The sequence below is a fragment of the Anaerococcus rubeinfantis genome (assembly GCF_001487145.1).
In the GTDB taxonomy this organism is placed as follows: Bacteria; Bacillota; Clostridia; order Tissierellales; family Peptoniphilaceae; genus Anaerococcus; species Anaerococcus rubeinfantis.
This window is the reverse complement of record NZ_LN913016.1, coordinates 1325193-1382863: the sequence shown is the minus strand read 5'-3', so window position 1 is coordinate 1382863 and position 57671 is coordinate 1325193. Positions and strand designations below refer to the sequence as shown.

Below are 57671 nucleotides of genomic sequence, written 5' to 3'. Positions count from 1 at the left end.
CCTGATGAAGTTTTTGATCAAATTAAAAAAAGTTTAGAAAAATAAGATAAAAATATTAACAAATATGCTAAATTTTTCAATGAATTACAAAATCGAAAACGAGATAAAGATAGAGTCTTTCATTAAAGATATCTAGATTATGTCTTGTTGTAAAAAAATGAATCAATCAGACATTAATAGATCAAAATAAAAAGAAAAGGAGAGATTTTATCGATGTCAAAAAAAGATGCTATAGAAGTAACAGGAGTAGTTAGAGAAGCTCTACCAAATGCAATATTTAAAGTAGAACTAGAAAATGGCCATGAAATACAAGCACATATTTCAGGAAAACTAAGAATGAACTACATTAGAATATTACCAGGAGATACAGTAACAGTAGAACTATCTCCATACGATCTTACTCAAGGCAGAATTACTTGGAGACGCAAATAACAATAAAAAATCTACGATTTTTTCTTGTTATTTTAAATCTTAAAGTTTAGATAAAGAAAGAGAGAACGATAATGAAAGTTAGAGCATCAGTAAAAAAAATGTGTGATAAATGCAAAATTATCAAAAGAAACGGTAAAGTTATGGTAATTTGCGAAAATCCAAAACATAAACAAAGACAAGGTTAAGGAGGTATTAGATGCCAAGAATAGCTGGTATAGACTTACCTAGAGAAAAAAGAGCAGAAATTGGATTGACTTATATTTATGGTATAGGAAAATCTTCAGCACAAGAAATTTTGGAAAAAGCAGGAATTAATCCTGATACAAAAATGAAAGACCTTACAGAAGGCGAATTAGGAAAAATTCGTGAGATATTAGACGACTATACAATCGAAGGTGATTTAAGACGTGAAGTATCTATGAATATTAGAAACCTTAGAGAAATTAATTGCTACAGAGGAATTAGACACAAAAGAGGTTTACCTGTAAGAGGTCAAAATACAAAGAATAACGCTAGAACTAGAAAAGGAAGACATTAGGAGGAGATATGGCAGCAAAGACTAAAAAATCTTCTGCTAAAAGAGGTAGAAGAAGAGTTAAAAAGAATGTCGAAAGAGGACAAGCTCATATCAATTCAACATTCAATAATACAATGGTAACTTTGACAGACGCACAAGGAAATGCCTTATCATGGGCAAGTGCTGGACAATTAGGTTTTAGAGGATCAAGAAAATCTACTCCTTTTGCAGCACAAGAAGCAGCTTTAGAAGCAGCTAAAAAAGCTATGGAATATGGTTTAAAAAGTGTAGAAGTATTTGTTAAAGGACCTGGTTCAGGAAGAGAATCTGCAATCAGAAGCTTACAAGCAGCAGGACTTGAAGTAACAATGATAAAAGATGTAACACCAATTCCTCACAATGGTTGTAGACCACCTAAGAGAAGAAGAGTTTAATAAGGAGAAACTATGGCAGTAAGCAGAGATCCAATATTTAAAAGATGTAGAAGCTTAGGAATTAGCCCAGCATATTTAGGTTACTCAGGAGAATCAAAAAGATCAAACTCTAATCAAAGAAGAAAACTTAGTGAATATGGTATGCAACAAAGGGAAAAACAAAAAGCTAAATTCATCTACGGAGTAAGTGAAAAACAATTTAGAGGCTATTATGAAAAAGCTTCAAAAATGCAAGGACAAACAGGTGAAAACTTAATAATCCTTTGCGAAAGAAGACTTGACAATATAGCATTTAGATCAGGACTTGCAAGAACAAGAAGAGAAGCAAGACAAATCGTTACACACGGACATTTATTATTAAATGGAAAAAGCGTTGATATCCCATCAATTCTTGTAAATGAAGGTGATGTAATTGAAGTAAAAGAAAAATCTAGATCAAGCCAATTGTTTAAAGCTATCAAAGAAACAAACCAATCATTTGGTATAGTTTCATGGTTAGATTCAGATTTAGAAAACTTAAAGGTAAAAGTTACAAACTTCCCATCAAGAGAAGATATAGATATACCTGTAGAAGAACGTATGATTGTTGAGTTCTATTCTAAATAGAATTAGTTAAATTGTTAGAACTAAGGAGATACAATGATAGAAAAATTAGATACAAAGATTGAAATTTTAGATATAGACGAAGAAACTAACTACGGTAAATTTGTCTTATATCCACTCGAAAGAGGCTATGGTACAACCATAGGAAACAGTATGAGAAGGATGCTTTTATCATCCTTACCTGGTTCTAGCGTCTCAAAGATTCTTATAGACGGGGTACTACATGAATTTTCTACAATTCCTGGAGTTGTTGAAGATGTACCTGAATTAATATTAAATATCAAAGGTATTGATATTAAAAAACATACTAAAGAAGATCTAACACTATTTTTAGATATAGAAGGACCTAAAATTGTTACAGCTAAAGATATAAAAACAGATGCCCAAATTGATGTGGCAAATCCTGATCATTATCTTGCAACAGTTAATGATAAAGGAAGATTGTTTGTAGCTCTTGATGTTACTGATGGTAAAGGATATAGAGTGGCTGAGCAAAATAAAAAGGATACAGACCCAATAGGAGCAATAGCTATAGATTCATCATTTACTCCAGTGAAAAGTGTAAACTTTACAGTTGAAAATACTAGAGTAGGTGAGTCTACTGATTATGATAAATTAATTCTTGAAGTATGGACTGATGGAACAATAACTCCTCAAGAAGCCTTATCTGAAGGTGCTTCAATTTTAATGGAAGACATTAGATTTTTCAAAGATCTTCCAGGTCAACAATTCCCACCAGAAGATGAGGAAGAAGAAGTTGAAGAAATAGTAGAAGAAGATGATAATCAAGTTGAACTATCAAAAACTATTGAGGAATTAGATCTTTCATTAAGATCATTCAATTGTCTAAAAAGAGCAGGATATAATACTGTTGGTGAGATAATAGAAAAAAGTGAATCTGAACTTAAGGATATCAAAAACTTCGGTAAAAAATCTCTTGAAGAAGTTATCGATAAAATCCATAGTTTAGGATTAAGTTTAAGAGAAGAATAGGAGGATATGATGGCTAATAAAAGAAAGCTTGGTAGAAGAACAGATCATAGAAATGCCTTATTAAGAAATCAAGTTACTTCTTTGTTAGACAATGGTAGAATTACTACTACCCTAACAAGAGCAAAAGAAACTCAAAAAATGGCTGATCGTATGATCACATTAGGAAAGAAAAATACACTTCACACAAGAAGACAAGCAGCTCAATATATTTACAAACCATCTACAGTTCAAAAATTATTTGGTGAAATTGCACCAAAATATGAAGATAGAAACGGTGGATATACTAGAGTATTGAAACTTGGACCAAGAAAAGGTGATGGTTCTGAAAGAGCAATATTAGAACTTGTATAAAACTTACTCTATAGCATCTTATGAAAATAAGGTGCTTTTTTTTGTGGAAATTTTTAATTTTCAAAACAAAGAATATAGGTAGATTTTAAATTTTTTTTCTATTTTAAAATTATTTTCGTGTGTTTTAGAATAAAATTTTTAATAGCTTGCAAATTTACTTCCAAATTTATATAGAATTTTCATTTTAGTATTCATGTGATACTTAGATTCATTATCAATGTTTTTTTAGAATTCAAGCTTAGTAAATTTTTTAAATTATAAATCATTAATAATCAGTAATCAAAAATAAAAAATAAACAATCAGTAATCAAAAATAAACAATCAATAATCAAATATGAACATTCAAGTTTCAATCAAGAATATAAATCTTTGGAGCTTGGATTTTAATGGTTAAGGCTTTGTAGACGTTCTGGGTTTATTTGTAAATTTTCTAGTTTTTATGAAAATTTATTTGGTTTATAAAATTTTTCTACTTTTGTACTAGTTTTCATTTATAAGATAAATCAAAGTTTATAAATCTGAATTTGGTTTTATATATTAATTAATAAATCAACCTATATGTGAGATGCCTAGAAGTTTCTCTTTAACTTTAAATTATTTTAAATTTATAATATTTACTTTATTTACTATCTGACAAAGGAAATGATTTTTATATTTAAATTTTATTAGTTTAGTTAATTATTGAAAATATATCTCATAAATGTTACCATAAAAAGAGAATAAATGTTTTAAAGAGGTTCTTATGGGTAAGGCGAATATAGAAAAATTTAGGGATGATAATTTCTATGTCTTAAACTCAATGGATGACTGGGTTAGGATTCTTGATAAGTACGGTAGACTTGTTTTTATTAATGAAAAAATGAGACGTGATATAAACCTTGATAGGTCACTCATTGAGCAAAATATTGACACAGAAAAACTTAGTGAAAAATCTGATATTTTTAAAAATACAACAATTGAAGAAGAGAAACTTATTAATGGAAAATATTATTCTATCAAATCTTCTCCACTTTATAAGGACGATGAATTTGTGGGGATTATTGAAGTTTATAGGGATATTACTAGTGAATCTAAGATGAAGGTTGATCTTTTTAATGCTAATAGGAAGATGCTTGAAGATATTAGGTTTGTTAGAAAAATCCAAGCTAATATTTTGCCAAAAAATAAGACTTATGGGGATATTAAGCTTGAGGGAAGGTATCTTCCTTCTAATGATTTGTCTGGTGATTTGTTTGATATTATAAAAGTTGATGAAAATAAGTATGCTTTTTATATTGCCGATGTGATGGGACATGGGGTAAAAGCCTCTATTATGACCATGTTTGTGAAATTATCTATAAGTGGAATTTTTGAAAGACATAGTGACTATTCCCCAGGTCAGCTTTTAAAAAAACTTAGAAAAGATTTTGTAAAACTTGATATGAATTCATCCCAATATTTTACTGTATGGATTGGAATTTTTGATAGTAAAAATGATAAGCTTACCTATTCTAATGCAGGTCACAACTGCCCACCTCTTCACCTAGTTGAAAATAAAAATAGAGTAAATAAACTTGTTGTTTCTGGTAGGATGATTTCAAATATTATTGAACAAAATATCTACCAAGAAGTAACTATTAATCTTCACCCAAAAGACAGGATTTTGTTTTATACTGATGGGGTTACTGAAAGTAAGGATATTAGTAAAAATGAGTATTCTGTTGAAAGATTGGTGGAAAAATTAAAAAATAAAAATAGCCTTGATTATATATTAGAAGATTTGGAAAAATTTACCTGGGGCGAACAAGATGATGATATAAGTCTTGCCCTAATTGATTATAAAGGAGAAATAAATGAAAATTAACCAATACATTGACCACACTTTGCTAAAAGCAGATGCGACAAAAGACCAAGTTAAAAAAATTGTTGAGGAAACAAAGGAATATAATTTTAAATCTATTTGTGTGAATTCTTCCTATGTTTCTTTTATTAGAAATATGGATAAGGATATTAGAATTACTTCTGTCATTGGTTTTCCTTTGGGAGCAATGACTACAAAGGCTAAAGTTTTTGAAGCAGAGGATGCTATTAAAAACGGTGCTGATGAAATTGATATGGTAATTAATGTTGGAAGAGTTAAAGATAAAGACTATGATTATGTTCTTGAAGACATAAAAGAAGTGAAAAAGGCTTGTGGGGATAAAATTTTAAAGGTTATTATTGAAACTTGCCTTCTTGATGATGAGGAAAAAATCAAGGTATGTGAACTTTCTAAAGAAGCTGGTGCGGATTTTGTAAAAACTTCTACTGGATTTTCTACGGGTGGGGCTACAAAAGAAGATGTGGCTCTTATGAGAAAAACTGTTGGACAAGAAATGGGAGTTAAGGCTAGTGGAGGAATCCATACTTATGATGAGGCGATGGAAATGATTGAAGCTGGAGCAAGTAGACTTGGTTGTTCAGCATCAATTGAAATTGTAAAAGGTGAAAAATAAATGAGCGATGTTATGATGCAAGCCTTCGAGTGGGATACTCCCGCTGACGGAGGCTATTATAAATTTTTAAGGCAAAATGCGAAGAAAATAAAGGATGCAGGAATCGATGGTCTTTGGCTTCCACCAATGTGTAAGGGTGGCGGAGACCAAGATGTTGGATATGGAATTTATGACTTGTGGGATTTGGGAGAATTTGACCAAAAAGGCACAGTCAGGACCAAATACGGAACAAAAAAGGAACTTCTTGAGGCAATTGATGAACTTCATAAAAATGAGATAAAAGTTTATGCTGATGTTGTTTTAAATCATAAAGGGAATGCCGATTTTGAAGAAGAATTTATGGCGAGAATGGTTGATCAAAACAACAGAGAAAAGGACGTATCAGAGGATATGAAAATAAAAGCTTGGACAGGTTTTGATTTTCCGGGAAGAGCTGGCAAATATTCTGATTTCATTTGGCATTATTACCATTTTACAGGTGTTGATTATGATGCAAATACCGATACAAAGGCAATTTTTAGGGTCCTTGGCGATGGAAAATATTGGGATGAAGGTGTAAGCGATGAAAAAGGAAATTTTGATTACCTAATGAATGCCGATATTGACCATTCCCACCCAGAAGTTAGAGAAGAAATTTTCAAATGGGTTGATTGGTTTATGGAAGAAACTGGGGTTGATGGTTTTAGATATGATGCATTAAAACACATTTCTGATGAATTTATCTATGATTTATCAAAGCATATCATGGAAAAAAAGAAAGATGATTTTTATCTTTTCGGGGAATATTGGCAATATGACGAGGGTCAAATAGATGGATATTTGGACGATACTGATTGGAAAATAGACTTATTTGATGTACCGCTTCATTTTCATTTTGAAGAAGCTAGTAAGTCAAATGGAAATTATGATATGAGAAATATTTTTAACAATACAATTGTCAAAAATCATCCTCTCCAAGCAGTAACCTTTGTCGACAATCACGATTCCCAACCGGGTCAATCTTTAGATTCTTGGGTTGAGGATTGGTTTAAAGAAATCGCCTACTCCTTGATTTTATTTAGAAAAGACGGTTATCCTTGCATATTTGCAGGAGATTATTATGGTCTAAAAGGAGAAATCAAAAAAGATCCTTTAAAAGAAATGATTGATAAGATGCTTGATGTAAGAAAAAAATATTCTTTTGGAAACCAAGATGATTATTTTGACAATCCACAAGTTGTAGGTTGGGTCAGAAGAACAGATTCTGATACATCTTCACTTGCAGTTTTGATTTCCATTGGGGATATGGCTGAAAAACAAATGTTTGTTGGTAAAGAAGAAGCTGGAAAAACCTATATAGATTTGTCAGGAAACAACAAAAATCAAGTTACAATCGATGAAGATGGAAATGGGATTTTTAATGTTGGACCTGGTTCAGTTTCATATTGGGCAGCAAAGGAAAATTAAAATAAATGAAATATTACGCAGTAAAAAAAGGCAGAAATCCTGGGATATATACATCCTGGGATTTGTGTTTAAAAGAAGTAAAAGGCTACAAGGGAGCAGTTTACAAATCTTTTAAGAAAAAAGAAGATGCAGAAGATTTTTTGGAAGATAAAGAAATTGAGATAAAGGCTGATAAGGATTCAGTAATAGCCTATATAGATGGCTCATATTCCAAAAAGGACAAAAAATATGGAGTTGGAATAGTCTACATTACTGATGAAAAAATCGAGGAAATTTACAAGGATTTTGACGATGAATTTCATATTCACAGAAATGTTGCAGGCGAGGTAAAGGCAAGTGTTGGAGCAATAAATAAGGCGATTTCTGAAGGCAAAAAAACAATCTATATCCACTTCGACTACCAAGGAATAGAATCTTGGGCAAGGGGAGATTGGAAAAGAAATAATGAACTTACAAAAAGATATTACGAATTTTTCCAAAAAGCTAAGGAAAAAATTGATGTTCATTTTATAAAAGTAAAGGCCCACTCAAACGACAAATATAATGATATGGCAGATGCTTTGGCAAAAAAATCTTTGGGGATAGAAAAATGAGCGAATTAGAAAAAATGCTAAGTGGGGAGCTTTATAATGCAAATTATGATGAAGAGATTTTAAAATTAAGGCAAAAAGCCCAAGATTTATGTTTCGAATTTAACCAAACAAGGCCATCGGATAGAAAAAAGCAAAAAGAAATAATAAAAAAATTAAAAATAAATACAAAAGAAAATTTTACGATAGAAAGTCCATTTTTTTGTGATTATGGTTTTAATATAAATCTAGGAGAAAATTTTTACGCAAATCACAATTTAATAATTTTGGATTGTGCCAAGGTAGAAATTGGAGATAATGTATTTATAGGACCAAACGTCACAATCACAACAGCAGGCCACCCTCTAGATTATAAAAAAAGAAATCAAGGATTAGAATATGCTCACAAGATAAAAATCGGAGAAAATGTATGGATAGGGGCAAATGTGGTAATAAATCCAGGAGTAAAAATAGGGGATAATACAATAATAGGATCAGGCTCTGTAGTGACAAAAGATATAAAAGAAAACTCAATAGCTTTTGGAAATCCTTGTAGGGTGAAAAAAGAAATAAATTATTAAAAAGAGCCTTGGCTCTTTTTTTTTTAACAAAAATATTTTTTATTAAAAAAATTATTAATACTATTTATTTTCACATTAAAATTACCATTAAAACACTTTATGAAATAATATATTAGTGCTATAATTTAATTATAAATATAGATAATTTATTATCAAATATTTTGTAGTTTTTTTCTTGTATTAATATTTTTTAAAAATTTTGTTTTAATGGAGGAAATTATGAAAAACAAAAAAATAGTGCTGGCTGGAACTTTGGTATTGGCTTTATCTACAAGCTTTATTTTCTCTGAAAAATCATATGCTGCGAAAGATATTCCAAGTGATATTAATAAAAAGGAAAAATTTGATAAAATAAGTCAAATGAAAAATGAAGAAAATTCTCAACAAAAAGAATTAGTAAGAGAATTTGATAAGGAATTGGAGAAGGAAAAAAATTCTACAAGTGAAAATTTGGAAAAGAAAAAAGATGAACTTTCAATTACAAAAGAAGAAAACGAAAAATTAGAATCTCAAAATCAACAAATAAATAATGATATCACAAACTTAGAAAGCTCAATTTCTGAAAAAGAAAAAGAAGTAGAAGGACTTGAAGAATCGGAAGAAAACAAATCTTATCAAGAATCCAAAAAATCTTTTGAAAATCAAAGTCAAATTTACAATAATTTGAATGAAGAAAAAAACAAAAAGAATATTGAAATTAATGAAAATAAAGAATCTATAAATGATGAAGAAAAAAATATTGAAAAAATAAAAAATATACAAAAAGAAAACCAAGAAAAATTAGAACTTTCTAAGAATAAAGTAAAAGAAGCAGAAAAAAATTTGGAAAATGCTCAAAAGGCTTATGATGAATATTTGAGTAAAAAAGATTCTGATCCTAAGAATTCTCAAGAATACAAAAACCTATTGAAAGCAAAAGAGGATTTGAAAAATCTAGAAGAAGAATTGAGAACTTTAGAACAAGATAAAAAAACAAAAGAAGATAAGATTGGTGAAATAGATAAAGAAATTTCCAAAGAAAAAGACGATATTAAAATAATTGATGAAAATATAAGTAAAAATAAAAAAGAACTTGATGAAAAAAATGCAGAAAAAAATAAGTTAGAAAATCTAAAAAAACAATATAATAATGATTTAAAGACTGCTACAGAAAAAGAAGAAAATGCAAAAAAAGCTTTAGATAGTATAGATAAAGATCAAAGACAAAAAGATTATGATAAGGCTAAAAAATCAATGGATGATGCAAAGTCTAGATTGGATCAAATTGATAATTTGAAAAAAGATGGAGCGTTTGCCTTTTATGGTTGGATAATTAAAAACCCTAAAAATGATGAGGAACTGCAAGATGCAAAGGAAGCCTTAAAGGCATTAAATAAATATGCTGACAATGTACAAACTCGAAATGAAGATACTATTTATAATGTACAAAAAGGAAATCCAAAAGATGCAACAGCTATTGAAAATATAAAAAAATCAATTGCACTTTTAAAAGAGCAAAATAATTTAAGAGCAAACGATGAAAATTTCCCAGAAAATAGAAATCCATACTATACAAATCATCTTATAATGGCAATAGCTATGTCAAATGCAGATAACTCTTATGATTTTTCAAAAGGACACCTTGACAATTTTGGAGTAGGAGAAAATCTTTCTTGGGGTTATTATGATCCTCTTGAAGGTTGGTATAACGACGAAAAAGTAACATACAATGCAATATTAAAAAAATCTAAAGAGTTAATGGAAAAAAATAATTTGGATGAAGCCACTGCATGGAATATGGCTACAGAATTAGTAGGGAAAGAATATGGTAGCACTCAAATAGGTCATTACATAAATGTGATGAGTGGTTACAAAATTTGTGGAATTGGATTTGCATATTATGGTGGATTTGGCAATGTTTCATCAGCATCATATTCATGGTCTGGAACAAATTTAATGACTATAGATCAATACGAGCAAAGATTTAATGAATTTTTGCAAAGTATTGATAAAGAAAAAGCCCAAAAAGATTATCAACAAAAAGTAAATGAGTTCAACAAGGCAAAAGAAATTTTAAATAATAAAGATTATGAAAATGCAAAAAAAGCCTACGATGAGGCAAAAAAAGCTTTAGAAGATATAAAAACAAAAATTAAGGATAATGAACTAGAAGAAAATAAAGTAAATCAAAAAATTGAAGAATTAAATGGAAATAGAAATAAACTAGAAGCAAAAAGACAAGCAGGTCAAGAGAAATTAAATGAATACATTAAAAATTCAGGACTTGAAAATTATAAAAAAGAATTGGCTTCATTAAACAGTAAAATTAACAAAAAAAATGAAGAAAAGAAGTTACTAGCGGAAAAATTAGATAAGGCCCAAAAAGAATTTGATGCATTGATAGCAGATGATACTGCTGACAAATTAGAGATGGAAATTCAACAAGCTAAAAATAATTTAACAAAAAGACAAGAAGAAGTGAATTCAGACAAAAAAATTCTTGAAAACACATCAAATGAACTTGCAAAAGCTAATAAAAAATTAGAAAATTTAAAAGAGCAATCAAATAAATTAAATGCTGAGATGGAAGAGATTGCTGAAAATTTAAGCAAAGAAAATGATAAATTAATTTTGGCAAAAAAAGATTTGGAAGAAAAGACATTAGCAAATAGCGAATTTTTAACAGCAAAAAAAGAACTGGAAAAATTAAAAGATGATTTAGAAATAGAACAAGAAAATTATATAAATATATTAAATAAATTTAATCTAAATAGTGAAAAAATAGCAAAATTATCAAATGAGATTTCTGAATTAGAAGACAAAGCAAAATATCTATCAAGTTTAGATTTCTATAAATTATACAAGAACAAAACTGACAGAAAAGATTTGTTGTATTTAAACGCTTATGTTGATAAATATGATAGATTAGGAAAAAAAGTAGTTATAAACAAAGATTCAATTGTAATTTCTAATACAAATATAGCTAATAATAAAAGCTTATCAAAGAAGATTAATAGACCATATTCAAATAATTCAAAAACAGGAGTATCATCAATTGCCGGAATATTAGCATTACTAAATATATCTTCAGTAGCTTTATTAAAAAGTAAAAAAAGAAAATAAGTATAAATTTAATAAAATAAGCTTAATAAAAAGAATCTTTAAGTCTAAGAAATTCTGTAAATAAATTTTTGTATAAAGCTAACCCTAAATTAATATGTCCCGTTTTTACTAGCTTTCCAGTAAAGATGGGACATAAAAATATGGTAGGATCGATATTTATGTAAACAATATTATCAGATTTTTTAATTGATAGAAACCCATTAAGCCCTGTAATAATCGTTCATTAATGAATATAAAAATTTATTATAATTTTAAATACAAGAAAAAAACCACTCAAATGTGGTGACCCCATAAAGTTGTACCTAATACCAGAACTAGTAAACTACCTGTTCTGGTATTATTTTATTACTTTCCACCCCTAGGGGTGGAATTTTTATGCTGCATTTAACTTTCTATATTCTATTGGACTTAAATATCCTAATTTTTCTTTTATTCTATCTTTATTGTAATATAGGATATATTCTTCTAGTGTTTCTTTTAACTGTTCATATGAGTAGAATTTTTTGCCATAGTAGATTTCTTGTTTTAGTATCCCAAAGAAGTTCTCCATTGGGGAGTTATCTAGGCAATTGCCCTTTCTTGACATTGATTGGATTATCCCTTCTTTTTCTAGTCTTGATGTATATTGTTTTATTTGATAAGCCCATCCTTGGTCTGAATGAAATATCCTCTTATCATTGTTCGTGCTTGTTATTTCTATTGCTTTGTCTAAGGCTTTTAGTATTGGTTCTAGCCTTGGTTGTTTTGATATTTCATAACTTATGATTTCACCATTATACATGTCTAGATATGGGTTTAGATAAAGTTTTTTTACTTGGTAGTTTCCTGATTTATCTTTTTCTAGATACTTAAATTCTGTTGTATCTGTTGTTATATATGTGTAGGGTTCATCTACTTTAAATTTTCTATTTATTTTGTTATCTACTACTTTTCCTATTGTCCCTTTGTATGATGAGTATTTTCTTGTTTTTCTTGAGAAACTTGTTACTTGAAGTTTTAGTTTTTGTACTAGTCTTTGAACTTTCTTTTTGTTTATCAATAGTCCTTGTTTTCTTAGCGTTGCTGTTATTCTTCTATATCCATAGTTTGGATTGTCTTTTCTAGTTTCTAGTATCTTCTTTTCTACTTGCTCATCTGTGTTTGGTCTGTCTAAACGTTGTTGCCAATACATGTATGTTGATTTTGCTAGATTGAAATATTCCAACAAGTCCTTCAGTTTGAATTTATCTCTTAGTGATCTAATGACTTCAGATATCTGTCTATTTCTTCCTGTGTCATTTGAGAGAATTGAATCTTTTTTTTTAGAATTTCTACTTCCATTTGGAAATAGTGGTTTTCTTTTCTTAGTTTTTCTATTTCACTTATTTCTTTTTTTCTTTTATTACTTTTGTTTTTTAGTATCTTTATTTTAATCTTTTTTTGGCATAATTGAAGGGATACCTTTCTTTTTTGCTTTTAGTCCTTCAATTCCTTCTTCTCTAAATTCTTTTACCCATCTAGCTATCATGGATGGATTGTTGATTTTAAATTCATTTGCTAGGCTTTGATAGGACATTTCTCCTGTTAAATACAAGTCTACTACATTTAGTTTTAAATCTAAAGAGTAACTATTACTCTTTCTTGATAATTTTAATCCTTCATAACCTCTAGATTCATAAGCATTAACCCAAGTTCTAACAGTAGAATGATCTGGGATAGAGTATTTTTTTGCTAATCCTTTGTAGCCTATATTTCCTTCTAGATATTCTCTTACTACTTTAATCTTAAATTCTGTTTTGTATTTTGCCATTAAAAAACTGACCTCCTTAAGTTGATTTTTAAGTCCAACTTTTGGGGGTCAGTTCACAAAGGTGGTTTTTTTCTAATATATTTTAGTATTAAGCGTATAAGAATATATTCTGTAAAAATTAAGCGTAAGTGAATATATTCTTCAATTTTATTGTATTTATATATATTTTAGTATTAAGTGTATAAGAATATATTCTGTAAAAATTAAGCGTAAGTGAATATATTCTTCAATTTTATTGTGTTTATATATACTTTAAGTATTAAGCGTACAAGAATATATTCTAAAAATTTAAGCGTATGTGAATATATTCTTCTTTTTTGTATTTATATATATTTTAGTTTTAAGCGTATTTTTTATATATTTTAGGATCAATCAACTATCATTCTAGTTGATTGAACAAATCTCCAAGTTTATTTTTTATTGGAAGTATTTTTAGTTCAAATTTTTATTTTCTTAAAATATTTTTTGATAAAATCTTTTAAATTTTAGAAATTTTTTATAAAATAAGCAATGAAAAGGCTTTGTTTTAGATGAGTAAAATTCATAATAATTTCTGTTCATCTTTTGATTTTCGAGCTAAATTTCTATCAAAAAAATAAATCTGTAATATTTTAAATCTAGAAACCATAATAAAAATTATTTAATATGGATTATGTTTACAGTTTCTAATTTTAAGTATAAAATTCTTTACAATAATATCTAATTTATTTATAAAATATTATTCAGTATTAAAATACATAACTTCCTCCTTTTAAAATTTATTTCAAAGATTAAACTTGAAAAATTAAAATTGTGTAATAAAAAAACGCCCCAATAAAGGGACGATATAAACGTGTTGCCACCCTAATTCACAAATAAAATTTGCCTCATTAGAAAACTTAAACGCAGTCAACGGAAAGCTTATGATTTACACTTTCAACTATTCCAAGCCTCTATTCAATTAAAAATATCATAGTTCATTTCACCAAACAGAACCTCTCTGGGATTAATAATTTTTAATCTACTAAACTCTTCAAAGTATTTACGAAAATGATATCATTTGTTGTTCACATTGTCAAATTTATTTACAAATATTTTATCCATTCACTTTTAGAGTGGAGCATAGATTTTTTAATTTTTATAAATACAAATGAATTTTATAAAATTTTATACAGAAATGTAAAGTCTGAGTAAAATTTTATACAAAATTTTAGGTTAAGTGCAAAAAATTATGTATAATAAAATTAATTTAAGGGGGATTTTATGAAAAAGATTTTTAAAATATTTGGAACATTGTTTTTGATTTTTATAATTATTGCAAGTCTTGGTATGGGATATTTTATAGGAAACGAAACTTTTAAAGGGCTTACAAATATAATGCCAAGAGAGGAAACTGTAAAAAATATGTCTATGTATAAAGATGAATATAAAAAATTTGCTAAAAATAAAAAAATAAAGGAAATTAAAATTAAATCATCAAAATTTGATCACGAAATTCCTGGTATATTTGTTGAAAACAAAAAAACAAATAATATTGCAGTAATGGTTCATGGACTTGGTGGGACAAAATATTCAATGTCTAGTCAAGGTCAAGGACTTTATGATTTGGGATTTTCCCTATTAATCTTTGATCAAAGAAATTCTGGTGAAAATTTGGCAAAATATTCTACCTTTGGAGTTTTAGAATCTTATGATTGTCTAGATTATCTAAAATATGCAAAAAATAAAATTAAAAATAAGGGGAAAATTCTTTTATATGGAGAATCTTATGGAGGAGCAAGCTCAATAATTGCTGCAAGTCGTGACAATAGCCTCATAGATTACATGGTATTAGATTGTCCAGTTTCCGATTCCAATGAATTTTCAGATAAAGTTTTTGAAAAGGTGGAAAAAAATCAAGGAATACCACAAGCTTTGATGAAATTTACAGGAAATATTTTCTTAAAAACCAAACTTGGCTTTACTTTAAAAGATATAGATACAAGAAAATGGCTTGAAAATGCAAAAATAGAATGTCCAGTATTAATAATAAACTCAAATTCAGATAAAGTCACCCCGTATCATATGGGAGAAGATATTTATAAAGCTATAAATTCAGATAAAAAAGAAATTTATACATGTAAAGGAGTTCCGCATACAAAATTTGCAGAAAAAGAACCAGAAAATTTTAAAAATCTTATTTCTTATTTTCTAAAAAAATATAAATAATAATAATTTTCAAATCAAAGACAGATTAAATTTGAGTAATAATATAGAAAATGAATAAATCCAATATAAGAAAAACTTATACAGAACATAATAAGTATTTATTTTACAACAAAGGCATTTAGATATATCATTAAAGTGAAAACGTAACCATGAATATTTATGAAAGGATTAAAAAATGACAGAAAACAAAAAAAGATCATTTGCAACAGAAACAATACATGCAGGCGCAATAAAGGATACATACGGTTCACTCGGACTACCAATATATCAAACATCAACCTTTATATTCGATAACGCAGAACAAGGCGGAAGAAGATTTGCCCTAGAAGAAGAAGGATTTATCTATTCAAGACTAGGAAACCCAACAAACGATGCCCTAGAAAAAAAACTAGCAGCCCTTGAAGGAGCAGAAGCAGCAGTATCAACATCATCAGGAATGGGAGCAATCACATCATCAATCTTGCCATTCATAAAAGCAGGCGATCATATCCTGGCATGCGGAACACTTTACGGCTGTACATTTGCTTACCTAAACGAAATAAAAAAATTTAACATAGACGTAGAATTCATAGACATGACAGACCTAGAAGAAGTCAAAACACACCTAAAAGAAAACACAAGAATAGTATATCTAGAAACACCAGCAAACCCAACACTCGACGTAATAGATATAGAAGAAGTAGTAAAACTAGCAAAAGAAAACTCAAAAGATACCCTAGTAATAGCAGACAATACCTTTGCAACCCCATACCTACAAAATCCATTAAAACTAGCAGAAGCCATCGCAGTACACTCAGCAACAAACTACCCAAACGGACACGGGGAGGTAATACCAGTATTCCCATCCGGCACAAAAGCATTAATGACCAAAGTAAGATTTGTAGGCTAAAAAGATTTCACAGTATCAGTACTCTCAGCATACGATTCAGATTGAAGCTTTAGAGGCATCATAACCCTCGAAGTATAAAAGAAAAACAACACGTAGCAAACACCAAAAAGGTTGTAGAAGCCTTACAAAAACACAAAAACGTAGAAAAAGTATACTATCCAGGCCTAGAAGACTTCAAAAACCACGAAGTAGCCAAAAAACAAATGAAAGACTACGGAGCAATGGTAACCTTCGAAGTAAAAGGCGGAATCGAAGCAGGAAGATGCGTAATGAACAACGTAAAACTATGTTCATTAGCAGTAAGCTTAGGCGATGCAGAAACCCTAATCGAACATCCAGCAACAATGACCCACTCAACCTACACAGAAGAAGCCCTAAAAGAAGCAGGAATAGCCCCAGGCTTAATCAGACTATCAGTAGGCCTAGAAGATGCAGACGAAATAATAGAAGATTTAAATCAAGCTTTAGACCTTATATAAAAAATTTATAATATAAAAGAAAGTAGAGTTAAGATGGAAGATGTAAAAAAAGTCAAAGAAATAGTAAATAAAATAAATGAATCTTACTATAAAATTAGTGATGAAATTTGGGAAAATCCTGAAGTAGGATTGGAAGAAGAAAAAAGTTTAATTATATTAAAAGATTTTCTAGAAAAAAATGGATTCACAGTTAAAACTGGTCTTGCAGGAATGTCAACAAGTTTTGTTGCAGAATATGGCTCTGGTAAACCAGTAATTGGATTTACAGCTGAATATGATGCCTTACCAGGTTTAAGTCAAGAGGCTTATCAAACTAAAAAAGTTCCAGTATGTGAAAATAACCCAGGTCATGGTTGTGGCCATAATCTTTTGGGAGTTGGATCAATAGGAGCAGCTTTAGTATTAAAAGAATATATTGACTCCAATAATCTTTCATGTACCATAAAAGTTTTCGGCACCCCTTCTGAAGAAAGGGATGCCGGAAAAGCTTTTATGGGAAGAGAAGGAGTTTTTGATGGTGTCGATTGTGGATTTACTTGGCATCCACATTACCTAAATTCAGTTTGGGAATCAGGCTCTTTGGCAAATACTATAGTTACTTTTAAATTTAAAGGTGTAAGCTCTCACGCGGCAGCAAGTCCTGAGCTTGGAAGAAGTGCCCTAGATGCTTGTGAGCTTATGAATGTAGGCGTCAATTATTTGAGAGAACATGTTCCTAGTGATGTAAGAATTCATTATGCATATTTAGATGTTGGTGGACATGCACCAAATGTTGTTCAAGATCACGCTGCAATTTATTATTTTATAAGAGCTTCAAAAATGAAAGATTCTACAGACACATATGAAAGAGTTAAAAAAATTGCACAAGGTGCTGCCTTGATGACTGAGACAGAATTGGAAATAGTTTTTGATTCAGCAGTATCAGATTTTGTTCCAAATCCTACTTTAACAAAAGTTATGGAAGAAGCTATGCTAGATTTGGGAGAAGTTGAATATTCTGATGAAGAAATAGAAATGGCAAAATCTTTTGTAAATACTTTAGGCCAAAGTGAAATAAATGGAGCTGAAAATTTAATTTCAAGATTTTTAGATAAAAATGCAGTAGAAAATATTGAAAAAAGATCCTTGGTTAGTGAATACATAAAATTTGGTAAAGATTCACCTATGGCAAGTGGATCTACGGATGTAGGAGATTTTAGTAATTGTGCACCAGTTGCCCAATGTTTAGTAGCTACATCTGCTTTTGGAACACCACTTCATTCTTGGCAAATGGTTAGTCAAGGAAAATCATCATATGCAAAAAAAGGTCTTGATAAGGCAGTTTCTACACTAGCATTAACAGCAATTAGAGCTTTAAATAATCCTGAATTAATCGAAAAAGCAAAGGAAGAATATGTTGACCAAACAGGTGGAAAATATATAGCTCCAATTCCTAAAGATGTTAAGGTTAGAGATGTAAATTTATATAAATAAGGAGAAACAAATGAAAGTTAGAGATATTTTAAATGGTAAACCCTTATATTTAATGGTTATAGTTTCCTTACTTTTGGTTATTGGGTTTATAATCATTTCTTTAAGACTTGCCATGAAACGTGCAAAAGAATTGGGTTTTTCTTCTAAAGAAATAAACAAAGTAATAAAATCATCAGTTTTGTTTTCAATAGTTCCTTCTGTATAAATAGATATAGGTCTTGCAAGTTTATCAACAGTAGTTGGAACTCCTTGGGCTTGGTTTAGACTTTCTGTAATAGGAGCTTTGATGTATGAATTAACCTCAGCAAGTATGGTTACATCTGCAGCAGGATATAAAGATATGTCAACATTTATAAATGGAACAGATACAAATTTGATTCCTACAATATTAATGGTAATGAGTATATCAATTATTTTCGCAGCAGTTTTAAATATATTTTTAGGAAAATCCTACCACAAAGGAGTTACTAAATTTAAGGCAAAATCTGGAGCTAAGGGTAGCTTAATAATTTCTTATTTTACTCTTGCAATGATATTAGTTTTATCAATTTCTCAATTATTAAAGGGAAAAATTTCTATCTTAGTTTTTCTAGCTAGCTTTATTGTAACTGTCGGACTAATGAAAATAGCAAATAAATACAAACTTGCATGGATGGGAGAATTTGTTTTAGCATTTGCCTTAATTATTGGTATGGCACTTTCAGTATTTTTGGAAGGAATTATGGTATAGGAGAAAATCATGGAAAAAGATACAAGAAAAGAACAATATTTTAATACGATACATAGGGTAGGAAGAATAGGTTCAATAATTTCTATAGGATGTATGTTGATTGTTCCTATATTAATTGCAATGAAATACGACCTACCATTTGATATAAAGGATGTTGCAGGAACAGCTGGAACTTTGCTTGCAGTTTTTATACCTACAGTTATGGCAGAATTTATAAGTTATGGGCCAATACTAGGTTCAGGAACTTATTTGGCATATATAACAGGAAATGTTACAAACTTAAAAATTCCTTGTGCTTTAAACGCACAAGCCTTGATGGATTTGGAACAAGGTAGTGAAGAATCTGATGTAATTAGTTTAATTGCCATTGCTTCTTCATCATTAATTACAATGTTAGTTATAGCTTTAGGAGTTGTATTATTAATACCACTTCAACCATTTTTACAATCAGCACCTGTACAAACAGCATCAAAATATATTTTGCCAGCTTTATTTGGATCATTATTTTATACAATGTTAGCTGGTAACAAAAGAGGAAAAACAACAGTTAAAAATAGATTACTACCACTTGTAGTTCCAGTTATAGCCATGGTGATTTGGAAACTAACAGGCGGAGAAATACTTGGAAAAGAAGGTATTTGGATTGTTGTATCAATAGTATTATTATTAATATCATCAATAATAATGCTAAAGGTTGGCTTGGTTAAAATTATTGAAAATGATAGTAAGTAATATATAATTTTTAAAATAAAAAAAGGTCGTTATACTTTATTAGTATAGTGACCTTGTTTTTATTTTAAAAATAAAATTCTATCATGAAACTTGAAATTATTTATTTTTTAAAAATACTGTTTATAAATTTTCTACCAAATGTTTAATTTTATCTCTAAATTCTTTGATAACTTTTATGTCGAAATCTTCTCCGGCTGTTTGGAAATAGTGGTTTAATTCTTTTACCAAATTTTTTATTTCTGGGTTTTCTTCGCCTGTTTCTTTTTTTATTTTGCTGGCTTTTTCCAAATATGAATTTATTTCTTCAACAACTTGCATGGTTTTGTGTTCTTGGTCGTTTTCTTCTAATAAATATCTTAATGTCCATTTTATATTTGTTGGAGTAATTCCTGCCTTGTGGTCAATTACTACATTATTTTCTCTCATTTTATCGATAAAGGCAAACAAGTCTTTTTCTTCAAAGTCTTTGAAAAATGCAAAGGTGAAATCAAATTCTTCTAAATATTCTCCCTTTGATTCGATTTTTTCATAACCATCGATTTCTGCAAGATATCCCACTTTTTGATCTACATCTTCCATGCCTATTAGTTTTAATCTTACATTTTCTTTTTCGCACAAAATTCTTAATTTTTCTTTTTCTATATCATTAGCATTAAATAAAATTATTAAAGCCATAAAATCTCCTTTTCTTTTTAGTACTATTACTATACCCAAAAAGATATTTTACTCACTTTTGGGTATAATATAATACAGAGAAAAAATTGGGAATCGGGGAGATATTTATGAAAGATTATAATTATGAAAATGAAAGAATAAAAGAAATTAATAAATTGCTTGATGAAGCGAGAGAGGCGCTTTCGGTTTTGCAAAGGGCGAGCAAAAGGGTTGGAAGATCTTCTGATTATTCTGTTACTGGTCTTGTTGGAAGAAATATTGTTGGAGATTTTTTGAGAGCAAATAAAAATAATACTATAAATAAATCTATTGATAGGACTCAAGATGTTTTATTAAAACTTCATGCAAATCTTTTGACTTTTGATCCAAAACTTGCAAGTATTTTGGACCTTCCTTATAAACTCAGTCAATTTTCAAGCCCAAGAAATGCTCTTTCTGATATGAAATTAAGAATTGATATGAGAAAAAAACAATTGGAAATTCAAAATGCTGAGAGAAGACTTATAACTCTTATAAAAAAACTTTCCAAGGAAAAATCTAAGGAAATTAATAAAATCAAAAAAAGCATAGAGCTTAGATCTTTTGAGGAATAATTTTTGGGACATTATCACCTTTCTACTTATATATAAGTAGGAGGTGATTTTTTTTATGGGAAAAATTGTGAAAGGAGAAAGATATGAGTAAATTTAAGGATATTACTAGGCTTTTATTTACAATATTTGGATCTTGTATGGGATTTTTTCTTGGAGATATGGATATTTTTATTTATACTCTACTTGCTTTTGTAATTTGTGATTATTTAAGTGGAATTATAAGGGCAGGGTTTGAAAAAAAACTCTCGTCAAAGGTTGGATTTAAAGGAATTTTCAAAAAGATTATGATTTTTATAATAGTAGGAATTGCAAATCTTTGTGATAAAAATTTGATACAAAACCAAGCTATGATTAGAAGTGCCATAATATTTTTTTATATAGCAAATGAGGGGCTTTCTATACTTGAAAACTCTCTTGCAATTGGTCTTCCAATTCCAGAAAAATTAAAAATTTTATTAGAACAATTTAAGGAGGAAAAATGACTTATAGTAAATTAGTTGATGATATAATTTTATCACCAAATCACAGTGGAAAAAGAAGTGAAAAAATAAGTAAAATTGCCATCCACCATGCTGGTGGAATTATTTGTGGAAGAGATTTGGCAAGGATTTTTCTTCCAAAATCAAGAGGGGCTTCTGCAAATTATAATCTAGGGTCAGATGGGATTTTGGTTCTTGGAGTTTATGAAGAAAATAGGGCTTGGACAACATCTTCATCATGGTGCGATAATCGTGCAATAACAATTGAAGTTGGAAATTCTACAAGAGGACCAAATTGGGAAATTTCAGATTTTGTTTTAGATAGGTTGATTGATTTGGTGACAGATATTTGTATGCGAAATAATATTTATCCTTGTACCTATACGGGAGATAAAGAAGGAGTTTTGCAAAAACACGAGTGGTATGCCAACACAAATTGCCCAGGGCCTTACCTTGGTAAAAAATTTTCCTACATTGCAAACGAAGTCAACAAAAGGCTTAGGAAAAATCCTAGAAAAAATTCAAATTTATATAGGGTTAGAAATTCTTTTAAAGATCAAAAGAGCCAAAAAGGAGCTTTTAAATCCCTAGAAAATGCAAAAAGATGCGCTGATAAATATAAGGTAAAAGTCTTTGATGAAAGGGGAAATGAAATTTATCCAAGAAAAAATATAAAATCAATAGACCAAATAGCAAAAGAAGTGATAAGAGGAGAGTGGGGAAATGGAAATGAGAGGAAAAAAAGATTGACCCATGCAGGATATGATTATTATGTTGTGCAAAGAAGGGTTAATCAGATTTTAAGCTAAGAAAAAGCATTGGACTTGAGGTTCAATGCTCAGAGCGTAGACAAAGTCAGTTTAGTAATTGATAATTAATTTAAAATAAAATCACGCTAAAACCCATCTCGACTAAGTGAGTGAAGCGAACGCATGGAGAGATCTCATGAGATTTCTCCGCTCGTTGCACTCGGTCGAAATGGAAAAATTTTTAGTTTGTCAACAGTCTGAGCATTGGACTAATGGTTCAATGCTTTTTTTGTATTTAAATTCCGTTTTTGTAAAGATAAAAAGAATAAATCATTGGAATAAAAAATATTATGGCTATGGTTATTAAAATTAAATATTGATTTCCTACAAATGGACTTATTAAGAAAAAAAGTCCTCCGAGTATAAAAGTATAGCCACCAAGTCTGTGAGTTTTTCTCCAATTTTCGTCACTATTTAAAGTCCAAGGAAGTTTTATTCCAACTGTATAATTTCTTTTAGTTTTTGGCAGATAATTTCCGACTACTATTAGGAGAAAACCGACAAATAAAGAAATTATAACCACAACATTTATTTCTTTACCCAAACCATAAAAAACGCTAATTATAAAAGTTATAAGTAAAACGAGTGGAACAGTAGCTTTTCCAATTAATATTATAAGCTTATTTTTATTCTTGTTTTTTGGGTCATTGTCGAGCATAAAGCAAGAAAAAATATTTATTAATATTAAAAATATTGGCGTTTTTATAAAGGCACTAAACTTGCTAGAATAATTATCAATTTCATTGTTAAGTCCCCAGTGAGTTGGTATAGTTTCAGGCATTTTTTTGTAAAATAAGAAATTTACAAGGGCAAATAGCAAGATTGAAAAAACTATTGATATTATGCTTTCTTTTTTAAATTTTATTTTATTTTTCATTTTCTCCTCCTTTAAATTTCACAAACCAAGTCATTATTTCTTCAAAAATACTTGTGTTTAGCTCGTAATAAATAAAATTTTTCTTTTTTGTTTCATAAATTAAATCTTCATTTTTTAATAATTTTAAATGGTGGGAGATGGTTGCTCTTGATAGGTCAAAATTTTCGGCAATTTCTCCTGCATTCATACGTCCTTTTTTTCTCAATAAATTTAAAATTTCAATTCTTACTGGATCAGACAAAGCTTTAAAAGTATCAGAAAACAAGATATCACCCCTTCCAATCTATTTCGATAATTATCTAAATAGTTATTTTTATTATAGGATTTAAAATAAAAAAAGTCAAATCTATTTTGAAAAATATCTAAATAGATTTGACTTAAAATTATTTTTAAATTTATTCACTTTGCAAAGCCTCAACCGGATCTTTTTTAGCTGCTATTGATGATGGAATAATTCCTGCAAGTAGGGTTAAGCTTACTGAAATTATTACAAGAATTATTGCAGCCTTATTTGGAAGGGATGAGCCGATGTAGGAAATATTTGTTATATTTCTCATAATTTTTGTAATTGGTATATTTAATAAAATAGTTACAAAAACTCCGAGAAGTCCTGACAAAAGTCCTTCCATAAAGGTTTCTGACAAGAAAACTTTTCTTATGTCTTTTTTGCTTGCACCGATTGACCTTAAAATTCCTATTTCTTTTGTTCTTTCTAAAACGGAAATATAGGTTATTATTCCAATCATTATTGATGAAACAACAAGGGAAACTCCGACAAAGGCAATCAAAACATAGGAAATTGCATTTATTATTGTTCTAATTGATGAGGTTAAAAGCCCTACAAAATCTGTGTAGTGGATTTTATCTTTTTCTTTTTTGTTTTTATTAAAATCATTTATTATATTTTTCACATTTTCCCTGTTTTCAAAATCTTCTACATAAATTTTAATCTCTGATGGGGCAGATTTTGAAACAAAACCAAAATCTTCTAGGTTATTTTGGTAGGAATTTGATGCAAGCTCATCTTCATATAATTTATCCAAAACCTTATCTTCTGGATCTTTTAGGAAAAGTTCAATTATATCAATATTTTGCCCTTGATTTGGATTACTCATTGAAGCTTTTTTTATATTTTCTTTTAATTTTTCTGAATTTGCTAGTAAAAATGATTGGGCCTTTAATTTTTGGTCTTGGTCTAGGTTTTCAAGATATGATTTACTAGCCTTTCTTTTTTCACTTTGGTCTTTTGCCTTAAAGGCAATATTATTTAAAATATTTATTTCTTTATTTTTTTCTTGGTCTTTTACAATTTGAGATTCGCCCGCTCTTTTTATCATTTGGTCAGTAAATTTTGAGGTGAAACCAAGGGGAGCTGTTATATTTTGGTTTTCTTCGCTATCTTTTTTTGCCCTTGCAATTCCTACGATTTTTATTTTATAGGCATTTTCAATTGCTTTTTTCTTTTCATTTTCATCTTCTTTTATATTTTTGTACCTATTATTTTCTTTTTTATAAAAATCTGCAGGCATTAGGGCGCTAAATTCATGATTTAAAAAATCTTTATTATTTATTTTTTTATCGTCAAGTTTTATTTTTTCGCCTTCATCTAATTTTTTTAGGATATTTTTGTAATCTTTTTTTGGTAAAATTCCAAGCTCATACAAACTTTCCCTGTCAATAGAATTATTTTTGTCTGTAAATAAAACCAATTCATTGGCATTTTCTGGCCATTTTCCATCGATTAAATCATATTCTTCTTTGACTATATTTGAAATTGATCCGTCCTTGTTGGAGATTATTTGTTTGAAATTTTTGTGCTCACTTGAGCCTATATTTAAAAATGATGGACCGTTTGATTTAAACATTGGGTCTTTTTCATCTTCAAAATCTGAACCGTCAGTGTTTATAATCTCTCCGTTTTCATCTTTTGCATAGATTTCAAAATTTAAATCGTATATATAATTTATGGCGTGTTTGCCAATTTTTTTATTTAAATCTTTTTTATCTAGATAAGTTTTGAAAGGGGAGAGGTTATTTTCTGTAATTGATGAGGAAAGAGAAGACTTTCTTTTTAAAATATCATTGTTAGCACTAACATTTTTATCGTCTTTTTTGTATTTTTTATCCCCTGCTGGATCTTTTAAAAAATTATCTCCCAAATTTAGACTTTCTTCTTTGATTTCTATTGGATAAGATTTCAAGGTTTTTCTTTGACTTTCCTTAATAAAATCATCAACTCCATTTGAAAGAGATAAAATCAAGGCAATTCCAATAATTCCAATCGAACCTGCAAAGGCTGTAAGAATAGTCCTTGCTTTTTTGGTTAAAAGGTTATTAAAAGAAAGTTTCAAGGCAGTTGGAAGGGAGAGAGATAATTTTTTCGTTTTAAATTCATCCCTTGTTTTTTCTTCTTCATAGGGATTTGAATCCGATAAAATTTTCCCGTCTTTTAATCTTACAATCCTTGTTGAATATTTTTCTGCCAAATCTGGATTGTGGGTTACCATAATTACAAGTCTATCCTCAGCAACTTCTTTCAATAAATCCATAATTTCTTTGGAAGTTTCCGTATCCAAAGCTCCAGTCGGCTCATCGGCAAGGATAATTTCTGGATTATTTACAAGGGCACGGGCAATTGCAACTCTTTGCATTTGTCCTCCAGATAATTGGGCAGGTTTTTTGTAAATATGATTAGAAAGACCAACTTTTTCCAAGGCTTTTTTTGCCAAATCTTCCCTCAAGTCTTTTCTCTCACCAGAAAGAGTCAAGGCAAGCTCTACATTTTTCAAAACATTTTGGTGACCTATAAGGTTATAGGATTGAAAAACAAAGCCAACAGACCTATTTCTATAATAATCCCAATCCCTATCCTTAAATTTTTTGGTGGAGCGTCCTTCAATAATCAAATCTCCCGATGTATAATTCATAAGGCCGCCGATTATATTTAGAAGGCTGGTTTTTCCACCACCAGATGGGCCTAATATTGAAACAAATTCATTTTTTCTAAATGAGATACTTATATCATCAAGAGCTTTTTGTTCATTTTCTCCTGTTTTATAAATTTTACTTATGTTTTTAAGCTCTAACATATTTTTCCTTTCTATTTTCTTACTCGATGATTATACTCCTTATTCAATTCTTTTGAATATTTCAACATTAAAAATATAATGAAGATGAAGGAAAGATTATGGGAAATATTTTTTATAGGACTTATCCAAAAAAATTTAATAAAGATAAATCAAATTTGGGGTTTTTTGATATTTACGACCTAGACCAAAGATTTATTATTGGGAAAATTTTGGGAGTAGACTTTATAATAATTGAAGATATCTTTAAAAGGGATGGAGATTATTTAGTTTTTTCTCAAATAAATAAAAATTTGGGGCAAAGTCAAGATTTTATAAGTCAAATTTCAAAGGCCCATGATTTAAAGCTTGGGATTTTTTTAAGGCTTGATTTAAGTAAAATGAAAAAAATTAGCAAAAAAACCATTAGTTCCATATTAAATTTTTGGATAAATAAGGGAGTTGATGGTTTTATCCTTGATGATTTTTCAAGATCGTCAAAATTTTTTGGAGAAAATATCCTATCTTTAAAAAATTCTTACAAGAATATAAAATTTATTTTAAATACAAGTGATAAGAAAAAAGATGAGATTTTTGATGGATATGTAAATTTTTCTTATGGGAAAAATTCAAAAAATTTAGGTTTTAGAAAATTTATATTAGATAAAAACAAAAAGAACCTTGCCTTTGCCCTTAATGGGGATCATGGATTTATGTGCAAAAATTTTCTAGATTTTAAGCATTTTTACACAAATTGTTCAAAACTTATGGCTATTATATCTATAATGAGAAGTGAAGACATTTTTATAAAAGAAGGTGAGGAAACCCTATATTATAAAAAAGAAATAGACCCAGATATTAGAAAAGAAATTTTTGATTTTTATAGGAAAATTGTCTTAATAAGATATGATTATCTTGATATAATAAAAGAAGGATACTATCCATTAAATTATAAGAACAAGGACCTACTTGCTTATTTTTATTGTAAGAATAACAAGGCTTTGGTAATTTTAAATAATTCATCACAAAAAGATAGCTTATTAGATTTACCAGAATTTTTTGATACAAAAAAATCGAAATTTCTAATTGGAAATATTTCTCAAAGGGAAATCTTTAAAAATATAAATTTGAGAGCCTATGAGTCTATTGTTTTTACAAGTTCAATAAAAAAATATAAGTCATAAAGGAGAAAAGCATGGAAGAAAAAATGAAAAAATTTGTACCTCAAGTACATTCAAAACTAAGAAAATCTTTTATCACAGTGCCAGAAGAAATTTACAGGGCAAGTGGGATAAAAATTTACGAAAAAAGAATAAAATCCCTCTTATTTACAACCGACCTTGCCATAATTAGAAATACAAATGCAGATTCTATCATGGCGGTTTATCCCTACACACCACAAAATACAATTGCCCAATCAATAATTTCAACCGCATCAGTCCCATGTTTTATTGGAGTTGGTGGAGGAACAACCCAAGGAGCAAGATCAAAATACATAGCCTTTGACGCAGAGCTTGAAGGAGCCTATGGAGTTGTTGTAAATTCTCCAATCCCAAATGAAGATATTAAAGCAATTTCAGATTTTGTAGATATTCCTGTAATTGCAACTGTAACTGGTTTTAAAGATGATGTAATAGGAAAAATCGAATCAGGCGCAGAAATTTTAAACGTATCAGGAGGTCCAAAAACTCCAGAGTTATTGATTGAAATTAGAAAATTAATTGGAGATGAATTTCCAATAATAGCAACAGGTGGCAAGACACCAGAATCAATTTTAAAAACAATAAAATCTGGAGCAAACGCAATTTCCTACACAGCCCCATCATCTGCAGAAGTTTTTGAAGAAATGATGGATAGGTATAGGAAGTAGGATTAATTTTTTTTAAAGTATAAATAATTAAAAAATATTTATAATGAAAGTACTAAGTTAATAAAAGAGATCTCTCGACTTCGCTCGAGATGGGTTATTATTGTATTTATTTTTAGGCTAAAGTTTATGTAAATAAGGAAAATATTGTATTAATTAATTTAAAAATACTTTTAATATATAGATAAGCTAAATTAACTTCGATTTTGAATTAAGAAGTCAAGGAAAAATAAATTTAATTAATATTTTGGCTAATTGAGAATATATTTATTAGAATTTACTAAGCTATAAACCCATCTCGACCTTGTGGAGAGATCTCTTGATGGCTATTAGCTGTATAAGAAAAATAAAGCTTAATATATTGAATATAATTTTAAAATTTTTAATAAGGAGAAAAAATGTATAAGGGTTACATTACCGACATTGAGGGAATAAAAGTTGGGCATGCTCAAAATTTTGATGGAGGAACTGGTCTTACGGTTTTGATTCCTCCGAAAGGAAATACAGCAAGTGTTGATGTAAGAGGGGGAGGACCGGGAACTCGTGAAACAGACCTTTTAAATCCTGTAAATACTGTAAGCGAAGTTTCAGCTCTTGTTTTATCTGGTGGTTCATCTTATGGACTTGCAGGATCAATTGGAGTTGTTGAAGAGTTAGAAAAAGATGGGATTGGTTTTAAGGTTCCAAGCGGAATTGTTCCCATAGTTCCTCAAGCGATTTTATATGATTTGGATTATAAATCTTATAAAATTAGACCAGACAAAAAAATGGGAAGTGATGCTTACAAAAATGCAAGTTTTGATGAAAATCGTCAAGGAATAATTGGAGCAGGGACTGGAGCTACAGTTGGAAAGGCCTTGGGCAAAGAATTTTCTATGAAATCAGGACTTGGATCTGCCACAATTTGTGTAGGAGATTTAAAAGTTTCTGCCATAGTTGCAGTAAATGCCATGGGGGATATTTTTGACGATGAAGAAAATAAACAAATTGCAGGAATTTTAAAAAATAATAAATTTATTCCAACTCTTGATGTTTTAGAAAAAATCCATCAAGAAAATTCTTTGAACACAACAATTGGAATTGTTGCAACAAACGGAAAATTTAATAAAACTGAACTTAGAAAAATCGCCTCAATGACTCACAACGGTTATGCCAGAGCAATTAGACCAGTTCATACCATGATGGATGGAGATACAATTTTCTCTCTTGCAACAAATAAAGTAAAGGCAGATTTAAATCTTGTGGGAAGCCTTGGGTCAAAAGTTATGGCTCGTGCAATTGCAAATGCAATTTATTTTTCAAAAATAGAAAATTCTTCAGAATTTATTTGAAAAAAATAATTGACTTCTTGAAGCTTTTATAGTAACATAGATAAGAATTCTCTACTCCGACAATAGATCGGGGTCAAAGACCAAAGGGAGGTGAAATAGATGAATAACTACGAAGCAGTATTGATTTACAAACCAGAAGTTTCAGATGAAGAAAGAAATCAATCTTTAGAAATCTTCAAAGGCATTATAGCTGAAAGCGGAGAAGTAGAATCTGTAGATGACTGGGGAAAAAGAAAACTTGCATACGAAATCAACTATATCAAAGAAGGATATTATTATATCGTTGATTTTAAAGCTAGTGGTGACCACATCAAAGAATTTGAAAGAAGACTTAGAATATCTGATTTAATTCTTAGATACATGGTAATCAGAAAAGAGGACTAAATGAATAAAGTTTTTCTTATAGGAAGATTAACAAAAGATCCAGATTTAAGATATACCCAATCTGGACAAGCAGTTGTTAGTTTTTCTTTAGCAGTTGATAGAGGTTTAAGTAAACAAAAAAGACAAGAAATGGAATCAATGAATCGTCCGACAGCTGATTTTCCACGTATAACAGTATGGGGAGTACAAGCTGAAAATGTATCAAGATATCTAAAAAAAGGAAATCAATGTGCGATAGATGGTAGAATCCAAACAGGTTCTTACCAAGATAAAGATGGAAAAACAGTCTACACAACTGATGTTGTTGCAGACAGAGTTGAATTTTTGGAATCAAGATCAGATAGTCAATATCAAAATTATAATAATCCAATGAACCAAGATAATGGCTTTGGAGATATGAACCAAGACAGATCTTACAATAATTCAAATAATTTCCAACAAAATAACAATCAAAATATGAATAATAATGATGACTTTTTTGACGATGACTTTACAGAAATTGAAGACGACGGAAGAATTCCTTTCTAGATTTTAGGAGGATAAAATGCGTAGAAATTTCAGACCAAGAAAAAAAGTCGATCCATTTGTCAAAGACCCTTCAAAAGTAATAGATTACAAGGATATTGATACTCTAAAAAGATTTATTTCTGATAGAGGAAAGATCCTTCCAAGAAGAGTTACAGGACTAAATGCGAAACATCAAAGAGAAATAACAAGAGCAATCAAAAGAGCTAGACAAGTAGCTTTATTGCCATACGAAGATAATTAAAGATAAATAGAATATAAACTTTCAATAAGCAAGCAAAAGACGCCTAAGGGTGTCTTTTTTTTATATAAAAGTAAAATAAAATTATGGAAATAAATAAAAAAAGATATAGGGACGTGGATTCCTATTTTAAAAGAAAATTTAATAAAAAAATAATAAAAATTCCTCTTGATGGAGGATTTACTTGTCCAAACAGGGACGGGAAGATTTCAAAATTAGGTTGTATTTATTGCTCGGAAAATGGGGCAGGAGATTTTACAAAATATGATGATTTGGATAAGCAAATTGATTATCAAATAAAAAGATTAAAAAAGCCAAATAGAAAAGAAGGCTACATGGCATATTTTCAAAATTTCACCTCAACTTACGGCAATACACAAAAAATGAAAAAATTATTTTATACAGCAATAGAAAATCCTAATATTATGGGTTTATCAATTGCAACTCGTGCTGATTGTCTTTCAGATGAAGTAATTGACTTACTTGATGATTTGAATAAAAAAACTTTTCTAATTGTGGAGCTTGGCCTTCAATCTGTAAATGAAAAATCTATAGAATTTATAAACAGGGGCTATAGCCACAAGGAATTTGACCAAGGACTTTTAAAATTAAAAGAAAAAAATATAAAAACTTTGGCCCACCTAATAATTGGTCTTCCAAACGAAGATTTGAATGATTATCTTAAAGCTGTTTCTTATATAAATGAAAGAGGATTTTGGGGCATTAAAATTCACAATCTTTATATTGAAAAAGGATATAGAATTTATGATTATTATTTGGAAAATCAAAATGAATTTACTATGACTTTGGATCAGTTTGTCGATTATGTTATACTTATTTTGGAGAAATTAGATCCAAATATAATTGTCCAAAGACTAACAGGAGATGGACGTCGTGATAAAATTGTTTGGCCGATTTGGTCAAAAAATAAGGCTAAAGTTTTATCTACAATTGATAAGAGATTAAAAGAAAGAAATAAAAAACAGGGGGATTTATGGAAAGAGAAATAGGAAGTTTTTTTATAGAAGGCTATAATTTTGATACAAAAACTTATGATAACAAGGAAAATACTCTTTTATTGGTAATTGATTTACAAGAAAAATTAATGCCTGCAATTTATGAATCAGAAAAAATTATAAAAAATTCAAAAACTCTTTTAAAAGTATTTGAAATGTATGGAATCAAAAAAATTGCAACAGAACAATATCCAAAGGGACTTGGCCAAAGTGTAAGTGAAATAAAAGAAAATCTTGATGATGATTATATTTTTTCAAAAACAAGCTTTGATGCAATCACTGATGAAGTTTCTTCATATTTAAAAGAAAATAAAATTACAAATGTAGTTATTACAGGAGCAGAAACTCACATTTGTGTTTATCAAACAGTAAGAAGATTATTATTTGAAGGATATAAGGTTTTTGTAGTCGAAGATGCAGTTTCAAGTTTTAATGAGAAGCAAAAAGAATTGGGCCTAAAAGCCATATCAGATATGGGAGCAAGCCTTGTTAATACAGAAATGCTAATGTTTGATTTGGCAAGTGATGCAAAGGATGAAAATTTCAAAGAAATTTCTAAAATGGTAAAAAATTTAAGAAAATAATTTAGCCTTCTTATGAAGGTTCAGACTGTTGACAAACTAAAATTTTTCCATTTCGACCGAGTGAAACGAGCGGAGAAATCTCATGAGATCTCTCCATGCGTTCGTTTCACTCACACTAAAACACGTTAGTTTTACAAACTTTTTCGTGTTATCACACTTGTTTTAGGGATGATTGTGCCAAATCAAGGCACAATCATCTAGTCGAGATGGGTTTTAGCGTAATTTTATTTTTAAATCATTAATGAATTATTAAACTGACTTTGTCTACGCTCTGAGCCTTCTTATGAAGGCTATTTTTGTGCTTATTTTTATATTTTTTTATAATAAATAATTTCTAAATAATCCTTGATAAATTTTATTTTTTGTCCTATTATATAATGATGCAAGCTTGGAATATTTTGTATAAATATTGTCGAAAAAATTATATAAATTTCCAATAAGTTTACAAAAAATATTCTATTTAATTTAATCGATAAAACCGAGTGATTTGCTTGTATTTACTCATTTTTGTAATAGAATATATAGTGTAGGATTAAAAATCCTTTTAATTTTAAAAAGAAATAATTTTTTATATATAGGAAAGGAAAATGTATGAATTTACATATGGGACTTGATGTCGGATCTACGACTGTAAAGATTGTTATTACTGATGATAAATTTAATACTCTTTATTCAGTTTATAGACGACATAAATCAGATGTAAAACAAACAGTTACAAATGTTTTGATGGAAGCCTATGACAGGTTTAAAGATGATTATCTTACCGTAAATGTCACAGGTTCTGGTGGAATGTTTGTTGAAAAATATTTGGGAATTAATTTTGTTCAAGAAGTTATTGCTGAAACTAAAGCAATAAAAAAATTTATTCCCCAAACGGATGTAGTAATCGAACTTGGTGGTGAGGATTCAAAAATTACCTATCTCAAAGGTTCTGTTGAGCAAAGAATGAATTCTATTTGTGCTGGTGGAACTGGTGCTTTTATTGATCAAATGGCAGCCCTTCTTGATACTGACGCCCAAGGTTTAAATGAATTAAGTAAAAATTATAAAAAAATATATCCAATTGCAAGTCGTTGTGGGGTTTTTGCAAAAACTGATATCCAAGCTCTTATGAATCAAGGAGCAAGCAGGGAAGATATAGCAATTTCTGTTTTTCAATCAGTTGTAAATCAAACAATTTCAAACCTTGCTTGTGGAAGACCAATAAAGGGAAATGTAACCTTCTTGGGAGGTCCTCTTCATTTTTTAAAGGCTTTGAGAGATAGGTTTATTGAAACTTTGGGTGAGGAAGAAAATAATTTTTATATTCCAGAAGACGCAGAGCTTTATGTGGCAAAGGGTGCTGCAATTTTATCTCAAAATGAAGAAAAGATTTCCTATAAATCACTTATAAAATCTTTGAAAGAAGATAAAAAAGTTGATATGGAAATGACCAAAAAAATGGAAAGACTTTTTGAAGATGAAAAAGACTACCAAGAATTTAAGAAAAGACACAAGACAAATCTTGTAAGATATAAAAATATTGAAGATTATGAGGGAGAAATTTTTCTTGGAATTGATGCAGGATCAACTACATCAAAAATTGTTTTAATCAGCAAAGACAATGAAATTTTGCACCAAGATTATAGGATGAATTTGGGAAGACCTCTTGAGGTTGTAATTTCTATGCTAAAAGATGCTTACAAAAAAATCCCAGAAAATGCCCAAATAGTTTCATCAGGAATTTGTGGATATGGGGAAGAATTTATAAGAAACGCTCTTCATATTGATAACGGCGAAGTTGAAACCATAGCCCATTATTCTGCAGCCAAATTTTTTGATCCAGATGTAGATTTTATTTTGGATATTGGTGGTCAAGATATGAAAGCTATGCACATTCGTGATGGAATAATTGATTCAATCCAATTAAACGAATCTTGCTCATCAGGTTGTGGATCATTTTTGTCAACTTTTGCAGCAAGCGTTGGTCTTTCTGTAGAGGAATTTCAACAAAAAGCCCTCTTTGCAAAAGAACCTGCAGATTTGGGTTCAAGATGTACAGTCTTTATGAATTCAAAGGTAAAACAAGCCCAAAAAGAGGGATCAGATGTTTCTGATATAGCGGCAGGACTTTGTTATTCTGTAATAAAAAATGCTATCCAAAAAGTTATAAAAGTTCGTGATCCAAAATCTCTTGGAAAAAATATAGTTGTCCAAGGTGGAACTTTTTATGGAGATGCAATTTTAAGAGCCTTTGAGAAATTATCATCAAGGGATGTAACCAGACCAGAAATTTCAGGCCTTATGGGAGCTATGGGCATGGCTTTGATTTCCAAAGAAAAATCAACAGGCCATTCCAAAATTTTATCAGAAAGTGAAATAGATAATTTTACCTACACCCAAAAGTCCGCAAGGTGTGGAAGATGTACAAATAATTGTTCCCTACAAATAAATATTTTCCCAGACGGATCAAGATTTATAACAGGAAATAGGTGCGAAAGAGGAGCTGGAGTAAAACAAGAAGAAACTTTGGCAGACCTTAATATGTACAAATTTAAAAACAAACTTTTGTTTGATAGGAAGACTTTGGGAGAAAAAAATATTCTTGGAAGAGTTGGACTTCCTAGAGTTTTAAATATGTATGAAGATTATCCTTTCTGGCATGAATTTTTTACTTCCTTAGGTTTTGATGTAATTTTATCGGATGAATCAAACAGGAAAATTTATGAAAAAGGAATTGCCACAATTTCATCAGAAACCGCCTGCTATCCTGCAAAAATTGCCCATGGTCATATAGAAAATTTATTAGAAAAAGATATAGATATTCTATTTTACCCAGCAATTTTTTATGAATACAAGCAATTTGACAAAGCACAAAACCACATGAATTGCCCAGTTGTTTCAGGATATCCTGATGTAATAGAAAATAATGTTGATGGATTAAAAAATGTAAAATATATGGCCCCATATCTTTCATTTGAGTCTGAAAAAATAGTTGCAGATAGGTTAGTTGAAATTTTTGAAGGATATGAGCATGATGGATTTATTTTAAAGAAAAATCAAATTATAAATGCAGTAAAAAATGCTTGGCAAAAACAAGCCGACTACCATGAAGATATAAGAAAAAAGGGTAGGGAAATTTTAGAATATGTTCATGTGAACAAGGAAAAGGCCATAGTTCTTGCAGGACGTCCTTACCATATTGATCCAGAAATAAACCACGGAATTCCAGAATTAATCGAGTCAATGAGAATTCCAGTTTTATCAGAAGATTCTATAGCCTATTCAACAGAAGATTTGGAAAATCAAACCAGGGTTTTGGACCAATGGTCCTATCACGCAAGACTTTATAGGGCAGCGGAATTTGTAGGAAAAGATCCTTGCCTTCAATTGGTTCAATTAAATTCATTTGGTTGTGGACTTGATGCGGTTACAACCGACCAAGTTCAAGACATATTGGAAGCAAACGGAAAGATTTATACTTTATTAAAAATTGATGAAGTTTCAAATCTTGGAGCAGTAAAAATTAGGATTAGATCTTTAATCCAAGCCCTTGACCAACAAGAAAATGAAAATATTCATTTGAAAAAAAGAAAAGAAAAATTGACCTACGAAAACCACGAATTTACCAAAGAAATGAAAGAAGATGGCTATACAATCCTTGCTCCTCAAATGGCAAGAGAGCATTTTCAAATTATGGAAAGTTTATTAAAGGGATCTGGCTATAATATAGAATTTTTGGATAAGGTTGATGAAAAAGTCATCGATAACGGCTTAAAATATGTAAATAATGATTCATGTTATCCATCAATTACAGTAGTTGGTCAACTTATGGAAGCTGTAAATTCTGGAAGATATAATCCGAATAAATTGGCCCTTCTTATGACCCAAACGGGAGGAGCATGTCGAGCTTCAAATTATGTAGGATATATTAGAAAAGCCTTAAAAGATGCAGGCTATCCACAAATTCCAGTAATAGCACTTTCAGCTCAAGGAATAGAATCTCATTCAGGATTTGACCTAAGAAAAATTTCTACAATTCCAATGGTAATAAATTTATTAAGATCAATTTTGTTGGGAGATTTGATAAATAGGGTGGCAAATGCAACAAGACCTTACGAAAAAAATAAGGGTGAAGTTAATAAATTAAAAGAAAAATGGATAGGAATTTGCTGTGAAAATATTTATGATATGAGCTCAAAAACCTATAAAAATATAATTGGACAAATTGTAGAAGAATTTGATGAGGTTGAAGTTTTAGATATCAAAAAACCAAAAGCGGGAATTGTTGGAGAAATTCTTGTAAAATATTTACAAGAGGCAAATAACCACCTCCAAGATACCCTAGAAGCTGAAGGAGCTGAAGTAATAGTTCCAGATTTGACAGATTTTCTAATGTATTGTTTGGCAAATACACAACTTAAAAAAGAACTTTATGGTAAAAGTCCAATCAAGGCATTTTTTGGAAAAGCTGCAATAAATACAATAGAAGTTTATAGAAAACCAATCAGAAAAGCCCTAAAAAATTCAAAAAGATTTGATGAACCTGTTTATATAAATGATGTAAAGACTTTTGCAAAAGAAGTTACAAGTCTTGGAAACCAAGCCGGAGAAGGATGGTTACTTGCAGGTGAAATGGTAGAGTTAATCCACCAAGACGCACCAAATATAGTTTGCATCCAACCATTCGGCTGCCTACCAAACCACATAACCGGCAAGGGAGTAATGAAAAAAATCAGAGAAATTTACCCACAAGCAAATATAGTAGCAATAGACTACGACCCAGGTGCAAGCGAGGTAAACCAAATAAATAGGGTGAAACTTATGATGAGTCAAGCAAGAGAAAATTTAAAAGAAAATGTAAAAGCATAAAAAAATCTAGCGTTTTGCTAGATTTTTTTTATAAACTTTTCAACATGATTTGTTATAATTCCATTTGGATTTAAAATTTCTAATTTTTCGTAGTCTTCTTTTTTATTTGAAAACCAAATATTTGTCAAAACTCCCATATTTTTTAATTCTTTTATTTCCTCTGGACTTACTGCTGTGTTTTTTGGGTGATAAAATTGTAAATTTAAGTCCTTGCAAAGATTTTTTATATTATCAACTTTTTTGCTAGTCAAAAGTGCAAGGGGGATTTTTGTATCAATTTGTCTTATTTTTTTTAAAGAATTTAAATTAAATGATGAAATAAATACCTTATCAACTAAACCATACCCATAAATTTTTCCCATCAAAAGTTTTTCTATATTTGGATATTCTATTACATTTGTTTTAATTTCTATATTTGTTAAAATGTCCTTGTCCTTAAAATAAGAAAAATATTCATCAATATCTGAAATTTTTATATTTTCAAAATCTTTATTATAGGAAAATGAATATTTTTGCAACTCTTCAAGGCTGTGGTCTTTTATAAAACCTTGACCGTCACTGGTCCTATCATTTTTTTCGTCGTGAATTATAATCAATTCTTTATTTTTTGATAAATGAACATCAAGTTCAATGGCATAAACGCCCATTTCGTATGCTTTTTTGAAAGCGAGCATGGTATTTTCTGGATAAAGGGAAGAAAAGCCCCTGTGTGCTATAATTTTCATAAAACCTCCTTTTTATTTATTACCCCAAAAGAGCATATTGAAAAATTATTTGACAATTTTTTTATTTATTATATAATTCTAACTAAAGTAAATAAATGCATCGAAAAGAAGAGTAATTTTATGAAAGCTTAAAGCGAATCCTGTAGAGTGTGAGAGGAGAAGTGGAAGTAAAATGAAAAGAAACTTGGAGCATGTGGGAAATAAAAAGCCCATACGGGAACTCCCGTTACAGAGTTAGAGTATGTTTGTACTTGATGAGTTCTATTTTGTGAGAAATAGAAAAATTTGGGTGGTATCACGATCTTCGTCCCTTTGGGACGGAGATTTTTTTATTGGAATTTTCGGTGAAAATTTAATTTATTTGCTTTTTGTCGGTATGAAAATAAAAAATAGAAAAGAGGAGAAAAAATGAAAAATTTAAAAAAAGTAGTGTTGGCTCTTGTTACTAGTAGTTTGTTGGTGGCGTGTTCCGGAAAAAATCAAAAGGATAATGTAAGTTCAAATCAAAATGACCTATCAAATAATTCTAATAAAAGCGTAGCTTCTGAAATTGTAGATGATGGTGTTCTTGATCTTGGAACAAGTGCAGATTTCCCACCTTATGAATTTTATGATGACAATAATAAAATCGTAGGAATTGATGCTGAAATCGCCCAAGAAATCGGAAAAAAACTTGGTGTAGAAGTAAAAATTAAGGATATGGATTTTTCATCAATTATAGCATCAATCGAATCAGGAAAACTTGATGGGGGAATAGCTGGAATTACTGAGACTGAAGACCGTAAGAAAAATGTAAATTTCTCAAAAACTTATGGAAAATCTGTACAAAAAGTTATCGTTAAAAAAGATTCTTCTTTTAAAAATCCAGAAGATTTAAAGGGCAAAAAAATTGCAAGCCAACTTGGTTCAACTGGGGAAGTTGCTGCTAAGGATACTTATGGTGAAGATAGCATTCAATCTTTTAGCAAAACTATGGACTCAATTGTTGCTTTAAATAATGACAAGGTTGATGCTGTAGTTTTGGATGATCAAGCAGCAGAAAAATTTGTAGAAGCAAACGAGGGTTTGAAAGTTCTTGATAAAGAATTGGCAAAAGATGAATACGCCATTGCCCTAGATAAGAAAAATGACAAATTATTAGAGGAAGTCAACAAGGCAATTGACGAGCTTGAAAAAGACGGAACATTGGATAAAATTTTTGAAAAATATTTGGATAAATAAAAATGGATAGTTTTTTACAAGCAATTGAAAAAAATTTAATAAAGGACAATAATTATAAATATCTAATAGATGGATTAAAAACAACCCTTTCAGTTACGGCGATATCTTTGATATTTGCCCTTTTGATAGGGATGTTTATAGCAATTATAAAAGATTATGACAAAAATTTAGAGGAAAATATTAAGGGATTTAAATATTATATAATAAAAATCCTTGCAAAAATCTTAAATGTTTTTGTAACAGTAGTAAGGGGGACACCTTCCACAATCCAATTACTTATTGTCTACAATGTAATTTTGGTAAATTCAGATTCCCTTTTTTTGGTAGCAATCGTAACATTTATCATAAATTCATCAGCCTATATGTCAGAAGTTTTTAGGGGAGGAATAAATTCAGTAGACAAGGGAGAAATTGAAGCTGCAAGAAGCTTAGGCTTATCATACGAAAAAACTGCAAAACTTGTAGTCATCCCCCAAGCTATGAAAAATTCCCTTCCAGCCTTGGGAAATGAAGTTATAACCTTATTTAAAGAAACATCAATTTCAGGATTTATTGGCTTGGTAGATCTGACAAGGGGAGCAGGAATAATAATTTCAAGGACTTTTTCAGCAGCAATTCCATATTTTGCAGCAGCCCTAATATATTTAATTCTTGTCCTATTACTTGAAAAAATATTTAAAAAATTAGAAGAGAGGATGGCCCATGATTAAAGTAGAAAATTTAAAAAAATCATTCAAAGAAAAAGAAGTTTTAAAAGGAATAGATTTAGAAATAAACAAAGGCGATATCCTTGCAATAATTGGACCATCAGGATCAGGAAAATCTACACTTCTTAGAACCATAAATAAATTAGAAAAAAAGACAAGTGGAAATATATATTTTGAAAATAAAAATATAGACGAGCTTGATGTAAATAAATTAAGAGAAAAAGTGGGCATGGTTTTTCAACAATTCAATCTTTTTTCAAATATGACGATAATGGAAAATTTATTAGCAGCACCTTTAAATACAAAGAAAATGAAAAAAGATGAGGCAGAAGAAAAGGCCTTAGAATTATTAGAAAAAATTGGCCTAACAGAGAAGAAAAATTCCTATCCAAAAGAGCTTTCAGGAGGACAAAAACAAAGAATTGCCATTATTAGAGCCTTAATGATGGAGCCAGATTTGATGTTATTTGACGAACCAACAAGTGCTCTTGATCCAGAAATGGTAAAAGATGTCCTAGATTTGATGAAAGATTTAGCAAACGAAGGAATGACCATGGCAATAGTAAGCCACGAAATGGAATTTGCAAAGCAAGTTTCAAACAAAATAATAATAATGGATGATGGAGAAATAGTAGAAGAATCCCAAAATCCAAAAGAATTTTTTGAAAATCCAAAAGAAGAAAGAAGCAAAGAATTTTTATCAAAAGTATTATAAAAATTTGACAAAGCTATCATATATTGGTAATATATAAAGGTAGCTTGCAGGATTGGCGGAATTGGCAGACGCGCAAGACTAAGGATCTTGTGTCCGATTTTAGGACGTGGAAGTTCAAGTCTTCTATCCTGCACCATAAAAAAATTATACAAGGATATAAAAGGATATTGGCTGATATAAGCTGATATCCTTTTATATTTATTAATTTTATTGGATATAAAGGGATATAAAAAGATACGTTTGTAGTTTTTTTGTAGTTAGTTTATGAAAATACTAAAACTTAAGTATAAATATATATAAATAATTTTTAAATAATTTATAAATACCTTCTCTACTTATAAAAATAGTAAGAGGGTATTTTTTATTGAAATAAAAACTTTATCTTCCTAATAAATAAAAACTTTTTTTAATATTCATTTCTATTCTCATTTGATTTGATCAAAGAATTAATTTATAATATTAAACCTAGTTACAACTTCCACATTAATGTAGACATATATAGATTTCAATAAAAAAATATATTAATATATACTAATGTTAAAGAAGATAACATTTTCATTGATTGTGAGGTGAAATTGTGAATAGTAGGCAAATTATGATTCTACAGACTCTTAAGTTACATAATGAATTTATTACTGCTAAGAGTCTGTCAGAGATGTTTGGAGTTTCTACTAAAACTATTTATAAAGATATTGACAAAATAAATGAATACTTCAAGGAATATGGCATTGAAATTGAAAAATTTCCTCGAAAAGGAATTAGGATTGATGACAAATTTAAATCTAAAAAAATAGATTTGATCTTATCAGACATTGATAGTAAAAAAAATCTTGATAATCAATCGATTGAATATAGAGAAGAGTACTTGTTCAAAGAGATTTTTTTAAAAAGAAAAAAGTTAAATATTGATGTTTATGAGGACAACACATTTATAAGTGAGGGGTCTGCTAGAAGAGATATTAAAAAATTGGAAAAAGAGATTTCTTCAAAAAAATTACATTTAATAAATGAGAAAGGCAGATATTTTGTAAGTGGTGATGAGTCAAGGATAAGAAAGGTTATTAAAGAATATTTAACTTCACTAATAGATGACTCAAATTTTGAAGATATCAAGACCTTGTCTAGATTTTTTTGTAAGGAAACTATCTTAAATTGTAAAAATATTATAAACGAACTGGGGAAAAAATATGATTATGATCTTAGTAAAAGGTATTTTAATACTCTTTTGATAGATTTACTAGTTCAAATAAATATGATTGATTTAGGTTTTATTTTAAATGATTATAAGGCTAGTATAAAATTTGATATTAATCATTTTGAGGCTTATTTTTACGCTAGAGAAATTTTAAGTAAGATATTAGGTTCGGAAAAAGAAATTCCTAGCCAAGAAATTGAGGTCTTATCCTACACCTTGCTTGCCTCTGGATTTAAAATAAATAATGCTGGTTATAATTTGAGACTAGATAAGAGTGTAAGAAATTTTATTAAAAAAGTGTCTAATATTTTGGATATTGACCTAACCCATGATGAACATTTAAAAGATATGTTGATAAGCCATATTGGTCCTATGATATTTAGATTGCAAAAATCTATTTCAGTTAATAACCCAGTAGCTGAAGAAGTGAAAAAACAATATAGCGTCTTGTATAATGTTGTTTGGCTTTCAGTTAGGGAACTTACTGAAGAATTCAATGTAAAAATGACAGCTGATGAGGCGGCGTTTTTGGCTATTCATTTTCAAATAGCTGTAGAAAAAGTCCATAAATCTTTAAATATTTTAGTAATATGCCCACATGGAATTGCTACTTCTGAACTTATTGTTAGTAAATTAAAAAGAATAATTTTAGATACTGATAAAGTAATAAAAGTAGACTTAGATGATTTAGATAAAATAGATTTAAATAATATTGATTTTATTGTATCTTCTGTAAGATTACCAAATATGAAAATACCAGTGTTTGATGTTAGTCCAGTAATAACTGAACAGGAAATGAATGAAATTGCTTTATTTTATAATAATAATTTAGATAAGAATAGGTTATTAAAATCTAGTGAAAAAATTGAAACTAATAATAATTTGATTAGAGAGCTGTTAGATGAAAATATATTGTTGAAATCTAAAGCTAAGAACAAAGATGAAATTTTCGAAGAAATTTTAAAAATTTCAAATGAATTAAACAAGAAAAATAATTTATTTTTAGATTCAATAATAAAAAGAGAAAATATGGGAAGCACTAGTGTTTATACAGGAATTTCAATTCCCCACTGTGACCCCAAATATGTAAATAGATCTCAACTGGGAATTATAACTTTGGATAAGCCAATAAAGTGGGGGAAAAATTTAGTTAAGATTGTACTTTTAATTGCTATAACAGATGAAGATATTGATAGTACAAAGGATATTTTGATAAATATTTATAGAAAAATAGAAAATAAAAATTTTATAGATGAGCTGTGGAAGTCAAAAACAAAAGATGAATTGATTTCAACACTAATAAATTGGAGGGATGATTATGATAGAAAAGAAAATCATAAAATTAAAAGTTAAAAATTTAAAAAATAGTAAGGAGGTGTTAAGTAGTTTAGCTGATTGTCTTATAGAAGAAAAAATGGTAAAACCATCATTCAAAAATGCGGTTTTAGAACGTGAGAATTCTTATCCGACTGGACTTCAGTTTGACGGTTATGCAATTGCATTGCCCCATACAGATAGTGAACATGTGATCAAATCTCAAATTGCAATAATGACATTAGAAAAACCGGTAAAATTTGTTGAGATGACATCATCTGATAAAGAAATTGATGTAAAAAATATTTTTATGTTGGCTTTAAAAGATTCCAACCAACACATTAAAATTTTACAAAAAGTAATGGAATTATTACAAGATAAGGAAGCTATGAGCAAGATTGAATCATTTGATGATTCAAAAGAAAATGTAGAAAAATTAGTAGAAATATTAGAAAAATATGAATTAAATTAAAGGGAGGGAAAAATGTTAGAACTTTTTCAAAAATTTGTTGATTTGGGAGCCATAGTTGTGCTACCAATATTAATTTTTATATTTGGAATGATACTTGGAACAAAAGCCAAAAAATCTTTTACATCAGGAATAATTGTAGGTGTAGGTTTTGTTGGTTTGAATATGGTAATTGATTTACTTGGAAATAGTTTGGGACCTGCTGCTCAACAAATGGTAGAAAGATTTGGACTAAATTTAACAACTATCGATGTTGGTTGGCCAGCAGCTGCAGCAATTTCTTACGGAACAGTTTTAGGAAGTTTAGCAATTCCTATAGGAATAGGTCTTAACATAATTTTATTATTTTTAGGACTCACAAAAACATTGATGGTAGATATGTGGAATTTTTGGCATGCAGCTTTCGTAGCGTCCTTAGTATATGCAATAACCCAAGATTTTGCCCTAGGAATTTATGCGACAATAGCATATTTGACAATGATATATTTACTAGCAGATATTATAGCACCAAGAATTGAAAAATTTTATGGTTTTCCAAATATAACATTCCCACACGGAACATCCGCACCAGGATTTTTATTTGCCCTACCATTAAATTGGATTTTTGAAAGAATACCAGGATTTAATAAAATCGAAGCTGATCCAGAAACAGTTCAAAAGAAATTTGGTGTATTTGGAGAAAGTACAGTTTTAGGATTAATAATTGGTTTAGGTATGGGAATTTTGGCAGGATATGACTTGGGCGGAATTTTACAATTAGGAGTAAAAACTTCAGCGGTTATGGTATTAATGCCAAGAATGGTTTCACTTTTGATGGAAGGGCTTGCACCAATTTCTGAAGCAGCAAACACTTTTGTGCAAAAAAGATTTCCAGGCAGGGAAGTAAATATAGGAATGGATTCAGCCTTATCAGTAGGTCACCCAGCAGTTTTATCAAGTTCATTATTACTAGTACCAATAACAATTTTATTAGCTGTAATTTTACCAGGAAATACTACGCTACCTTTTGGAGATTTGGCTACAATACCATTTGTAGTTTGCTTAATGTCTGCAGTATTTAATGGAAATATTGTACGTACAGTAGTAGGTGGAAGTATATATATGACTACTATTTTATATATAACTTCTTGGGCTTCACCACTTGTAACAATGGCAGCAAAGGCAGCAAAATTTGATTTGGGTGGAAACAAAAGCATAACTGCAATGGCAGAAGGTGGTTTATGGCCAACATGGTTATTTATAATGTCAGGAAAACACATGCCATGGCTAATGCTAAGTATAATATTTGTTGCAAGCTTAGGTGGATTATATTATGTAAACAAGGTTAAAGGAAAAAAAGAAAATAAAATTAAGGAGTAGAAAATGAAAAAATTATTAATAATGTGTGGATCAGGAATAGCAACTTCTACAGTTGCCACAGGAAAAGTTAAACAATGGTTAAAAGATAACAATCTAGAAGATGAAGTGAAAATTTACCAATCAAAAATAGCAGAAGAAGTTAATCATATTGATGATTATGATGCAGTAATAACCACAACAACTGTTCCAGATAGCATTAAAGACAAAGTTATATTTGGACTTCCATTACTAACAAATATGGGTCTTGATCAGTTGTGGGATCAATTAAAAAAAGAATTGGAAAAATAAAATGAAAGCAACATCTCGAGAAGTTTTAAAAAAAGCTCAAAAAAATTCTTATGCAGTTCCCTCATTAAATTTTATTGATGGACTAACTGCAAAAGCCTATTTAGAAGTTTGCGAGCAATTTAAAGTTCCTATGATATTATCATTTGCCCAAGCTCATGAAAAATGGCTATCATTAGAAGACGCAGCTTGGATTGGGAAAAAAATCCAAGAAAAAGCATCTACACCAGTAGTTTTACACTTAGATCATGGTCAAGATATATCTTTTGTAAAAAAGGCAATAGAATTAGGCTTTGATTCTGTAATGATTGATGCTTCAACTCAAAGTTTTGAAAATAATATAAAAACAACAAAAGAAGTTGTTTCTTATGCTCATGAACGTGGAGTTGATGTTGAAGCAGAAATTGGTTTTGTAGGTGCAAACGAAAACTTAGAAAATCATGAAGTTGTAAATTCTATTTACACAGAAGTTAATGATGCTGTAGAATTTGTAAATAAAACAAATGTAGATTCACTTGCGATTTCTATAGGAACAGCCCATGGAGTTTATAAGGGAGAACCAAAAATTAATTTTGAGAGATTGTATGAAATAAGAGAAAAAGTAGAAATACCCCTAGTTTTACACGGTGGTTCTTCTACAGGTTATGATAATTTAAGTAAATGTGTCAAAGGTGGAATAACAAAAATAAATTTATTTACAGACATGATTAATGCAGGATTTTCTGCTATAAAAAATGAAGATGTAGTAGATTATCCATCTTTGATTATTAAGATTAAAGAAAATATAAAAGAAGAATTAATAAAATATTATGAAGTTTTTGGGTTAATTGAAAGATAGGAGTGATAAAAATGAAGATAAATTCAAAAAAACATTTCTTTGTATTCAATCCAAAATCATATTTGTACGGTGAAAAACTAATAAAATATGCTAAAGTTGCCGACCAAATGTCAAAAAAATATCCTAATATAGATGTTTTTGTGACAGGACCTTATGCTGATTTATATCGTTTGAATAAGGAAACAGAAAATATAATTGTAACAGCACAACACATGGATGGGATAAATCCAGGTCGAGGAATGGGAGCAGTTTTACCAGAATCATTAAAAGAAGCTGGAGTTGGTGCTACATTTTTAAACCATGCCGAACATCCATTAACTTTAGCACAAATTGCAGCTTCTGTAAAAAGAGCAAAAGAATTAGAGATAATTACAATTGTTTGTGCAGACTCAAAAGAAGAAGCCAAGGCAATAGCAACTTTGGATGTAGATATTATTTTGTGTGAGCCAACAAAATTAATAGGTACAGGAAAAACAAGCGATAAGACTTATGTAGAATCAACAAATAATTCTATTAGAGAAATAAATCCAAATGCTCTTATAATGCAAGCTGCAGGAATAAGCACAGCCTGCGATGTATATAATACAATAAGCCAAGGTGCAGATGGAACTGGATGTACAAGTGGAATTGTAAAAGCAAAAGATCCTGAACAAATGATAAGAGATATGATTGAAGCTGTTGATAAGGGAAGTAGAGTGTGATTTATGCCAGTATATATGAAAGATTATCAAGTAGAAAGTAAAGAAGGGCAAGTAAGCTTTATAGATATCACAAAAAATGTAAAAGAAGCTATAAAATTAAGTGGTATCCAAAAAGGAACTTGTACAGTAACAACAAGTCATACAACATGTTCAATATTTTTTGAAGAATTTACCCACGATGTAGATGAAAATGGAACAGAATATTTACTTCTTGATATGGATGAATGTCTTCAAAAAATAGTTCCAAATCACGACAGTGCAGATATCTACAGATATCCAGGAGAAAAGCATTACCAAGAAGTCGAATCTTGGCCAGATTTAGATAAATGGCTACCAGGAGGAGATCGCACAAAATTATGGAATGCAGACGCACATATTAAATCTTCAATTATAGGATCAAGCGAAACATTTGTTGTCAAAGATAATAAATTGGCGGTTGGAGTAACTGGCTACGTATATTTTGTAGATTTTGATAGGACGAGACAAAGACAAAGAAAATTTACTGTCACTGTTATGGGAGAGTAAAATATTAATTTAAATAGTTTCAATTTTTTTAAATTTTAAAATATTTTAGAATAAAAAATATAAGGCTTTTGCAAATTATGAAATCTCTAATTCATTTTGCAAGAGTCTTTTTTTATTTTAGCTTATTAAAAATAAATAATTACTGCATTTAAAAATAAAAGTATATCCATTTACAAAAATTACGCGTATAATATTTTCTATATGCAAGAAATTTAAGAAATTATAAATTAATATGTGCTAGAATAAAAAATATATTATAAAAGGAGGTAACTATGAAAAATGCAGCAACTATTAATGATGTTGCAAAAATAGCTGGAGTATCTAAAAGTACAGTTTCACGCTATTTAAATGGGAAGCCTTTGAAAGAAACAACATCTATAAAAATAAAAGAGGCAATAGAAAAAACAAATTACCAGGCAAATATGTTTGCAAGGCTAAGTGCTAAGAAAAGTTATATAATTGGTATAGTTGTTCCAGGTTTTGATTCTACTGTAAATCCAAGAATTTTAACTTATGTTGATAAATATTTAAGAAATAAAAATTACACACCACTGATTATTAATACTGAAGATGATATGGATTTTGAGGCTAGAAGTATTGAAAATTTAGCTAGTATGAAAGTAGATGGGATTATTGTTGTAGCTTCATATATTACGAACAAACACAAGGAAGTTATTAAAAATATTTCTACTCCTGTTATTTTTCTTGGCCAGGAATTTAAAGAAGGAATTTCTATTGTCGATGACAATTATAGGGCAGGCTTTGAATTTGGTAAATATGTTGGAAAATCCGGGATAAAATCTGTAGCTTGCTTATGGGTGGATGAAAAAGACATACAAGTTGGTAAAAATCGTAAAAAAGGTGTAATTGATGGTTTAAAAGATGAAGGTGTAAATAATATTTCTGAAAAAATTACAGATTTTTCATTTAATACCTCATACAAAAAAGCTATGGAAATTTTAAAAGAAGAAAAAAAAGTGGAAGCAATAATGTGTGCTACTGATAGAATTGCTCATGGTGTTTATAAAGCTTGTATTGAATTAGGTTTAAAAATCCCGGAAGATGTTTCTGTAACAGGATTTGGTGGATATGACTCAAGTGAAATCTTAACACCTCCATTAACTACAATAAAATTTGATGTAGAAACCGCATCATTTGTTTGTGTTGATACTATACTAAAAATGACTGAAGATAAACCTGTTAGCAAAAAACAAGTAACAGGATTTAAATTTATTGAAGGAAAAAGCGTAAAATAAATTTTGCCAGCTGTTGCAAATTATGAATTTATATGTTTTAAATTTAGAAATAGACCTTAATAGTTAGAATTAAATTAAAACTTTTGGAAATAATTCTACTGGTTTTTTAAATCGTATTTTAAAGAAATTATTTTTCTAAGATTTAAACAATTTATTCATCTTGCAATAGCTTTTTTATTTCTTAAATAAAAACCGGTTTAAATTTATTAAAAAACTTTATAAAAAGTGTTGACAAGAATATAGGGAACGTATACAATGGTTTTAAATAAAACCGGTTTTATAAAAGAATAAAAAATGGAGGGAAAAATGGCTTCAAAAGAAAAAGAAAAACAATATTTAGAAATCTCTAAACAGATTGTTGATATTGTTGGAGGAATGGACAATATTGTCTCTAGTGCTCACTGTGCAACTCGTTTGCGTATAGTTCTTAAAGATTATGATAAGGTAGATTTAGAAAAAATTGATGATGTGCCTTTAGCAAAAGGACAATTTATTACTGGAAATCAGCTACAAATTATTTTTGGTGCTGGACTTGTTAATGATGTTCATGCAGTATTTGCTCGCTACACTCACACAGAAAATTCAAAGTCCAGTGATGTAAAAGATATAAGTTCAAAAAAATCAAACCCAATTCAAGCTGTTATCAAATCACTTTCAGATGTTTTTATAGATATTATTCCAGGAATCTTGGCTGCTGCTTTACTATTAGGAGTAACGGGAGTATTGGGCAAGTTGGATGTTGTAAAAAATAACCAAACTTTATATGCTATAAATCGTTTGGCAACTATTGCTTCCGCAGGTATTTTTGATATCTTGCCTATGGCAGTTTGTTACAGTGCATGTAAAAGATATGGTGGTAAACCAATTTTAGGTATGGTTGTTGGTGCTATTATGTTAAGTGGAAGCTTAGCAAATGCTTATGAAGCTGCTCAAGGAGCAGTTGATCCTGAAATTTTAAATTTATTTGGATTAAAAATTGAGTTAGTAGGTTTCCAAGGTGGAATTATTATTGCCTTGATGATGGGATTTGTAATTGCAAAATTAGATATTTTCTTTGATAAAAAAATTCCAGATGTAGTAAAATTATTATTCTCACCTTTGTGTTCAGTATTTATTTCAACCTTGTTGTTATTTACAATTGTTGGACCAGTGGGACGTTTATTATCAAACGCAATCACAGGTGGTTTAGTTTGGATGACAGAAAATTTGGGAATTGTTGGTTACATGATTTTTGCAGGCGTTCAACAAATTATTGTTATAACAGGCCTACACCATATTTTAGGTGCTATTGAATCAACTTTAATTGCTGATACAGGAAGAAACTTTTTAAATCCTTTGATGTCAGTTGCCTTGATGGGACAAGGTGGAGCAGTTTTAGGATATCTTGCTCTTAATTGGAAAAATAATCGTGTTAAAGAAGTCTGTATTCCATCATTTGCTTCTACCTTATTCGGAATAAGTGAGCCCGCAATTTTTGGTGTAAACTTACGTTATAAATTCCCTATAGTTGCAGGTTGTATTGGTGGAGCACTTGCTGGTGGATATGTTTATATGACAGACCTTGCTTCCCTTGGATTTGGTACAACAGGTGTACCTGGTCTTGCGATTGCAGATCCAAGCGGAAATGGATATTTAAATTATATTATAGCTCACATAATTGCAATTGCTGGTGGTTTTGTATTTACAGTTTTATTTGGAAAGTTATCAAAAGATAAGAGTAAAAATCCTAAAGAAAATAAAAAAAATGAAAAAATAGAAGAAAAAATTGAAAAGGGGCCTGTAGAAATAAGACCTTGTGCAAAAGGAGAAGTTAAGGACATTAGCCAATCTAAAGATCAAACTTTTTCATCAAAAGTAATGGGTGAGGGTGTTGTTATTGAAAATCATGACGGAAAAATCCTAGCTCCTTGTGACGGGAAAATTGCCTTTGTTTTTGAAACTAAACACGCTTATGGAATTGAGCTAGATAATGGAGCTTCTATTTTAATCCATTGTGGAATTGATACAGTGTCATTAGATGGAAATGGATTTAAATCTTTTGTGAGTGAAGGTCAAAGAGTTAAAACTGGAGATCTTTTGTGTGAAATGGATGTAAAATATGTTGAAGATAAGGGTCTATCTTCAGAAATTTTGATGGTTTATCAAATTAATGATAATAAATTAGAACTTAAACCATTAGAAGATGCAAATTTAAATACAACACTTGCAACAATAGACTAAATGATTAATCATTTAGTCTTATTTAAAAAGTAGGAAATTATGAAAATAGAAGAATATAAATCCTTAATAAAAAAGGCGGAAAATTCCAAAAATTCACATTCATTAGATCCTTACAGGCTTAACTATCATTTAATGCCAAAAGTTGGCGGCCTTGGAGATCCAAATGGGCTTTGTCAAGTAAAGGGAACCTATCATCTTGGATATATTTATTCCCCAATAAAATTTGAACTTGAGGGAAGAAGCCCTTGTTTTTGGAAGCAATATACAACAAAAGATTTTATAAATTACGAAGACCAAGAAATTTTTATCTATCCAGATTCCCAAAGAGATAGGGACGGGGTTTATAGTGGAAGTATGATTTATGAAAATAATAAATTTTATGCCTATTATACAGGAAATGTAAGACATGAGGGAAATCATGATTATATTACAAGCGGTCGTGAGCAAAATATTATGAGAGTTGAAAGTGAAGATGGAATAAATTTTGAAAATAAAACTTTGCTTATGGTAAATGAAGATTTTCCAAAAAATTTAAGTCAACACGTTCGTGATCCTCAAGTTTTTAAATATGATAATTCTTACTACATGATTATAGGTGCAAGAAGTCTTGATGATGAGGGTTGTGCCATTGTTTATAAAACAGAAGACTTAAAAAATTTTAAAGAGATTAACATCTTACAAACAGATGAAAAATTTGGCTATATGTGGGAGTGCCCAGATCTTATTGAACTAAATGGAAAATCTTTTTTGATAGCTTGTCCCCAAGGGATAGATCATGAAAAATTTCATTTTCAAAACGACCACCAATGTGGAGCCTTTTTAATTGATGGTGATTTTAGAAAAAATAATAAAATAAAATCTTTCCAAGAATTTGATTATGGATTTGATTTTTATGCTGCAAGAACCTTGTTTGATGAAAAGGGTAGAAGAATTTTAATTGGATGGATGGGAATGCCAGAAAGTTCGTACGCTTTAACACCCACATCAAAAAATGGCTGGGACCAATGTCTTTCTATGCCAAGAGTTTTAATTGAAAAAGATAAACATATCTACCAAAAACCCTTGGAAGAATTTAAAAATTTAAGAAAATCACACAAAAATTTTGAGGACAATATTTTTGAAAATTCTCTAACTTTTGAAATGAAGATAAATCTTAAAAAAGAAGAAGACTTATTGATTAAACTTAGAAAAGATTGTTCGTTAAAATATGATTCAAATAGGAAAATTTTGACCCTAGATATGGGAACTTGTGGCGATGGTAGAAATACTAGAAAAATGAAATTAGGAAGTCTTTCAAATTTAAGGATTTTTTCAGACACATCCAGCTTAGAAATTTTTGTAAATGATGGTTATGCCACAATGAGTACTAGAATTTTTGATTTGGAAAGTAAAGTTCAAGTTCAAACGAAAAACGCCCTTATAGATTTTTATGAATTAGGAGAGTTTAAGTTTTAATTTTAAATTATTTATAAAAAATTGACCTATAGAAAAGTACAAAAAATAAATGAGAATTTCAAAAAATAGAAAAGGATAAAATTTATGAATAGACAGACATATATTAATTTAGAAAAAGAAAATCAAGAATTTAGAAAAAAAGTAAATTCTGATCCAAACAGGTTGAAATTTCATTTGATGCCACCAACAGGATTTTTAAATGACCCAAATGGTCTTTATCAAAAAGATGGATTGTACCATATTTATTTTCAATACACACCCTTTAATCCAGGCTGGGGTTTAAAAACTTGGGGCCATTATACAAGCTCCGATATGCTTACTTTCAAAGAAGAAGAACCATTTTTATATCCAGACATCAAAGAAGACAAGGACGGGGTTTATAGTGGGTCAGCTTTCAAAGAAGATGGAAAAGTTCATTTCTTTTATACAGGAAATGTAACCTACAAAGATATGGAAGGTTATGATGGAGTTTTAGTTGGAAGAGAACAAAATACAATAAAAGTTACAAGCTCTGACGGTTTTAATTATGACAAAAAAAATATTATTTTAAAAAACGAAGACTATCCTGAATTTATGTCCTGCCATGTTAGAGATCCAAAAATATTTAAAAAAGATGGAAATTATTATATGGCAATCGGCGGAAGGATGAAAGATGATGTAGGATGTTTGCTTTTATTCAAATCCAAAGACTTAGAAAACTTTGAATTTTTTGATATGATCACACCAAAAGAAAAATTTGGCTACATGTGGGAATGCCCAGACCTTTTTGAACTTGATGGGAAATTAGTCCTAGTTACTTGCCCCCAAGGAGTCGAAAAAGATGGATACAAGTATGAAAATGTCTACCAATGTGGATATTTTTTCCTAGATTATGATTTTGAAACAAAAAAATATTCCTTGAGTGAATTTAAAGAATTAGACCATGGCTTCGATGTATATGCTCCCCAAAGTTTTTTGGATGAAAAAGGAAGAAGGATTCAATATACCTGGATGGGAATTCCAGATGCAGAATATACAAACGAACCGACAGTAAAATATGGTTGGAACAACGCTCTATCCATGCCAAAAGAATTGAAAATAAAAAATAATAAGCTTACACAAAATCCAATCGAAGAAATGAAAAAGTTACGACTTAAAGAATATTCCTGCAAAATTAAAGAGTTTGAAGGATTAAATATAAAAGATGAGCTTTTTGAAATGAAAGTCAACTTTGAAAGAAAAGAAGATTTTAAGTTAGAAATTAGAAAAAATGTATTTTTAGAATATAAGAAAAATCTTTTGACCCTAACTATGAATGAAAGTGGTTTTGGAAGAGACAAAAGACATATTGAAATTGAGGAAATTAAAAATATAAGAATATTTAACGACACATCATCAATCGAAATATTCATTAATGACGGAGAAGAAGTGATTACAAGTCGTGTTTACTCAGAAGAAATTTCAAAACCAAAATTTCTTACAGAAAATAAAGGAAAAATCCAATATTATCCTTTAAGAGGATATGAATATATAAAATAATTGTGCATTTTATTTTCTTAAAAAAATGAGCTAAATCTACTAAATTAATAAATTTCTTTTTAAACGAAATAAAATTTTTTAGATTTAGCTCATTTTTTATTAATGTTAAATTATTAACTTGATAAAAAGCCTTGATTATGCTAATATATGTTTAATAGAATACTTATTAAAAAATGTATACTATTTTAAGATGAAGCGTTCTTAAAAATCATTTTAGATTTTACAATATAATTTGTAAAGGAGGTATGTATATGATATGAAAAAATTCAAGATAACATCTTTGTTTTTGGCTTTTTTTATTTTTTCAACAAGTATTTATCCAACATCCGCAGATGAAATCTATAGCAATGAAAAAAGCATTATAGAAGATCCATTTGACACTAATGAAAACGATTTTCAGAAAAAAAGTGATAATATTCAGACGGATTTTAAAAATCAAAATCTTCAAAAAAGCAAAGAAAATGAAAAGTCCAATATAGAAAATGAAAAAAAATCTGGAACAGATCTTCCTATAACGGAAAATATAAAAACAAAAAATCCTAAGATTTTATCTACCAGATATTTTAATCCAAAATTTGATAAGACAAAACTTATTGTAAAAATCAATTTACATGGTCTAAATGGAAAAGATTTTGATTTTAAAAAAGTCTATCCAAATGGTGGGAAAATTTATCTAAAAGGGAAAAGTTCAGTTCATTATAATGATATTGTCGATGGAAAAGAAGTTATTAAGCATTATGTAGACGAATTAAATAAATCTAGTGATTTTTCTAAAGATAAGCTTGAAATAGATTTTGGATTAGTTTCTCAACTATTTTTTGCTGATGAGTTTTTAAATTCTTATCAAGATGAATCTTATGTTGAAACATCTTTTGACTTATCAAATGAAAAAACTTTTAAGACTGATACCAGTAAAGAAATTAATTGGGATGGAAAATACCCTACAACTACACTAAATATTGATCTTTACCAAGTTCAAAATACAGACATTATTGTAAAAACAAAGGATGAAGATGGAAATCTTGTAGATAATCCTAGTTTTGGCGAAATAATCTATAGGATAGGTAATGAAAGTAGTACAAAAAATATTCCTAAAGATAATAATAAGCATGATTTGTACGAAAATCTTAAAGTAGATGAAAAAAATATAGGCAATTTTAATGGCAGTAAAGAGAAAAAAATAAACTTAAAAGATGCAAATTCTAATGGATTTATTAGCAAGGCTGGAGAAGATTTTGCCTACAAAATTGAAGGGATAAAACAAGAACAGCCTTCAAATCCAACAGAAGTAAATTTAATTAGAAAGAAAAAAGTTATTGTAGGAAAAAATCGCCCGACATATCTTGATCTGGATACTGGAAAAAGGGTTTTTGATAATGATTATGTGAAAGTAGAATTTGATTGTGGAGAAAAAGGAAATATAGAAAACCCTAACAAAATTTATTGGGTTTTAAAAGGAGAAAATGTTAAAGGAAAAATTAAAGCTCCAAAAGTTTCTTCACAAAAAGGCTATGAACTAATTGGATGGAATCCTAGTTTTGATTCAAACTTAGAAGTCTATTACAAAGATACAATATACAAGGCTAATATAAAAGAAATATCATATTTTGATTATTCAACCTATGCAGGGGATGTAGTTAATTATCCTATAAAAATAAAAGATGCTAGGAAAATAGAAAAAGTTTCATTAGAAGAAGAAAATAATCAATTAAAAAAAATAGATATTAATGATAAGCTAGATTTAGAAGATTCAGAAGAAGTAAAGCTTAATTTAGGAAATAAAACATTCGAAAGTAAAGATTCTGGAAATTTAGTAACAGATTTAAAACTTGAAGTTTACAATGGATTTGGAGATAAGATTCTAAAAAGCGAAGATAAAAAGATAGTCAAAAAAATATACATGCTTTCAAGTGATGTAGATGAAAATAAATCATGGTCAGCTATAAGGTATACAATAAAAACCCAAAATTCTAAAGGAGAAGTAATACCGGAAGAAATAAAGACAAGGACAGATGAAAAGTTAAGTAAGAAAAAAATAATTGAAGCTGTAAAAAAAGGCGAATTTGCTTACAATGAAGATGTTCCACAACAAAATAAAACAGGACAAAATGCTCTTGATATGAAAGTTGATGGAAAAAATGTCTTAAATCCAGATAAGATAAAAAATCTTGAAGTAAAAGATGAAGATTATAAAAAAATAAATCTTTCAAAAGAAAATGAAAAAGAAGTTCCAGTTACAATAACATATTTGGACAATTCAAAATCAACGGTAAATGTTAGAGTAAATTCTAGCCAAGCAGTTTTAACAGGAATAGTTGATTTTAGTAATAATTATACAAAAATCATACTGGCATTAGGAATTTTTGGGGTTTTTGTAAGTATAATTAATTTTTGGAAAAAAAGTCTAAGAAACTATGAATAAAAAAAATCAAAAAACAAAAGATCCAGTGGCAAAGGCCCTAATCAAATTTTTAATTAAACTTGTTACAATTTTAATAATAATAGTAAGTACTTTTACATTCGTCTTTGGAATTCATAGATTTGAAGATGACTCAATGATACCAAGTGTAAAGCCAGGAGATATGATTTTGTATTTTAGACCAGACAAAAACTTTCTTGTCGGAGAAACAGTTGTTTATAGCTATGATGGAAATACAAAAATTGCAAGAGTTGTTGCAATGCCTGGAGATAAAGTCGAATTTAATGAAAATGGTCTTGTGGTAAATGGCTCTAATCAATATGAACCAAATATTTATAAGCCAACCCTTCCCTTTACAAACGGAGTAAAATATCCCCTTACTTTGAAAGATGATGAAGTTTTTCTTCTTGCAGATAATAGGGATAAGGCTGTTGACTCAAGATTATTTGGACCAGTAAAAATTAATTTGATTAAAGGAAAAATATTTACCTTATTAAGACGAAGAGGAATATAAAATTTTATTATAAAAATTATTTAACTTTAAAATTTTTAGAAATTTTAAAATAAAAAAGTGTTATTTACTTTTCCAAGTAAGGAAAATAAATATAAATTGAAAATAAAGAAAGGAAAAAGAATGAAATCAATAAAAAAGAAAATAATAGCAAGTGCATTAGCAGTGACATTATTGGGCGGAGCATTTATGCCAAAGGCAAATGCAGAGGGCGAGACAGACGTAAAAATTTGGAAAGATTTAAAGATTACAAAGATACTAAACAAGGTAGAAAAGGGTGTGACTACACCAGATGCAGAATTTGAATTTAGTTTTACTCCAAAAACTGAAAATGCTCCTGCAATTGGAAATGTAAAAATAGGATATACAGCAGCAGATGATACTGATTCTGATCAAGCAGAAGCTGGCATACAAGTTGAAAAGACTGTAGGTGTTGATTTAAGTAATATACAATGGACTGAATCCGGTATATATGAGTATGAATTAGAAGAAGTGATTCCAAATAATGGGATTAAAGACATGGATTATGGTTACTTATTGAATCGTAGAGGTAAATTTACAAAACCAGGAGAAAGAGAGTACTACCCTTATAAGATTAAATTTAAGGTTGAAGAAATAGAAGGAAATCTAGAAGTAACTGATATTGTAGTTTCTCAGCAAGATAGAAAAATAACAAGAAAATTAAATTATGATGATAATAAAGGTCTTAAATTTAAAAACTATTACGATAAAAAAGATGGAAATGATAATCCAGGTGGTGGAACAGATATAACAGAAGATGACAAAAAAGGTTTTGCCTTTAAAAAGATTGTAGATAGTCAAAAAGATTATGATTTAGAAAAATCTTTTGATTTTGGTGTACAAGTAGATAAGGCTGTTGGATCAAATTCAAAAGATACAGAACTTAAATATGTAGTAGTGGATAAAGATGGGAAAGTTGGAGCAGAACAAACAGCAGCTTATGGTACAGAGTTTACAGTTAAACTAAAAGATAAAGAGAGAGTAGTATTTACAGATGTAATCTTAGGCTCAAAGGTAAGTGTAACAGAAAAAGATTCTAAAGGTCTTACCCCTTCTACTAAATCTAACTTCTTTGAAAAAGATGAGAATTCATCAAGTGATAAAACCGCAGTAGGTTTTATTGGTGACCAAGAAGGCGG

General features: G+C 29.4%; 53 protein-coding genes, 1 tRNA gene and 2 pseudogenes (2 of these 56 cut by a window edge). 49 read left to right on the top strand and 7 right to left on the bottom strand.

Annotation, left to right across the window (positions count from 1 at the left end; genetic code table 11):
- The 14 genes from BN3265_RS07570 to BN3265_RS09490 form a co-directional block, all read left to right on the top strand.
- Positions 1-45, top strand: the 3' end of a protein-coding gene (locus tag BN3265_RS07570) for an adenylate kinase (RefSeq protein ID WP_058990981.1). 600 nt of this gene lie to the left of the window's left edge; only the last 45 of its 645 coding nucleotides appear in the window; its start codon lies off the left edge, out of view; the stop codon is at positions 43-45.
- 168 nt (positions 46-213) lie between these two features.
- Complete coding sequence (gene infA, locus BN3265_RS07565; RefSeq protein WP_019116565.1) at positions 214-432, top strand: translation initiation factor IF-1; 219 nt, start codon at positions 214-216, stop codon at positions 430-432.
- Between the two features lie 71 nt (positions 433-503).
- Positions 504-617, top strand: a complete 114-nt coding sequence (gene rpmJ / locus BN3265_RS07560; RefSeq protein ID WP_004818043.1) for a 50S ribosomal protein L36 — start codon at positions 504-506, stop codon at positions 615-617.
- A gap of 11 nt (positions 618-628) precedes the next feature.
- Positions 629-970 carry a 30S ribosomal protein S13 gene (gene rpsM / locus BN3265_RS07555; RefSeq protein ID WP_004838123.1) on the top strand — a complete coding sequence of 114 codons (342 nt, stop codon included), beginning with the start codon at positions 629-631 and terminating at the stop codon, positions 968-970.
- Between the two features lie 8 nt (positions 971-978).
- The gene (gene rpsK / locus BN3265_RS07550) at positions 979-1383 is read left to right on the top strand and encodes a 30S ribosomal protein S11 (RefSeq protein ID WP_004838124.1); all 405 of its coding nucleotides are present in this window, start codon (positions 979-981) and stop codon (positions 1381-1383) included.
- A gap of 12 nt (positions 1384-1395) precedes the next feature.
- A complete protein-coding gene (gene rpsD / locus BN3265_RS07545; protein ID WP_058990980.1) occupies positions 1396-1989 on the top strand; it encodes a 30S ribosomal protein S4 in 594 nt (197 codons plus the stop codon).
- 33 nt (positions 1990-2022) lie between these two features.
- On the top strand, positions 2023-2979 hold the full coding sequence (locus BN3265_RS07540; RefSeq protein WP_058990979.1) for a DNA-directed RNA polymerase subunit alpha: 957 nt from the start codon (positions 2023-2025) through the stop codon (positions 2977-2979).
- A gap of 9 nt (positions 2980-2988) precedes the next feature.
- Entirely contained in the window at positions 2989-3330 is a 342-nt protein-coding gene (rplQ, locus tag BN3265_RS07535; RefSeq protein ID WP_004815511.1) for a 50S ribosomal protein L17, read from the top strand.
- Positions 3331-4072: 742 nt separating this feature from the next.
- Positions 4073-5173: a PP2C family protein-serine/threonine phosphatase gene (locus BN3265_RS07530; protein ID WP_058990978.1), complete on the top strand. Its 1101-nt coding sequence runs from the start codon at positions 4073-4075 to the stop codon at positions 5171-5173.
- Complete coding sequence (gene deoC, locus BN3265_RS07525; protein ID WP_058990977.1) at positions 5163-5804, top strand: deoxyribose-phosphate aldolase; 642 nt, start codon at positions 5163-5165, stop codon at positions 5802-5804. Before BN3265_RS07530 ends, deoC begins: the two co-directional genes overlap by 11 nt.
- Complete coding sequence (locus BN3265_RS07520) at positions 5805-7250, top strand: alpha-amylase (protein WP_058990976.1); 1446 nt, start codon at positions 5805-5807, stop codon at positions 7248-7250. It begins immediately after the preceding gene.
- A 5-nt stretch (positions 7251-7255) separates the two neighbouring features.
- Positions 7256-7843, top strand: coding sequence for a ribonuclease H1 domain-containing protein (locus BN3265_RS07515; protein ID WP_058990975.1), 588 nt, complete (start codon positions 7256-7258; stop codon positions 7841-7843).
- Positions 7840-8400, top strand: a complete 561-nt coding sequence (locus BN3265_RS07510; protein ID WP_058990974.1) for a sugar O-acetyltransferase — start codon at positions 7840-7842, stop codon at positions 8398-8400. Before BN3265_RS07515 ends, BN3265_RS07510 begins: the two co-directional genes overlap by 4 nt.
- 219 nt (positions 8401-8619) lie before the next feature.
- On the top strand, positions 8620-11502 hold the full coding sequence (locus BN3265_RS09490; RefSeq protein WP_058990973.1) for a coiled-coil domain-containing protein: 2883 nt from the start codon (positions 8620-8622) through the stop codon (positions 11500-11502).
- A gap of 373 nt (positions 11503-11875) precedes the next feature.
- On the opposite strand, the gene BN3265_RS07500 is transcribed toward BN3265_RS09490, so the two are convergent.
- On the bottom strand, positions 11876-12745 hold the full coding sequence (locus tag BN3265_RS07500; protein WP_245191120.1) for an IS3 family transposase: 870 nt from the start codon (positions 12743-12745) through the stop codon (positions 11876-11878).
- A gap of 165 nt (positions 12746-12910) precedes the next feature.
- On the bottom strand, positions 12911-13291 hold the full coding sequence (locus BN3265_RS07495; protein ID WP_094777023.1) for a helix-turn-helix domain-containing protein: 381 nt from the start codon (positions 13289-13291) through the stop codon (positions 12911-12913).
- 1242 nt (positions 13292-14533) lie between these two features.
- Between BN3265_RS07495 and BN3265_RS07490 the strand changes: the two genes are divergently transcribed.
- The 5 genes and pseudogenes from BN3265_RS07490 to BN3265_RS07465 all read left to right on the top strand — a co-directional run bounded on the left by BN3265_RS07490 (position 14534) and on the right by BN3265_RS07465 (position 19781).
- Positions 14534-15478 (top strand): alpha/beta hydrolase, encoded by a 945-nt coding sequence (locus BN3265_RS07490; RefSeq protein WP_058990972.1) that lies wholly within the window; start codon positions 14534-14536, stop codon positions 15476-15478.
- Positions 15479-15653: 175 nt separating this feature from the next.
- A pseudogene (locus BN3265_RS07485) lies at positions 15654-16846 on the top strand (aminotransferase class I/II-fold pyridoxal phosphate-dependent enzyme).
- A 33-nt stretch (positions 16847-16879) separates the two neighbouring features.
- Entirely contained in the window at positions 16880-18319 is a 1440-nt protein-coding gene (locus BN3265_RS07480) for an amidohydrolase (protein WP_058990971.1), read from the top strand.
- A 10-nt stretch (positions 18320-18329) separates the two neighbouring features.
- Positions 18330-19049: pseudogene (locus BN3265_RS07470) on the top strand (DUF5058 family protein).
- Positions 19050-19058: 9 nt separating this feature from the next.
- Positions 19059-19781 (top strand): hypothetical protein, encoded by a 723-nt coding sequence (locus tag BN3265_RS07465; RefSeq protein ID WP_058990968.1) that lies wholly within the window; start codon positions 19059-19061, stop codon positions 19779-19781.
- Between the two features lie 120 nt (positions 19782-19901).
- On the opposite strand, the gene BN3265_RS07460 is transcribed toward BN3265_RS07465, so the two are convergent.
- Positions 19902-20456: a DUF3783 domain-containing protein gene (locus BN3265_RS07460; RefSeq protein ID WP_058990967.1), complete on the bottom strand. Its 555-nt coding sequence runs from the start codon at positions 20454-20456 to the stop codon at positions 19902-19904.
- A gap of 107 nt (positions 20457-20563) precedes the next feature.
- Between BN3265_RS07460 and BN3265_RS07455 the strand changes: the two genes are divergently transcribed.
- From BN3265_RS07455 to BN3265_RS07445, 3 genes are all read left to right on the top strand, one after another.
- Positions 20564-21049, top strand: a complete 486-nt coding sequence (locus tag BN3265_RS07455) for a hypothetical protein (protein WP_058990966.1) — start codon at positions 20564-20566, stop codon at positions 21047-21049.
- Positions 21050-21132: 83 nt separating this feature from the next.
- On the top strand, positions 21133-21531 hold the full coding sequence (locus tag BN3265_RS07450) for a phage holin family protein (protein ID WP_058990965.1): 399 nt from the start codon (positions 21133-21135) through the stop codon (positions 21529-21531).
- Positions 21528-22337: an N-acetylmuramoyl-L-alanine amidase gene (locus BN3265_RS07445; protein WP_058990964.1), complete on the top strand. Its 810-nt coding sequence runs from the start codon at positions 21528-21530 to the stop codon at positions 22335-22337. Before BN3265_RS07450 ends, BN3265_RS07445 begins: the two co-directional genes overlap by 4 nt.
- 235 nt (positions 22338-22572) lie before the next feature.
- On the opposite strand, the gene BN3265_RS07440 is transcribed toward BN3265_RS07445, so the two are convergent.
- From BN3265_RS07440 to BN3265_RS07430, 3 genes are all read right to left on the bottom strand, one after another.
- Positions 22573-23214 (bottom strand): SdpI family protein, encoded by a 642-nt coding sequence (locus tag BN3265_RS07440; protein ID WP_058990963.1) that lies wholly within the window; start codon positions 23212-23214, stop codon positions 22573-22575.
- On the bottom strand, positions 23204-23479 hold the full coding sequence (locus tag BN3265_RS07435) for an autorepressor SdpR family transcription factor (protein WP_058990962.1): 276 nt from the start codon (positions 23477-23479) through the stop codon (positions 23204-23206). The genes BN3265_RS07440 and BN3265_RS07435 overlap by 11 nt, the downstream gene beginning before the upstream one ends.
- 130 nt (positions 23480-23609) lie before the next feature.
- Entirely contained in the window at positions 23610-26303 is a 2694-nt protein-coding gene (locus BN3265_RS07430) for an ABC transporter ATP-binding protein/permease (RefSeq protein WP_058990961.1), read from the bottom strand.
- Positions 26304-26401: 98 nt separating this feature from the next.
- On the opposite strand from BN3265_RS07430, the gene BN3265_RS07425 reads away from it, so the two are divergent.
- The 9 genes from BN3265_RS07425 (at position 26402) to BN3265_RS07385 (ending at position 37078) form a co-directional block, all read left to right on the top strand.
- Positions 26402-27463, top strand: coding sequence for a hypothetical protein (locus BN3265_RS07425; RefSeq protein ID WP_058990960.1), 1062 nt, complete (start codon positions 26402-26404; stop codon positions 27461-27463).
- Between the two features lie 11 nt (positions 27464-27474).
- Positions 27475-28149: a hypothetical protein gene (locus tag BN3265_RS07420; RefSeq protein ID WP_058990959.1), complete on the top strand. Its 675-nt coding sequence runs from the start codon at positions 27475-27477 to the stop codon at positions 28147-28149.
- Positions 28150-28544: 395 nt separating this feature from the next.
- Positions 28545-29477: a P1 family peptidase gene (locus BN3265_RS07415; protein WP_058990958.1), complete on the top strand. Its 933-nt coding sequence runs from the start codon at positions 28545-28547 to the stop codon at positions 29475-29477.
- Between the two features lie 99 nt (positions 29478-29576).
- The gene (gene rpsF, locus BN3265_RS07410) at positions 29577-29861 is read left to right on the top strand and encodes a 30S ribosomal protein S6 (RefSeq protein WP_058990957.1); all 285 of its coding nucleotides are present in this window, start codon (positions 29577-29579) and stop codon (positions 29859-29861) included.
- Positions 29862-30389: a single-stranded DNA-binding protein gene (locus tag BN3265_RS07405; protein ID WP_058990956.1), complete on the top strand. Its 528-nt coding sequence runs from the start codon at positions 29862-29864 to the stop codon at positions 30387-30389.
- Positions 30390-30405: 16 nt separating this feature from the next.
- Positions 30406-30630: a 30S ribosomal protein S18 gene (rpsR, locus tag BN3265_RS07400; RefSeq protein WP_004815577.1), complete on the top strand. Its 225-nt coding sequence runs from the start codon at positions 30406-30408 to the stop codon at positions 30628-30630.
- Positions 30631-30713: 83 nt separating this feature from the next.
- Positions 30714-31637, top strand: coding sequence for a tRNA modification radical SAM protein MnmL/YtqA (gene mnmL / locus BN3265_RS07395; protein ID WP_058990955.1), 924 nt, complete (start codon positions 30714-30716; stop codon positions 31635-31637).
- A complete protein-coding gene (locus tag BN3265_RS07390; protein WP_058990954.1) occupies positions 31622-32227 on the top strand; it encodes an isochorismatase family protein in 606 nt (201 codons plus the stop codon). Before mnmL ends, BN3265_RS07390 begins: the two co-directional genes overlap by 16 nt.
- A 591-nt stretch (positions 32228-32818) precedes the next feature.
- Positions 32819-37078 carry a 2-hydroxyacyl-CoA dehydratase gene (locus BN3265_RS07385; protein WP_058990953.1) on the top strand — a complete coding sequence of 1420 codons (4260 nt, stop codon included), beginning with the start codon at positions 32819-32821 and terminating at the stop codon, positions 37076-37078.
- 17 nt (positions 37079-37095) lie between these two features.
- Here the strand turns inward: BN3265_RS07385 and BN3265_RS07380 are convergent, their stop codons facing one another.
- On the bottom strand, positions 37096-37803 hold the full coding sequence (locus BN3265_RS07380; RefSeq protein ID WP_058990952.1) for a glycerophosphodiester phosphodiesterase family protein: 708 nt from the start codon (positions 37801-37803) through the stop codon (positions 37096-37098).
- A gap of 408 nt (positions 37804-38211) precedes the next feature.
- Here BN3265_RS07380 and BN3265_RS07375 point away from each other — a divergent pair, with 408 nt between their 5' ends.
- The 18 genes from BN3265_RS07375 to BN3265_RS07290 all read left to right on the top strand — a co-directional run.
- Entirely contained in the window at positions 38212-39024 is an 813-nt protein-coding gene (locus tag BN3265_RS07375; protein WP_058990951.1) for a substrate-binding periplasmic protein, read from the top strand.
- 2 nt (positions 39025-39026) lie between these two features.
- Positions 39027-39734: an amino acid ABC transporter permease gene (locus BN3265_RS07370; protein ID WP_058990950.1), complete on the top strand. Its 708-nt coding sequence runs from the start codon at positions 39027-39029 to the stop codon at positions 39732-39734.
- A complete protein-coding gene (locus tag BN3265_RS07365; protein WP_058990949.1) occupies positions 39727-40446 on the top strand; it encodes an amino acid ABC transporter ATP-binding protein in 720 nt (239 codons plus the stop codon). The genes BN3265_RS07370 and BN3265_RS07365 overlap by 8 nt, the downstream gene beginning before the upstream one ends.
- A 46-nt stretch (positions 40447-40492) precedes the next feature.
- A tRNA-Leu gene (locus BN3265_RS07360) sits at positions 40493-40582 on the top strand.
- A 459-nt stretch (positions 40583-41041) separates the two neighbouring features.
- Entirely contained in the window at positions 41042-42994 is a 1953-nt protein-coding gene (locus BN3265_RS07355) for a BglG family transcription antiterminator (RefSeq protein ID WP_148363009.1), read from the top strand.
- The gene (locus BN3265_RS07350) at positions 42960-43427 is read left to right on the top strand and encodes a PTS sugar transporter subunit IIA (RefSeq protein WP_058990947.1); all 468 of its coding nucleotides are present in this window, start codon (positions 42960-42962) and stop codon (positions 43425-43427) included. Before BN3265_RS07355 ends, BN3265_RS07350 begins: the two co-directional genes overlap by 35 nt.
- 12 nt (positions 43428-43439) lie before the next feature.
- Positions 43440-44783 carry a PTS galactitol transporter subunit IIC gene (locus tag BN3265_RS07345; RefSeq protein ID WP_058990946.1) on the top strand — a complete coding sequence of 448 codons (1344 nt, stop codon included), beginning with the start codon at positions 43440-43442 and terminating at the stop codon, positions 44781-44783.
- 3 nt (positions 44784-44786) lie between these two features.
- The gene (locus BN3265_RS07340) at positions 44787-45071 is read left to right on the top strand and encodes a PTS sugar transporter subunit IIB (protein ID WP_058990945.1); all 285 of its coding nucleotides are present in this window, start codon (positions 44787-44789) and stop codon (positions 45069-45071) included.
- A gap of 1 nt (position 45072) precedes the next feature.
- Positions 45073-45906 carry a class II fructose-bisphosphate aldolase gene (locus BN3265_RS07335; RefSeq protein WP_058990944.1) on the top strand — a complete coding sequence of 278 codons (834 nt, stop codon included), beginning with the start codon at positions 45073-45075 and terminating at the stop codon, positions 45904-45906.
- A gap of 11 nt (positions 45907-45917) precedes the next feature.
- Entirely contained in the window at positions 45918-46607 is a 690-nt protein-coding gene (locus BN3265_RS07330) for a triose-phosphate isomerase (RefSeq protein ID WP_058990943.1), read from the top strand.
- Between the two features lie 3 nt (positions 46608-46610).
- Positions 46611-47132: a YjbQ family protein gene (locus BN3265_RS07325; RefSeq protein WP_058990942.1), complete on the top strand. Its 522-nt coding sequence runs from the start codon at positions 46611-46613 to the stop codon at positions 47130-47132.
- A 272-nt stretch (positions 47133-47404) separates the two neighbouring features.
- Positions 47405-48388 carry a LacI family DNA-binding transcriptional regulator gene (locus BN3265_RS07320; RefSeq protein WP_058990941.1) on the top strand — a complete coding sequence of 328 codons (984 nt, stop codon included), beginning with the start codon at positions 47405-47407 and terminating at the stop codon, positions 48386-48388.
- Between the two features lie 306 nt (positions 48389-48694).
- Positions 48695-50608: a PTS transporter subunit IIBCA gene (locus tag BN3265_RS07315; protein WP_058990940.1), complete on the top strand. Its 1914-nt coding sequence runs from the start codon at positions 48695-48697 to the stop codon at positions 50606-50608.
- Between the two features lie 39 nt (positions 50609-50647).
- On the top strand, positions 50648-52063 hold the full coding sequence (locus BN3265_RS07310; RefSeq protein WP_058990939.1) for a glycoside hydrolase family 32 protein: 1416 nt from the start codon (positions 50648-50650) through the stop codon (positions 52061-52063).
- 84 nt (positions 52064-52147) lie between these two features.
- Positions 52148-53581, top strand: a complete 1434-nt coding sequence (locus BN3265_RS07305; protein ID WP_058990938.1) for a glycoside hydrolase family 32 protein — start codon at positions 52148-52150, stop codon at positions 53579-53581.
- A 256-nt stretch (positions 53582-53837) separates the two neighbouring features.
- Positions 53838-56003: a hypothetical protein gene (locus BN3265_RS07300; RefSeq protein WP_058990937.1), complete on the top strand. Its 2166-nt coding sequence runs from the start codon at positions 53838-53840 to the stop codon at positions 56001-56003.
- Positions 55996-56514 carry a signal peptidase I gene (gene lepB, locus BN3265_RS07295; protein WP_058990936.1) on the top strand — a complete coding sequence of 173 codons (519 nt, stop codon included), beginning with the start codon at positions 55996-55998 and terminating at the stop codon, positions 56512-56514. Before BN3265_RS07300 ends, lepB begins: the two co-directional genes overlap by 8 nt.
- A gap of 120 nt (positions 56515-56634) precedes the next feature.
- A protein-coding gene (locus BN3265_RS07290; protein WP_058990935.1) for a DUF7601 domain-containing protein crosses the window boundary here: on the top strand, positions 56635-57671 show its 5' portion. It continues 145 nt past the right edge of the window; only the first 1037 of its 1182 coding nucleotides appear in the window; the start codon lies at positions 56635-56637; its stop codon lies beyond the right edge, outside the window.

Excerpts from the sequence above, each read along its gene's own strand:
- infA (WP_019116565.1), top strand. The coding sequence starts at position 214 with ATGTCAAAAAAAGATGCTATAGAAGTAACAGGAGTAGTTAGAGAAGCT.
- rpmJ (WP_004818043.1), top strand. The coding sequence starts at position 504 with ATGAAAGTTAGAGCATCAGTAAAAAAAATGTGTGATAAATGCAAAATT.
- rpsM (WP_004838123.1), top strand. The coding sequence starts at position 629 with ATGCCAAGAATAGCTGGTATAGACTTACCTAGAGAAAAAAGAGCAGAA.
- rpsK (WP_004838124.1), top strand. The coding sequence starts at position 979 with ATGGCAGCAAAGACTAAAAAATCTTCTGCTAAAAGAGGTAGAAGAAGA.
- rpsD (WP_058990980.1), top strand. The coding sequence starts at position 1,396 with ATGGCAGTAAGCAGAGATCCAATATTTAAAAGATGTAGAAGCTTAGGA.
- BN3265_RS07540 (WP_058990979.1), top strand. The coding sequence starts at position 2,023 with ATGATAGAAAAATTAGATACAAAGATTGAAATTTTAGATATAGACGAA.
- rplQ (WP_004815511.1), top strand. The coding sequence starts at position 2,989 with ATGGCTAATAAAAGAAAGCTTGGTAGAAGAACAGATCATAGAAATGCC.
- BN3265_RS07530 (WP_058990978.1), top strand. The coding sequence starts at position 4,073 with ATGGGTAAGGCGAATATAGAAAAATTTAGGGATGATAATTTCTATGTC.
- deoC (WP_058990977.1), top strand. The coding sequence starts at position 5,163 with ATGAAAATTAACCAATACATTGACCACACTTTGCTAAAAGCAGATGCG.
- BN3265_RS07520 (WP_058990976.1), top strand. The coding sequence starts at position 5,805 with ATGAGCGATGTTATGATGCAAGCCTTCGAGTGGGATACTCCCGCTGAC.
- BN3265_RS07515 (WP_058990975.1), top strand. The coding sequence starts at position 7,256 with ATGAAATATTACGCAGTAAAAAAAGGCAGAAATCCTGGGATATATACA.
- BN3265_RS07510 (WP_058990974.1), top strand. The coding sequence starts at position 7,840 with ATGAGCGAATTAGAAAAAATGCTAAGTGGGGAGCTTTATAATGCAAAT.
- BN3265_RS09490 (WP_058990973.1), top strand. The coding sequence starts at position 8,620 with ATGAAAAACAAAAAAATAGTGCTGGCTGGAACTTTGGTATTGGCTTTA.
- BN3265_RS07495 (WP_094777023.1), bottom strand. The coding sequence starts at position 13,291 with ATGGCAAAATACAAAACAGAATTTAAGATTAAAGTAGTAAGAGAATAT.
- BN3265_RS07490 (WP_058990972.1), top strand. The coding sequence starts at position 14,534 with ATGAAAAAGATTTTTAAAATATTTGGAACATTGTTTTTGATTTTTATA.
- BN3265_RS07480 (WP_058990971.1), top strand. The coding sequence starts at position 16,880 with ATGGAAGATGTAAAAAAAGTCAAAGAAATAGTAAATAAAATAAATGAA.
- BN3265_RS07465 (WP_058990968.1), top strand. The coding sequence starts at position 19,059 with ATGGAAAAAGATACAAGAAAAGAACAATATTTTAATACGATACATAGG.
- BN3265_RS07460 (WP_058990967.1), bottom strand. The coding sequence starts at position 20,456 with ATGGCTTTAATAATTTTATTTAATGCTAATGATATAGAAAAAGAAAAA.
- BN3265_RS07455 (WP_058990966.1), top strand. The coding sequence starts at position 20,564 with ATGAAAGATTATAATTATGAAAATGAAAGAATAAAAGAAATTAATAAA.
- BN3265_RS07450 (WP_058990965.1), top strand. The coding sequence starts at position 21,133 with ATGAGTAAATTTAAGGATATTACTAGGCTTTTATTTACAATATTTGGA.
- BN3265_RS07445 (WP_058990964.1), top strand. The coding sequence starts at position 21,528 with ATGACTTATAGTAAATTAGTTGATGATATAATTTTATCACCAAATCAC.
- BN3265_RS07440 (WP_058990963.1), bottom strand. The coding sequence starts at position 23,214 with ATGAAAAATAAAATAAAATTTAAAAAAGAAAGCATAATATCAATAGTT.
- BN3265_RS07430 (WP_058990961.1), bottom strand. The coding sequence starts at position 26,303 with ATGTTAGAGCTTAAAAACATAAGTAAAATTTATAAAACAGGAGAAAAT.
- BN3265_RS07425 (WP_058990960.1), top strand. The coding sequence starts at position 26,402 with ATGGGAAATATTTTTTATAGGACTTATCCAAAAAAATTTAATAAAGAT.
- BN3265_RS07420 (WP_058990959.1), top strand. The coding sequence starts at position 27,475 with ATGGAAGAAAAAATGAAAAAATTTGTACCTCAAGTACATTCAAAACTA.
- BN3265_RS07415 (WP_058990958.1), top strand. The coding sequence starts at position 28,545 with ATGTATAAGGGTTACATTACCGACATTGAGGGAATAAAAGTTGGGCAT.
- rpsF (WP_058990957.1), top strand. The coding sequence starts at position 29,577 with ATGAATAACTACGAAGCAGTATTGATTTACAAACCAGAAGTTTCAGAT.
- BN3265_RS07405 (WP_058990956.1), top strand. The coding sequence starts at position 29,862 with ATGAATAAAGTTTTTCTTATAGGAAGATTAACAAAAGATCCAGATTTA.
- rpsR (WP_004815577.1), top strand. The coding sequence starts at position 30,406 with ATGCGTAGAAATTTCAGACCAAGAAAAAAAGTCGATCCATTTGTCAAA.
- mnmL (WP_058990955.1), top strand. The coding sequence starts at position 30,714 with ATGGAAATAAATAAAAAAAGATATAGGGACGTGGATTCCTATTTTAAA.
- BN3265_RS07390 (WP_058990954.1), top strand. The coding sequence starts at position 31,622 with ATGGAAAGAGAAATAGGAAGTTTTTTTATAGAAGGCTATAATTTTGAT.
- BN3265_RS07385 (WP_058990953.1), top strand. The coding sequence starts at position 32,819 with ATGAATTTACATATGGGACTTGATGTCGGATCTACGACTGTAAAGATT.
- BN3265_RS07380 (WP_058990952.1), bottom strand. The coding sequence starts at position 37,803 with ATGAAAATTATAGCACACAGGGGCTTTTCTTCCCTTTATCCAGAAAAT.
- BN3265_RS07375 (WP_058990951.1), top strand. The coding sequence starts at position 38,212 with ATGAAAAATTTAAAAAAAGTAGTGTTGGCTCTTGTTACTAGTAGTTTG.
- BN3265_RS07370 (WP_058990950.1), top strand. The coding sequence starts at position 39,027 with ATGGATAGTTTTTTACAAGCAATTGAAAAAAATTTAATAAAGGACAAT.
- BN3265_RS07365 (WP_058990949.1), top strand. The coding sequence starts at position 39,727 with ATGATTAAAGTAGAAAATTTAAAAAAATCATTCAAAGAAAAAGAAGTT.
- BN3265_RS07355 (WP_148363009.1), top strand. The coding sequence starts at position 41,042 with ATGATTCTACAGACTCTTAAGTTACATAATGAATTTATTACTGCTAAG.
- BN3265_RS07350 (WP_058990947.1), top strand. The coding sequence starts at position 42,960 with ATGATAGAAAAGAAAATCATAAAATTAAAAGTTAAAAATTTAAAAAAT.
- BN3265_RS07345 (WP_058990946.1), top strand. The coding sequence starts at position 43,440 with ATGTTAGAACTTTTTCAAAAATTTGTTGATTTGGGAGCCATAGTTGTG.
- BN3265_RS07340 (WP_058990945.1), top strand. The coding sequence starts at position 44,787 with ATGAAAAAATTATTAATAATGTGTGGATCAGGAATAGCAACTTCTACA.
- BN3265_RS07335 (WP_058990944.1), top strand. The coding sequence starts at position 45,073 with ATGAAAGCAACATCTCGAGAAGTTTTAAAAAAAGCTCAAAAAAATTCT.
- BN3265_RS07330 (WP_058990943.1), top strand. The coding sequence starts at position 45,918 with ATGAAGATAAATTCAAAAAAACATTTCTTTGTATTCAATCCAAAATCA.
- BN3265_RS07325 (WP_058990942.1), top strand. The coding sequence starts at position 46,611 with ATGCCAGTATATATGAAAGATTATCAAGTAGAAAGTAAAGAAGGGCAA.
- BN3265_RS07320 (WP_058990941.1), top strand. The coding sequence starts at position 47,405 with ATGAAAAATGCAGCAACTATTAATGATGTTGCAAAAATAGCTGGAGTA.
- BN3265_RS07315 (WP_058990940.1), top strand. The coding sequence starts at position 48,695 with ATGGCTTCAAAAGAAAAAGAAAAACAATATTTAGAAATCTCTAAACAG.
- BN3265_RS07310 (WP_058990939.1), top strand. The coding sequence starts at position 50,648 with ATGAAAATAGAAGAATATAAATCCTTAATAAAAAAGGCGGAAAATTCC.
- BN3265_RS07305 (WP_058990938.1), top strand. The coding sequence starts at position 52,148 with ATGAATAGACAGACATATATTAATTTAGAAAAAGAAAATCAAGAATTT.
- BN3265_RS07300 (WP_058990937.1), top strand. The coding sequence starts at position 53,838 with ATGAAAAAATTCAAGATAACATCTTTGTTTTTGGCTTTTTTTATTTTT.
- lepB (WP_058990936.1), top strand. The coding sequence starts at position 55,996 with ATGAATAAAAAAAATCAAAAAACAAAAGATCCAGTGGCAAAGGCCCTA.